Source organism: Tautonia sociabilis, assembly GCF_003977685.1.
GTDB classification, from domain to species: domain Bacteria; phylum Planctomycetota; class Planctomycetia; order Isosphaerales; family Isosphaeraceae; genus Tautonia; species Tautonia sociabilis.
In genome coordinates this window covers 1-50,248 of record NZ_RYZH01000047.1, presented here as the reverse complement: position 1 = coordinate 50,248, position 50,248 = coordinate 1, and the positions used below count along the sequence as shown (strand labels likewise).

The following is a 50,248-nucleotide window of genomic DNA, read 5'->3' as shown; positions in this document are numbered from 1 at the left end:
AGACACCGCCGATGCGACGGCGAGCCACCGGGTTGCCCCCGCCTGGCGTGATCCGCCCCGTCGTCTCCGACGGGCCGTCCCCGGGCGGGAGCGTGCGAACGTCGCGTTGGGCCGCCCGGCTCGTTGCACGGAGCAAACGTCGGGATGCGTCCGAACTGCGGCGTAGGTGCCTCGCTCAGGTGAGAACGGGCCGCCTCGTCGGGCGGCCCGCGTCAGGTGGGTCTCACCAGCGGCGAGAGTCATCTTACCGGAGATTGCCCTCGGGTCAACACCCCGGTCCGGAAAATCAGCGAAGGGCCGACGACCGGCCCCCGGATCGTCCGATACAAGGGGAGGAGCGGTGGTTTCCCGGAGGGAGTTCGCCGCGGTTGGACAGGGCCCGGGAGCATCAGCGGCTCGGCGACGCCGGCAGGGACTGGCGGGCGGGCGCGAGGTGCCCCGGGAGGCGGGGGCGAGGGATCGCCCCCAGTCGAGGGGCCGGCCGACGCCGGCTCGCCGACGCGAAGGCTCCAGGGAGGGGTCCGGACGTGCCCGTCGCCATGTCAACGCAGACGCAATGGCTCAGGAGCGTCCTCTTCGACCGCGGCTACCTGGCGCGGATTAAAGGAGAGGCGATCAAGGTCTACCTGGTCATGGTCGCCGCCTGCGGCGGTCGGCCCGACCGCAGCGTGACGATGAGCCTCAGCCAGTTGATGGACCGCACGGCGCTGTCGTGCCCGACGGTGATCGACAGCCTGGCCCGGCTCGAGAAGCTCGGCCTGGTCGTCTCCACCACCCGAGAACGCGGCAAGGTGAAGACGTATTACGTCCCGGACCCGCCGGAGCCGGAGGTCGCCTCCCTCTGAGCCGGGACGTCCCGCCTCTCCCCCCCCCCGACCGATCAACCGCCGCGGCCCCAGGAAGGGCGACCGAAGGCCATGGACTGGTTCTTCTTCCGAGTCGAACACGACCTGCTCCGCTCCGAGGCCTTCCGGTCGCTCGGCGGCTCGGCGATCAAGGTCTACCTCGTCATCGGCCTCTTCGCCGACTTCGGCACCGGCTGGGCCTATCCAAGCATCCGGACGATCGCCAAACAAAGCGGCCTAAGTCGGCAGACCGTGCTCGACGCCATCGCCGAGCTGACCCGGGCCGGCCTGCTGGCGACGAGTAAGTCGCCGGGCAAGGCGACGGCGTACAAGATCCTCCGCAACGGGCCAGACCGCCCGGCGCGCAAGAGCGGCAAGGTGCCCGCAATTGCGAGGCGCGCCGTTCCAGAACCTTTAGAGAACCCCCTCTCGGGTGGCCCATTTCCTTTCGAGGGCGGCCCCGAAGGCGTCCCAGATTTCTCAGGAGTCGCGGCCCGGCCGTTCGGCCGCGGCGGCCGCGGCGATGGGCCCGAACGAGATCCAGCAACGAGAGATCCAGACGACAACACAAGCATCCCGATCCCCGGGACGCCGTTCCGGATCACGGCGGAGGGGAAGTTGCTGGTTGCTGTTGATCTCCAGGAATTGTTGACGGAGCAGGGACTGCCCAAGAAACTGGCAAGGAAGCTGGCGTCGCAGAAAGAGCCGGAAGACGTGGCGAAGGTGCTGCTGAATGCGCTCTTCCTACAGAGCCAGGGGAAGCTGCAGAACGGGCCGGGCTACATCCGGGCGGGAATCGAGGACGGCTACGAGCTGCTGCCGCAAGTGGCGACCAAGCTGGAAGTTCGGAGGAGGCAGCTGGAGGAGCACCTGAGGTCGGTCGCGGCCAGGAAGGACCGGGACCGGGTGGAGGACCAGCGGGAGGCGGAGGAGGAGGCGATCCGCCTGCTGATCGAGCGGCTGCATCCGGAGGAGCTACAGCGGCTGGTCGACCGGGCGGTCGAGCAGCTGCCCGGACCGATCGTGAGGCGAAACCCGACGCTGTCGAACCCGTTTGTCCGGGGCAAGGTGTACGAGCTGGCGGGGGGAGAGCCGATCGGCTGATCTTGTTTGGCGATCAGGGTTTGCGCATCACGATCAGGTCGCGGACCTGGCCGAGCAGGCGGCCTTCGGCGCGGGCGCGCTGGACGTGCTGGGGCAGGTAGGAGCCGTCCATCGGGCAGCTGATGCGGCGGACCGGCAGGAAGCCCGTCTGCATCAGGGCGGCGTAGCCGAGAAAGGCGTGGTCCACGTACCCGAAGCCGGCGGGCAAGTCCTTCTCGGTCTGGTTCGCCAATAAAAGGGCGACGTGGCCGCCGGGCCGGAGGGCGGCGAAGGCGTCCCGGGCCAGCGTGTTCAGGAAGCGGATCCAGCCGCTCAGCGGCTCGGCCTCGACGCCGAAGGCGGCGTAGGGGCCGGCGAGCATGGTATGGTAGGGAGGATCGCAGAAAACCAGGTCGCATTCGCGAGCCTCAGGCGGAAACCCGTCTCTTACGTCGTGCTGGGCAATCTCGGGGCGTACAGGGCTCAGGTCATACGCGAGACAGCGGCGGCCCATCGCCTCGCAGACGTCGAGCGTGGTCCCGCCGCCGGCCATCGGGTCGACCACCAGGGCGCCGGGAGAGGTGAAGTAGTGCAGGGTGTGGGCGACGATGGCGGCCGGAATCGAGCCGGGGTGGGGAACGCCGTACGCGGGATCGCGGCGGAATGCCCAGACGTCGTAGGGTGTGGGGCGGAAGCCGGTGGTGAAGCGGTCGCGGCGGCGGAGGTCCTTGTAGGCGGCGTGGACGGACTTGGTCCCGGCGTCGAGCTGGGAGACTCCGCTGCGGGCTCTCGGGTCGCCGGCCTCGGCGGCCCGCCAGACGGCCCGGGCCTGCCGGTACAGGTCCTTGCCGCCGATCCCCAGCGCCCGGGCGATCGCCTCGTCGGTACGGCCCGATCGATCGTCGGAATTCCGACGATCGGCGCCGTCGGCCCCCTTGAGGTTGGCGGCCCGGCGTTCCCGGGCGGCGGGGGAAAGAAGGGCCTCAAGGGCGTCGGCCTCGCGCATGAGCTGGCTGAAGGTCTTGCGGCGCTGGCGGTTATAGTCGAGCACGGCGCGGCGGCGGGAGGCCCCTCGGGGGACGTCCCGGATTTCGCAGGGGACCGATTCCATCCCCAGCGCCTTGGCGCAGGCCAGGCGGCGGTGGCCGGAGAGCAGCTCGAAGCCGTCGCCGTCGGGGGCGGCGACCAGGGGGACGAGGATGCCGCGCTCCCGGATGCTGTCGAGCAGGCCGTCGGCCCGGATCTCCTCGGCCGGGTCGCCGTAGAGGTCCAGGCTGAAGCGGTTGGGGCGGAGGGCCGAGGTCGCCATCGGGCGGACCTCGACCGGCTCGGCGAGGGCGGTCATGGCGGGGACGTCCGTATCCTGGGGGGCGATTCCATGCCGGTCGGGCAGCCTACCAGGGATCGGCCGATCCGTCCAGAACGGCCGGATCGGCGGGCGGCGATGGCGGGGAAGGGGGGGATGCCCGGGGCGACTCGGGTCGCTCCGGGGAACCCGGACCGGCGCCGGAGGCCCCTCGCCTCTTCTCGGACGAGGTCCCTGGGCTCGGGGATGGCGGCGGCCGACGACCGCCCCCGGCCAATCGAGGGCGCGGACGAGGCCTTCCGGGGAGAGGGTCCAAACGGCCGGCGACCGAGCCGACGACGGCACTGGCCCGAGGATGAGGAGGGCGTGGGGGAACTGGTCGTTTCCCTCCCTCCCGGTCTTGAGCAGCCGGGGTCGAGTCGTCCCCGGCATCGAGGGCCTTCCGGGTCCGGGCTCGGCTCGATCCCCGCCATCCCGATCGCGACCCCGAGCTCCCCTCGTCGGCCTGCCGAGCGATCCGGCCTGGGGGGTCCGGTGGCTGCCTCCCGGCGCCGAGGGGCCTTCGGCGGCGCAAGGTCCGGCCGCGCTCCGGGGGAGGCTCCCGACGCTCGGGAGGAACGGGAGCGGACACGAGCGGTGCGCTCCCGGTGCGCTGGCCGCGTTTTCCGTAACGCCTTTGTTTGAAACAAGAAGCGTTGTCCACGATGGGTTCGCTCCGCGCCGGGGCGCCGCCGTTTGAGGGAGGGAGGGGAAGATGCCTTCGGTGGGGGCCCCGTCGAGCCGATCGCCGGTTGGAACCGGGAGAGCGGAAGGGCCCGGTGCGCGATGGGGACGCGAGCGGTGCGCTTCCGGTGCGCTCGAGGAGGTTGGTGTAACCAGTTCAAGGACAACGGATTGTGGGATGCCAAATGGGTTCGTTCCGCGCCGGAGGCGCCGGCAGGAGGGGAACGAGGCCCCGGGGAGGGGAAGGGCCGGGGAGTCGAGGTCCCGGCTGGATGCCGGACGCGGGATGATCGCCGGCCGGGCCGCTGTCGGGGAGGGGGGACGGGAGCGGACGGCGATCGTCGGAGTTGGGGGGAAGGGCGAGGGGGTCGGGGCCGGCACGGGGACCTCCGCGCGAGGGGGAGCGTCGGGGCCGAAGCCAAGGCCCCTCTCCAGGAAGATCAGGGTCCGGGGCCGTTCTGCCCACAGGACGCATCCGGATCGCGAATTCGGCCGGCGGATCGGGTTCCGTACGCCTCCGTGGCTGGCGACGTCGCCCGGGGCGCCGAACGCCGGGGCGAAACGGTCGGGATGTCGGGATGATCGACGTTGACGTGCTCACGGATCGCCGGTGTTTCGTACGGTCTCGCCGCCGTGCTGGCTACACCGGGGCCGGATCGAGAGGAGTTGGGGGATCTTCAGGAGCGGGTCGGTGCAGTCGTCGTCGGTCTGGATGAAGCAGACGCCCTGTTCCAGGTCCAGGTTACTGACCTTCTGGGCCGACAAGGCCTCCAGGTTCGGGGCCGCCTTGCGGATGGCGTCGATTGCCTTGCGGTCGGAGGTTTTGAAGATCAGCCGGGTCAGCAGGTACTTGAAGATCCGGGCAGGGATTCGGTCGGGGAACTGCGAGGCCAGGACGAACGACATCCCGTCGTGGCGGATCTGGGTGATGGCGTTCTCAAGCTCGGCCACGAGGTCCTTCGAGTCCACGTACTCGTGGGCCTCGTCGAAGACGACCATCTTGTTGACACCGTTCTTCGCTCGTCGCACGAGATCGGTCAGGACCAGGCAGAGCTTCAGGGCGTCGTCGCTGCTGAGCGCCTGCATCCGCAGGTCGAACACGTTCAGGCTGCCCTCGGTCAGCACCTCGGTCCATTCGTAGGTTCGGTCGTCGGTCAGCCACTTGCTGGCGAAGCTCAGGCGGTTCTTGGCCCTCTGCCGCTGCATCGGGCTGAGCCGCTCGTCGGTCAGGATGTGCTTCTCCAGGGTTTTGTAGGTCAGCCGCTCATCGTAGTAGAGCTTCTGGATGATGTTTCGGATCACGTCCATGTACTCCGCCTGGGCGCTGGGCGGCTTCATCAGGATCTCCCAGTGCTCGGCCCCGAGTTCGTCCGGACGGAACTGGATGGGGTAGAGCGGGAGGCCCCGGAATTCGTCCTGCCGCCTCCTGAGTTCCGGGCCGAAGCCGAAGACGTTGATCCGATCGACCCCGGCGGGCTCGGCCCCGTACTCGTTCCGGAGCCGATCGACCTCGGACGGCTTGGAGTTGGGCTGCTGGAATCCCCAGTGCTCGAACCGGGCCTCGGGGTTCTTGCGGTAGTTGAACGCCACGACGCACATGGGCTTGCGGTGCCGGCTCAGGTTTGGCACCGTTTTCAGGGCGCTCTCGATCAGCACTCCCAAGGCGTAGGACTTGCCCGAGCCCATGTAGCCCAGGACGACCAGACACTGCGGCTTGGCGAACGAGACGGCCAGGCCTCGTTTGCCGTCCTTGAGCCGCCCGATCAGCCCGAGGCTGGGGCTGTCCAGGATCGTGTCGCCGACGACCACCTCGATGGGCACGGGCGGGACGGGCTCGGCGGCCTCGATCCGACCGGCGGGAGGTGGGGGTGTCCTCTTCGGTGCGGATTCCTGCGACCGGTTCTCCCGGCTCGGAGACCCGGAGGGCACGGTGCCGGAGGCGGTCGGGGCCGTGTTCGAGGAGGAGGGCGGGGCGGTGGCCTGGGACGACGGCGAGCCGTTCGGGGCGGGTGTGGGGTGCGTCTCGCCGATCGCCCGAGCGAACGCCTCGGAGAGCTTGGCTGCGTGCCTGAGCAGCTGGCTCCTCCGGCACAGGCCCTTGTCTCTCAGGAACTCGACGAACTGCCGCTGGTCGATCTCGTGCGTGCCGATGGAGAGGTCATGCTGCTCGATGTCCACCAGGGCATCATAGATGGCGTTCAGGAGCGAGAGTTCGTCCCCGCCCGCGGGGAGGTAGATGCCGCCCATCTCCTGGATCGTCTCGACGTACTCCTGCCCCTTGCTGCCCGCCGCCTTGCACCGTCGGTCCCTCAGGAGGATGACCGTCTTCGGGCCGGTCTTGGAGCGCATCACCTCGGCCAGGTTCCGCATCCTCGCCGTGAAGGAGTTGCCCTCGGCGTTGTTGATGCACAGACAGAGGTCCTCGGCCGAGCCCGGCCGCCGGACGAGCAGGTTCGGCGGCATGACCTTCGTCCCGCACGTCGCCCGGTCGTAGGCGGCCCGCTCGCCCGAGTGGGCCAGCAGGGTTTCGACGATATTCCGGATGCGTCCGAAGAGGTCTTGCTCGATGGGGATCTCTCGGTCGTAGGAGTCCAGGTGCCGCCGCTCGGCCTGCTCGATCGTGGAGCCGATCAGCGTGTCCACCGCCTCTTGGGTCACGATGGCGGCAATGCCTGGCGGCGCGGACTCAAGGCCCTCCTCGTCCCCGTCGAGCCACGCCTCGAACATCGCGCGGGCTCCCTGGATAAAGGATCGGGGCGACTTGGCCCGACCGCAGAGGGAGGACACGGCGTCTTCGGTGAAGGGGTAGATGTTCGTCGGCAGCCGGTGCTTGATGAAGGAGGGCTCCAGGTGGGCCGCCAGCAGCTTCAGCCCGTGCCGCGGCCCGAAGGTCTCCAGGGTCACGGACTGCTGGGAAATCCGCTCGGTCACGCTGGAGTCGAGGACCTGGCTGAACCAGGACTCCCAAAGGCTCGGGAAGATGCAGGTGACGACCAGCAGGTTGGGCGTCATGGTGAAGATTTCCCGCACGGTGTCCCCCCACCGCTGCGAGAGCCGATGCTGGTCCCGGAGGCCCTCAAGCTGGTCGAACGCCAGGATGAGCGGCTGGTAGTAGGTCGAGAGGATGCCGATGCTCTGAATCGCCCGGAGCGCCTGCTCCTCCCGCTGCTGCTGCGTGGACACGTCGGCCGAGGTCTCGTCGATCTTCACCCAGGTGGGATCGAGCCCCAGGTCCTTCGCCTCGGCCTCGTCGATGTCCTGGCCCGAGAGCCACCGCAACAGGACCCGTTTGCGGTCCGCCCTGGAGACGAAACAGTAGGTGATCAAGACGTGGGCGATCCGCTGGTCCACGTCGGGGTTGTTCACCTGGAGGTAGCTGAGGGTGCGATTGCGGATCGTCCTCATGTTCTTCTGCCGCTGCTCGCCTTCGCCGAGCATGCGGAAGAGGTTGTAGGGGTCGTCCCGGAGGAGCGTCGCCCAGCGCCGCTTCTGGTCCGCATCCTTGCCGGCCTCGATGTCCTGCTCAAAGCTGGGGATCAGCACGGCCGAGAAGACGTGGGCCAGCAGGTCGTCCAGTTGGGTCTGCTGGGGCGTGGCCAGCGCGAGGGGCTGGGAGAGGCTGCGGATCATCTCGGCCCAGACGTGCTGGGCGACGGCATCCTCGTTGTTCGGTTTGCGGACAAAGAGGATGTGGTTGGTTCGGGACAGGTTGCGGGCGACCCGCATCAGCAGGTGCGTCTTGCCCGTCCCCGCCTCGCCCAAGACGAGGATCCCCTGAGTGCTCGACGCTTCTCCAGGTCTTGCCAGCCGCTGCAGAGCCCGCAAGATTCGCTTGTATGCGTTCTGGTTGTATTCTTCGAGGTCGGGGGCCTGATCCCAGGGCGTGTTGACCCGATCGAGGAATGCCGGGGGATCCGTCTCCAGCAACGGTCGGTAGGTTTCGGTCTGGTCGGCGTGCATGGTCGGCCCTGGATGCTCATCCGATCGACACCAAGAACGCGATCCACTCCTGCGGGAGACGATGTCTCACGCGACGGTTTGATGACTTCGCAGCTGCTTGACTGATTGCGTTTCTTTGTTCTATCGACCCGCCGCCGGTCGTTCAATCATGCTGTTGCCCTGGGCCGTGCGCTGTGGCTCTGACCAGGGGGGGGTTCTGGTTCCCGAACGTCGTTGCCGCAGGGATTGCGGAACACCTCGTGATCGGGGCGGCGTCGAGAGCCGGGGACTGCCTCACGATCCTCGCCGATTCGCAACGGGAGACGTTCGAGAGAGCGCCGGTGTGGGCCTTCCCTCGGGGGGGGCATCGGTTGGTTGGTCGGTGGGGGCCGGGTCGGGAGGAGACGCCTGGTCCCGGCTTCCTGGCCCGGCTGGTTGGTGGTCCCCCGCTCTCCGAGGGGGGGAGCGGGGGACCGGTGGGGGTGGTCAGCGGGACGACGGGGCGGCCTGGTCGCCGAAGATGATCATGGAGCGGGAGGGGGAGGGGGAGAGGTCGTCGGTGTTGTAGATGAGCTGGGCGTCGAGGGCGCGGTCGATCAGCTCGCAGGCGGCGAGCAGGTGGGCTCGGGTGTAGGGGTCGATGTCGTCCTTGCCTTCCAGGGCGGTGTCGCACTTGGCCTTCAGCTCGAGCAGTTCCATGCGGGCGAGGGTGGCGATGGGTTTCTGGGCGGCTCCGGTGCCGCCGTTGGGGAGGGTCAGGTCGATCAGGCGTTCGAGGTGCTCGCGCTGGAGGTTGCGGCGGAGGCTGGAGATCATCGGCTTGCGGTCGGTGAAGGGGCCGTCGCCGGGCTCGTCCAGCTCGGTCCAGATGGCGGAGGAGACGGTGTCGAGCAGTTCGGGGAGGGTCAGGGCGTCCTCGTCGGCGGGGGTGCGGAACTCGTTGTCGTACACCCGGCGGAGGGTGGTGGGGTTCAGGAGCATGGTGAGGGCCGAGGCCTGGATGCCGATGATCCGGTCGTGGATGGGCCAGGCGGGCTCGTCGTTGAGGGCGGAGCGGAAGTTGTCGCCGTCGAGCCACTTGTCGACCGACATGCGGCGGAGCAGTTCGGGGGAGAGGCCGAAGGCGTTGTCGTCGAAGGCGTTCTCGATGATGAACGTCAGGGCGGCGCGTTGCTGGGAGGCGGGGACGACGACGACGGGGTCGCGGTCGCCGGGGTCCCCCTTCTTGTCTCGGTTGACGAAGGCGCCGCCGATCCAGTTGGCCATCATGTTCAGGGCGGAGACCTGGAAGCCCAGGGTCATCTCGTAGCCCTGGCGGGCCTTGGCCCAGCTCTCGCCGTCCGTGACGAAGGCGTCGAGCAGGCGGCCGCGGTGGTAGCGGGCCAGGCGCATCTGGTTTTCGGCGTAGTCGAGCGGGTCGCGGGAGAAGTCGTAGCGGCGGGCCAGGGGGTCGGGGCCTCCGGTGTCCTCGTCGGTGGCGTAGGCCAGCTCCGGTTCGGAGACGCGCTCGAGGATCGACTTCAGCCGCTTCTCGTCGAAGGTGTAGCCGTACTCGATGGCCCAGAGGTCGTAGGGGCCGATGGTGATCATCGTGTAGTCGCCCTGGACCTCGCCGGCTTCCATGTTGATGTTGACCGGGTTGTAGTCCATGACCGAGCCGGTGAAGGGGATTTTGCCCTTGAGCTCGTGGCTGTTGATCTTCTCGAGGGGGAAGACGCTGGACGCTTTGAAGTTGTGCCGCAGGCCGAGGGTGTGGCCGACCTCGTGGGCGACCAGGTCGGCCAGCAGTGGGCCGATGAATTCCTCGGGGATGCCGTCGAGGAGCTCTTCATCCTTCTTGGGCGTGTCGTCCTCCTGATCCTTCGAGTCGCCGTTCTTCTCGGGATCGTCGGCGATGGCGGCCAGGTGGAGGCGTAGGGCGGCGACGTCTCGGGACTTGCCCGAGGCGGCGAGGCAGAGGCCGTTGACCTGGCTGAGCCGGCCGACGAGGCCGTCGAACTCGTTGTCTCCCATGAGCCGGGGGTCGACGAGGCCGGCGGGGTGGCCGCCGAGCTGCTGGGGGCCGCGCCGGGCGCGCTGGGCCAGCAGCAGGTCGCGGTCGGCGGGGGGGGCCATGCGGATGCGGGGGTCCCACTGGGGGTTGGTGTCGAGCCAGGCGAGGGTTTCGGGGCTGAAGCCTTCGAGGGCGATCTTGGGGAGTTCCTGGAAGTAGTCTTTCCAGAAGGCTCGGATCCAGCCGTCGGTGAGGATGATGTCGGCGTCGAGGATCTGGCCGGTGATGGGGTTGACCCGGCTGGGCCCGATGGCGGTGCCGACGTCGTTGTTGAGCCAGCGGATGAAGTTGTAGCGGACGTCTTCGGGGTCTTTCTCCATGTGGGCGCCGGAGGCGGCGTCCTGGTAGTAGACCTCGATGGCGTTGGAGATGCCGACCTTCTCGAAGGCCTGGTTCCAGTAGAGCAGGCCCTCGCGGACCCATCGGCGGTAGCGGATGGGGGTGGTGTGCTCGATGTAGAAGACGATGGGCTGCTTGGGGGGGCTGACCTTGAGGCTGGGGTCGGCCTTTTCCAGGTGCCAGCGGTTGATGTATCGGACGCGGCTCTCGCCGTCGGCGTACTTGCCGAGGTCGGAGTAGGCGGTGGTGAAGTAGCCGACGCGCTCATCCGCCTTGCGGGGGCGGTAGCCGGTGTTCTCGGGGATCAGGCTGAAGGAGTAGTGCAGGGTTTGGAGCTGGCCGTTGTCGGTGGGGACCTCGTAGGCGACCTCGACGTTCTGCTCGAAGGCCTTGGCGGTCTGGATCGTTGCCAGCCGGGGGTTGGCGATACGGACGCCGGGGAAGAACTTGCCGACCTGGCCGAGGAGCAGCTCGTCGAGGTCGATGACCGGGCCGCCCATGGGGACGATGGTGAGGATGGGGATGTCCAGCAGGACGCGGTCGGTGAAGAGGCGTCGGACGGAGGCCTTGGACTCGTTGTCGCCGTTGGAGCGGACCTCGACGTTGGGCTGGATGAGGGCGAGGCGCTTGTCGAAGGCCTTCCAGTAGACGTACATGTCGCCGGACTGGAGGCCGGCGAAGCGTTCGCCGCTGGCGACGGTCAGGGCGATGTAGTGCTTCTGCCTCATGTACTCGCGCGGCAGCTCGGCGAGCATCTGGCCGTCGCGCTTGCGGACCCAGAGGGTGTAGAAGCTGGGCTTGCCGTCGAGCATGGAGACGACCTTCTCGTACCCCTCGGTCACCTGGTCGAGGGGGGGGAAGTCGTCGGGGCGGGGGGAGGGGCCGGAGGGGCCTCCCGAGGCGAGGCGGGCGGCCAGCTCGGCGGGCAGGCCGGGGGGCAGGGCGTTGGGTGCGGACACCGCCGGGTCGTCCTGCGCGGGGGTGATCGTCGCCGGGCCGGCCAGCAGGGCCAGGCCCACCATCGGGGCGATCCAGCGGGCCCCGGGACTCAGGGTACGCATCATGGGTGCATCTCTCGGAAGTGTCGGTCGGAGCGACGGGCGGACGGGGAGCCAGGGGCTCCCGGTCGGCTCGGGGAGGGGGGGCGTGGCCCGTCGAGCGGCCGGGGGGGCCGGGGAGGATGGCATCCCCTCGGGGATCTTCGAGCGTCATCAAGACGGGAGGCGGCCCGTTACGGATTCTTCAGGCCGCATCACCGTGATTATCGTGACGCATTTCCCGACCGGCAACAAGGGCCGCGCCGAAGGATCCCGGCCTCCGGGGGCCGAGCGGGCCGGTTCTGCCGATCGTGCGCGCGATCGCGGGGGAATTCCCCGCCCGGGATGCCCTCGGGGGGAGGTCGGCTCGCGGGGGGGCGTGACCGAAGCGACGGTGTCATCACCACTTGGAAAAAAGGCTCGTCCGGAGAGCCGGGGCGGTGCACTCTGATAAGGTGTGCGGGTCGAGGCGGACGGGCCGTTGACCGGTCCCGGCCCCGGTTGAGGATGATTCTGGGCGGGGCGACCCATCGGAGCCACGGCCGATGACGGACTCGGAATGTCTGGGAGCGTTTCTCGGCCGCCAGGACGTGGAGGCCTTCGAGGCCCTGGTCCGTCGCCACGGCCCGCTGGTGCTCCGGGTCTGCCGGGACGTGCTGGAGGACCCGGACGACGCGGAAGACGCCTTCCAGGCGACCTTCCTCGTACTGGTGCGACGGGCGGGGGCGATCCGGGACCCCGACTCGCTCGGTCGCTGGCTCCACGGGGTCGCTGTCCGGGTCGCGACGCGGGCCCGAGCCGATGCCCGTCGCCGGAAGGCTCGGGAACGCCTGGGGGTGGAGATGGCGGCCGAGGCCCCCGATCACGACGAGCTGGCGCTCCGGGAGCTGCGGCCGGTGGTGCACACCGAGCTGGGCCGGCTCCCGGAATCGCTCCGCGCCCCCCTGGTCCTCTGCTACCTGGAGGACCTCTCCTACGAGGACGCCGCCCGACGGCTCCGGCTGCCGCTGGGCACGTTCAAATCCCGGCTGAGCCGGGGCCGGGAGCTGCTGCGATCTCGGCTCACCCGCCGGGGGATCGCCGTCTCGACGCTGCTGCTGGCGACCCTGCTGGGGGAGCGGGCTCGGGCCGTGCCGCCGGACCTGCTCGCCGCGACGGTCAACGCGGGGGCCCTCGTCGGCCGGGGCTCGCACGCCCTGCCCCCGACGATCCCCTCCCGGGTCGCCAGCCTGGTGGAGCGCGAGCTGGAGGTGCGGTCGCTGCGGCGCTGGGCCTCGCTGGCGGTGCTGGCCGTCCTGCTCGGCGGCCTCGGCCCGGCCTTCGTCTTCCTGCTCTCCCCGGCGGTCGGCGCGACGGTGGCCTGCGGCGGGGTCGACGGCGGATCGTCGGGTCCGGGGGGGGCCGGCCCGAGGGCCGGAGTCGCGGGCTCTCAGGGGGCGACCACCCGAGCGATCGCCGGCGGGGCGCCCGGGGGCGGAACCTCCCGAGCGTCCAGGGAGCCGTTCGCCAGCTCGGAGTTGGGCCGCGACGGGGAGCCTCGAGGGCCGGAGGGCCCGGCCGGGCCGGTCGGTGCGATCGCCCGGGAGGCGACCGCACGGGCGGTCGCCGTGCCGATGCCGATGCCGATGCCGATGCCGGGGGACGGGGTCGGCACCCGCCGGTCGGCGTGCCTCGTGGATTGAGCCGAACGCCGGCCCATCGCTCGCCGGAGGCTCCCGCCCCGCCGCTTGAATCCCGCCGGAGCCGCCCGGGGGCGGTCGGGTCGGCCCGCTGGCGATCGCCTCCGCTCTCGGGGCCGCCGGGGCGCCGGGGCGCCGGGCCGGCCATGGCCCCGATCCGAGACGGTGCCGATCGGGAGAAACGACGCCCCGACCGGGGCCTTGCCCGATCGGCATGAACCTGGAGAAGGAACCGCTACGATGAATCGATCAGGCTTCGCGACCGTGGCCCTCCTGGTGGCGCTGGGGATCGGCCCCTCGGCCCGGGCCGAGACCCTCTTCACGGCCCGGATCTCGCACGATCAGGAGACCGTCCAGGGGGACTTCCTCACCAGCACCGGCGCCCCCCGGCCCGAGTCGTTCGGCTCGGCGCAGTTCATCCTGAACGACGCGATGACGGCCCTGACCTTCTCGGCCGTCGTCTACAATATCGACTTCACCGGGTCGCAGACGGCGGACCCGTTCGACAACCTGGTGGCCGCCCACATCCACGCCCCGGCCGCGCCGGGGACCAACGGGCCGGTCGTCTGGGGGTTCATCGGCTCGCCGTTCAACGACACGAACCCCACCGACACCGTCGTCACCCCGTTCTCCTCCGGGGTCGGGGCTTGGATCACCAGCAAGTGGGACCTGACCGAGGGGAGGAACACGACCCTGGCCGACCAGATCCCGAACCTGAAGGCGGGGCTGGCGTACATCAACTTCCACACCGTCCAGTTCGGCGGCGGGGAGATCCGGGGCCAGATCCAGATGGTCCCCGAGCCCTCCTCGATCGCCCTCTCCGGGGTGGGGGCGGCGGCGATCGCCCTGCTGTCGCTTCGGGCGACGCGCCGAGGGATCAGACGGCGCTGAGGTGAGGGGACGGGGGGCCGCTGGCCGCCGGCCCCCCGTCGCTCGCTCCCGATCGCCGGGGCCGGGCCGGGCCGAGCGGCCGGGACCCCGGTCCGGATCGAGGCGGGGCAGGCTCAGCGATCCAGGGGCAGGAGCTTCACGTTGCGGTAGAAGACCTCGGCCCCCTCGGACTGGAGCAGGATGCGGCCGGCGGTCTCGCTGGAGGCGGTCCCCTCGTTGACGACGGTGCCGTTGACGATGTTGACGATGCGGTCGCCGTCGCAGACGACCTCGATGGTGTTCCACTCGCCGTTGGGCTTCTCGGCGTCGGTCGTCTTGACGAACCGGCCGCCGGTCTGGGCCTTGCCGCCGACGGTCAGGCTCGTGCCGCCGACCATGTAGAAGTCGCCGCAGTCCCCTTCCTGGATCTGGCATTCGATGGACTTGGTCCAGATCCGGTCGGGGCCGACGCAGTGCAGCAAGACGCCCGAGTCGCGCTTGGCCTCGGCCCGGGGGGGCCAGCGCGTCTCTCCCCACTTGAATTCAAGCACGAGTCGGTAATTCTGATAGGCATCCGTGGTGGTCAGGCAGGCGAAGCGCTCTCCGGTGACGTGGAGGACGCCGTCCTCGACGGTGAAGATCCCCTCGGTGCTCGACTCGGGGCTGTAGGGCTCGGTCCGGGGGTCGACGAAGACGGTCCAGTTCTCCAGGTCCCCTTCGTGCAGCAGGACGATCGCCTCGCCCCCCTCGGTGACGTCGATCGCCTCGTCGGCGGCGAGGGCGAGTGCGGCCGGAGCGCCGAGGGCGGCGGCGATCAGGCCGAGGGCGATGGAGCGGATGGAGCGGCGTCGGGGGTGCATCGCGTCTTCCTCCAGGTCGGATCGGCGCCCGGGGCCGGCGGGGGTCGCCGTCGGGGCCAACCTTGGCCGGCATGGTAGCACCCGCCCGGAGGGGGGGCAACGAGCGGGGGCCGCGCGGGGGGGGAGGACCGATCGGGCCGGAGCATGGGCGGGCACGCCGCCCAGAACGCCCGGAGTGACGATCCGATCGGGCCGGGCCGGGCCGGGGCTTGGGCCGTTCCGCTCATCGCCTCGGCGGGGAGTCGCGGGGGGATCGGGCCAGCTCGGGATCGGGGGAGGCCCAGGTGCCGGAGCGAGGGTCGAAGGCGAGGAGGTCGAGGCGGCCGTCGCCGTCGAAGTCGCCGGGGAAGAGGGGCGAGGGGGATGCCGGGCAGAGGGGAATGGAAGGTGAGCCGGGATCGAGGGGCAGGTGCAGGGGGGGGGAGTCGGGGAGGAACAGGATCAGGTCGTCCCGGCCGTCGCCGTCGAGGTCCCCGGCGGCCGGGGTGCCGCCGGGAAGGCCGGACGAGACGGCGAGGGCCGCCTCGGTGGAGCGGAGCAGGAACCAGGAGCCGGAGTCAACCTGGTAGACACCGAGGTCGTCCCGGCCGTCGCCGTCGAAGTCGCCGGGAACGGGGAGGGGGTCGCCGCCGAAGTTGGCGGGGTGGCCGAAGACGACCTCGGCGGCGGGGTCGGGCATCACGAAGGCGGCGCGGCGGGGGTCGAAGGCGACGGGCTCGGTTCGGCCGTCGCCGTCGTAGTCGCCGGGAGCGGGGAGCATGCCGGGCGAGCGGAGGACGTCGAGGGGATGGGGGCCGTCGGCGGTGAGGGTGAGCCAGTCGCCGGGATCGGGGCGGTAGAGGACGGGCTCGGCTCGGCCGTCGCCATCGAAGTCGCCGGGGGAGGGGATGCCGTCGGGGGGGCCGAGCAGGAGGGTCGACCGGCCGGAGGCGTCGAGGATCGTCCAGCGGCCGGAGTCGGCGTCGTAGGAGGCAAGGTCGTCTCGGCCGTCGCCGTCGTAGTCGGCCGGAGCGGGGAAGACCGCGGGGACGCCGGGGGCCCGGCGGACGACCCGGATCGGCGGCTGGCCGTCAGTCGCCACCTCGACCCGAAGGATCGCGGGCGCTGGCACCGCCGCCCGGATCGCTCGATCGGCCGGCCCCCCGGCAGAGGAGAGCACCACTCCCCCCGATCGCAAGAGCCCGGGGAGCTGGCCGGCGAGCCGATCGAAGTCCAGCACCCGGACCTCGTCCCGATCGAGGCAGGAGAACGCGATCGGCCAGAAGAGGTTCCAGCGGTCGCAGACGACGGAAATCCGGTCGTCCGGGGATCCAGACGGCCGGCGGCCGTCCAGGGCCTCGCCGAGCGCGAGGAGCCGGGGGTCGGGAGCGTCGCGGCCGAAGGTCCAGATCGACTCCGAGGCGGGGGCGGATCCCGCTCGGCTGTCCTGGCATCTCGAGTGGTCGACGGCGCCAAGGTCCAGGCCCAGCAGCAGCGCCAACCCGGCGGCCGAGGCCGCCGCCGTCGCCAGCCCCGGAGCGAAGGCCGGGCTCCGGACGATCGCCCCGACGGCGGCGCGCAGCAGGCAGGCGAAGGCGAGGACCGAGGGAACCAGCAGGCCATGCCCGTTGCGTCCCAGGTTCGGCCGGAGCACCTCGGACCCGGACAGAACAAACAGCGACCCCGCCGAGGCCAGCGCCCCGACAACCAGCGCGACGCGGGCCCACTGGCGGCGCCGGATCATCGCCGAGAGCCCGATCGGGGCGACCGTCAGCACGACCCCCCAGAAGATCGTCTCTCGAACCGGCATCGGAGTGTCGCCGATGGCGAGCAGATACCTCCCGAAGCGGGAGGCGAACCGGATCGGGTCGTGCGGGGCGCCCAGGCCGATGCCGTAGGAGGCCATCACCGCCTTCGTCCCCGGCCGCAGGGCGGTCCACGCCGCGAGCGAGGCGGCGATCGCGGCGATTAGCCCCGATCGCAGCGCCAGCCCTCGCCAGGACCGGGGAGCCGAGCCGTCCTCGGGCCATCGCCCGTTCCCGCAGTAGACCGCCAGCGCCGCGGGCAGGGCGAACACGGCGGTGGGATGGCAGAGGTAGCCCAGCCCCATTGAGGCGATCAGGCCGGCCGTCTTCCGCCGGAACGCGGCGGCGAGCATCAGCGTTCCGAACAGCGGGACGAGGGAGACGTCGTGCCCCGTCCGGGACGCCAGGACCGCCGCCGGCAGGGCCGCCAGCAGCGCCGCCGCGATCATCGCGGTCGAGCGGTCGAGCACTCGGGAGAACCGCCAGGCGCAGAGCGCAACCGCCAGCAGGCCGGCGACGGTCGACGCCGATCGGACGATCCAGAGCTCCGGCCCGAGGGAGAGAATCAAGGGGACCTGCACCGGGGCCTGAAACAGCCACATGGGGTTGCCCGTCGGGGTCGACGTGGCGAAGGGCTGCCCCTGGGCCATCCGGCCGGACATGACGGCGAACCAGGCCTCGTCGCCGTCCGGCAGGGGCAGCGAGCCGAGGCTGCTGGTCCGCAGCCAGCCCCCCAGGACGAACACCGCCGCCAGGGCCAGCGCCGGCAGCATGGCCAGCCCGATCATCCTCCGCTTCGGCATGCGTTGGGCTCCGGACCTGTGATCCCGATCGGAGAGACGCTCCTGGTGGGGCCGGAGAGGCTGAGGCCGGGTCGAACCCAGCGTCGGGAGGCAGCCGGGTCTGGGGGCGACCCGACCCCAGTCACCCCAGGGCCGGAATGATGATCGATCCGATTTGTCCGTCGTGATGATCTTCCTGAATGCACGTGTGAGCTTCTCTGGGATCGCCTCGAGCGTGGGCGGGCACGCCGCTGGCGGCACTGGCTCTCCATCGGGCGGAGGGATCGGCCCGAAGCACCGATCGATCTGTGGCGATCTCGGCGTTCCATGAACCGGCGTCCGAGGGTTCCGGGATCATCGGGTTCTGGAGTTGTCTCCCGGGCTCGCGATCGCGAGGGGATCGCCCGGCAGCGCGACGATCGTGCCGGCCCAGAGGCTGAACGGGTCCGACTGGCCCAGGGCCCGGAGCTCCGAGGCGGGGCGGCCCTCGGAATCGCAGGAGAGCGACAGCTCGACCAGGCCGGCGGGCAGGGAGAGCGGGGGGCTCACCGCCAGGCGGACGGGGCCCGGCTCGACGGTCCAGCGCGCCAGCTCGGCGCCATCTCGGAGCAGGGCCACCTCGCGACGGGACCGGTGTCCGGCCAGCTCCATCGCCAGGCGGATCGGCCGAGCCGGGGACGGATTGTAGACGACCAGGCCGGCGGAGCGCTCGACGGCGCACTCGCGGCGGTCGTCTCGGGCCAGCCGGGTCCGCCAGCCGGCCAGGGGCAGCAGCAGGGGGGACTCGGGGGGCGGCAGCAGTTCTCGGTCAAAGACAAGGCGATCGCCGTCGTCGAGGATCAGGGCGGGCGCGAGCGCCTCCCGGATCCGGGAGAACCGGGAAGCGGCGGGCCCGTCTCCGGCCGCGCTCGAGTGGAGCACGAGGAAGCGGTAATCGTGGGCCGAGAGGTACAGCCAGGCCAGGTCCCGGAACCGGGCCGGCGCGGCGAGGTCGACGGCCGCTCGGTCGGGATCGGCGGGGAAGGACGGGTCGGAGAGCATCGCCGCGTGGAAGGGCGAGGGCTCGGTAATCAGATGCTCATATTCGGCGTTCGGGAAGGAGGTGTAGCCGGCGGAGGTCGGCAGGCCGTGGAAGGACGACCAGTAGGCGCAGATGGCCGAGCGGATCACGTCTCCCTGGGGGGCGTCGAGCACCCGGGCGTCGGGGTCGAGACGCCGGAGGGTCTGGTAGAGGGGAGGAACCTCGGGGATGCGGGTGGTGGGGAAGGGGGCGTTGGAGAGGTCGAGCACGGCCAGGATCGCCAGCGAGGGGACAAGCAGGGACCGGGCCGGGCGCCAGCGGAGCCGGGCGAGCAGGTCGCGGAGCCCGGCCGAGGCGATCGCCACGGCGACCGCCGCGGCGAAGAGGTTGAAGCGGGCGGGGACCCGGATCGGTCGGAAGACGGGAGTGTGCTCGCGGAGCCAGTGGGCCGGCAGCCTCAGCGTGACCGGCCCCAGCTCGACCGTCGCGCCGAGCGACAGCAGGACCAGCAGCGCCAGGGCCGACCACCAGAACCCCCGGCGATCGAACCGGACCCGAGCCGCCGCCGCGTAGGCCAACAGGCCGATCGTGACGACCCCGAGGTAGGACGGCACCTTCAGGTCAACCTTCGGCCGGAGCCCGGCGCGGTCCAGCAGGCGGCCGGAGGGGAGCCGGGAGTCCGGCAGCAGGTAGCCGAACAGCGAGGCGCCGTAGCGGCTGAACTCGGAGTCGGGCCGGCTCATCGGAAAGCCGTGGACCATCGCCCAGAGCTGGCCGGAGAAGACCAGCGCCACCGCCGGCAGCACCGCGATCGAGAACCCGACGAACCAGGGCAGGCGCCCCCGGGCCCAGGCCCGAGTCGCTCCCTCCCGCCGGGCTCGGGCCAGCCCGAACAGAACGTACAGCGCCGCCGGGAACGCCCCGAGGATCCCGAAGTACGGCGCCCCCGAGGCCAGGGCCGCGTACAGGGCGGCCGCCGAGGCACACCGGCCGGGGCCGGGACGGTCGACGAACCGGATCCAGGCGATCAGGAAGAGGGGGAACCAGCCGATCGAGAGCATCTCCAGCGCGCCGTGCGCGTTGAACAGCACCGGCGTGCTCAGCACGAAGGCCAGCCCGGCGAGCGTCGCGCAGCGGCCGTCCCGAGTGATCCACCAGCCCAGGGCGAACCCGGCGAAGGCGGTGAAACCGAGGCTCCCGAACCAGAGAAGGTTGTAGGCGAGGGCGTCTCCGGAGACGACCGCCGAGAGGGGCAGGAACCCGAGGCCCTGGAAGATGAGGCCCGGCATGTAGCCGAGGGGGGCGCCGACGGGGACCTGGATGGTGGAGCACCAAAAGGGCGGTCGGCCGGCGAGCAGACACTCACGGTACCAGCGGAGGATCCAGAGGTGGAGCAGGGGATCGCCGAGGTCGCTGTGGGGGATGCTGGTGGTCGCGTCCCGGGCGGCGGGCCAGGTCGCGGCGAGGATCGCCGCCGCGTAGAGCCCGGCGGCGACGGCGATCGTCCGCCAGCCGGGGCGATCCGGCGCGATCCGGGGCTGGGTCGGGGGGCGATCCGTCGCCACGGCGGGATCCTCGGAGGGACGGTCGGACGGTCCCCCCTCCTCAACCGGGAAACCGTCCGGGGGGAGACTACCCCGGCTTCCGGAACCCGACAACGGCATTTTGCGGCGGGGTCCCGCGCTCCCGCGCCGGATCGTCGCCGCGTCAAGATTCGCTTGCTCGGGAACGTCTCTCGAATCGGGCTCGCCGGATGGTCGCCCTCCCCCTCATCCCTGTCTCGAGGGAAGGGCCAGAGTGGGGGGGCGACGCCGGGAGCGAAGCCCGAGTTCCTCGCCCGCCGGCCTCGTCCTGCTGAATTGCCTGGGGAGATGAACCTTGGCGGTTGGGGGTGGCCGGGGTCGTGTCGACCCCGGGCGGGGGCCTTCGATCCTTGAGGGATCGCCGCGCTCGCTCCCGGCCACCCCGGCCTTCCGCTCAGCCCTCCTCGAGAGCCGGGATCACTCGACGTCGCTCTCGGCGAGGATCTTCTGGTAGGCCTCTCGGGCGACGTCGTAGGCGGCCTCGGCGGCGTCGCGTTCCTCGGGGCGGATGTTGCGGACCTTCTGGGACCAGCACTGATCGACGGCCTTGAGGCACCACTCGGCGGAGCGCCGGGAGGCTCGGATGGGAGCGCCGGCGACCGTCACGAAGATCGGATTGGTATGGGAGCTGGGATAGATGCGCAGGGCGACCCAGCTGGAACGCTCGATCGGGACCTCGAAGGAGAGGTCGTTGAACTGGCCGTCGGCCTCGATCTCCTGGCGGGCGACGGGAAGGCCGTTGACGACGACCTCGACGGGGACCTTGCGGGAGTTCCCGACCCGGGCACGCTCGATATCCCAGTAGGGCTTCTGGTCGAGCGGGCGATTGCGGATGGCCTCGGTGCGCTCGTTCGGCTCGGGTTCGAGCAGGGCGGCGGCGCGGACCGAGACACGGACCTGGCCCGGCCGGTCGAGGGCCAGCTCACTGCCGTTCTCGCCAACGGCGACGTCGGCGACCTGGAAGTCGACGAGGTGGCTGCGGCCGTCGCCGACGTAAGAGCGGCCGTCCTTGATCCCCTGGACCCAGCGGTCGTAATCGAGATCGCCATCGACCTTCACATAAGAACGCCCGAGACCGACACGCTCGCCATAGATGCAGGGGAAGTCGGTCTCTCCGCTGATCCGGCAGCGGTAGCCGCAGTTAAGAGTGTGATACCAGATGTTCAATTCATAAGGCGCCGGGGTGTCGACGCTGGAGATGAAGTCGACGGCGTCGTGCACGACGTCGACGATGTACTCGTTGGCGCCGATGCCGTCGAAGGGGGGCATCTCGAAATTGGGCAGCTCCTTCGACTGGGTCTGGAGGCCCCAGCCGGAGTGGGAGAAGCCGACGACGGCCCCCTGAGACTTGCCCCACTGCAACACGGGGAGGTCCCAGCTCGGCCACTCTTCGATCAGGGTGGTGCCGGGATAGTCGTCCTCGGTGAGGCGGAGCAGGCAGAGGTGGCCGGCGTGGGAGGAGGGGAAGCCCGAGACCTCGACGTCGTAGCGCATCAGGTAGTCGGGGGTCGACAGCGGGTGGACCCGGCCGTCGAAGAACTGCTTCTGGTAATACCAGCAGGGGCCCCAGGAGAGGACGCAGCCGACGACGAGGTCCTCACCGAGGATGTGCCGCATCATGTGCTCGGGCTGCACGCCCTCGCTGGGGCTCTCGTAGTGGGCGCAGCCGGCGGCGTGGACGTGGTGGTCGCCGGAGTACCAGCCCATCGCGGCGAGGTCGGCCCAGCGCTCCAGCTCGAAGGTTTCGGTCTGGGTGCCGGCCCCTTCCTCGACGATGATCGTCTTCGACTTGATCCGATATTCAGGCCCCCGGGTGGACTCGACGGTGAAGGTCCCCGGCGGGAGGATGACCGACTCGCCGGTACGGCGGTAGATCTGCGGGTGGAAGAAAAAGTCGGGGGCCAGCCGGCGGCCCGGGGAAGGGTAGACGCGGCCGAGGTGGTCTCGGATGAGGAACGAGCCCATGACGGGGGAGCCGTCCTCGTCTCGGACGTCGAAGGAGACGACCACGCCGGGCTCGCAGCGGAAGAGGATGTCGACGTCGGAGCGGAAGCCGAGGTCCTGGGTGCCCTGGCCGACGTCGAAGGTGAGCTTCGCCTCTCGGGGGCCGGCGTCCCGGGAGTGGATCTGGAGGATCCGGTACTCCAGCGGCAGGCCGGAGAGGGTGGGGTTGAGCGGCCGGTCGTCGAACATCGAGAGCTCGACCCAGCGGTCGGGAATCGTCTCGGGGACGATCGTCTGGGGAGGGTCGGGCGAGCCGGTGGATCGCGAATAGATCGGCGCCGCGTTCGGGCTGGAGACGCGGAGCGGGGCGGTCACGCCGGCCTCGTTGTGCACCTTCACCAGAAAAGCTCGCCAGCCCTGCTGCATCAGCGAGGGAGCGGCCGGGCCCTGCTGGGCCTTCACCCGGCTCTCGGGGTTGATGGAGACGCCGACGAGGCAGTACGGATCGAAGATTTCCTGGATGGCGAGCGAGGCCTGGAACTCGTCGTCGAGGACGTAGGCGTCTTCAAGGCGCTTGAGGTCGGCCTCGGGCAGGGGACGGCCGATCATCTCCAGGGCCTCGACGACGCGGCGGGCCTGGGCCGCCAGCGGCTGGCGGGGGACGTTGGGGACCGTCGGCAGGTCGCTGCCGGTGGCGGCGGCCGGAAAGAGCAGGACGAGGGCGGTCAGGGCCCGCGTTGCGACGTTCATCGGTTCGATCCTCCCGGGGGCCGGATTCGGATCAAGGCATTCCACTGCCGCCGAACCTATCGGGGAGACGGACCGGATGCAATCGACCGGCGGGAGGTCCGCCCCGAGAGTCTTTCCTCCTCCCCTCGGCGACCGGCCAGGGTACCCGCTGACCTTCGGCCTCAAGGAATCGATCGCGGCCCCGGCCGACCACGACGGCGATCTCGTGCCCGACCCGACGGTTGAAGCCACCACCGCTCAACCCCCTCGGAGGGCCGCGCCTCCCTCACGATGAGCGTTCATGAGCCAATGAACCGGTGCCTCCGGCCCAGTGGTGGTCGGGGCGTTCTCCTCCGCTTCCCTCTCCGTTGTCCTAATCTTTTCTCTCTTCTTATTTTTTCTCTCTTCTCAAATCTTCTCTATTGTTTTCACTATGGAAAATCTTCTTTTTGATCTTGTCTTCTCTCTTCTCTTTTTTTTCTCTTCCCTCTTCTCCCCTCTTCTCCCCTCTTCTCCCCTCTTCTCCCCTCCGCCGCCTTTGATCGGGTTGGGCCGGGGCCCGAAGTTCCGCTTGCCGGGAGGGGGCGGTTGGGGTATGGTCCCCGCGACGATCCGGGCCGCCCGACCCCGCCGCTCTCGTGGCCCGGCGGGGCGGACCCGCACCGCTTACGGGCCCAACGGAGGCTCGCCATGCGAGGTCCGAGACGCCCGAGCCTCGGCCGACGCCGGCTGATTGCCCTGGCGCTGCTCGTCCCGCCGCTGTTCTGGGGCCTGGTGCTGCTCTGCTGCCCGACGGGCTGGGCGCGACGGGCCATCGAGCGGAGGGTCGGGGAGCTGACCGGCTGCCCAACGGTGCTGGAGGGGGTCCGGCTGGGGCCGCTCGGAGGCATCCGGCTGGAGGGACTGCGCGTCCGGGAGCCCGGGGCCGACGCCGGAACGCCGCCCTGGGTCGAGGCCGGGGCCATCGACGTCGACCTGAGCCTGGCCGAGCTGCTGGTCGGCCGGGCGGAGCCGAGGCGGGTGGAGGTCCGGGACCTGACGCTCCGGCTGGTCCGGGGCGAGGACGGGCGGTTCGCGCCGTCGTTTTTGCTCCGGCACGCCGACCCGGCGCGCCCGGGCAGCCTTGGCGGCTTCGACGAGGACGACGACCCGAGCGGGCCGATCGCCTTCCGGCTGGCTCGGGGGCGGGTGGTCTACGTCGACCCGGAGGTCGCCACGACGATCGCCGTGGAGAACCTGGACGGCTCGGGGACGTGGTGGCCGTCGGTCGTCGCGGTCGACGAGCTGCGCGGGACGCTCAACGGTGGGACGTTCGCCCTGGCGGTCGAGGTGGAGCGGGGCCCGACGCCGGCCTTCGCCGGGCAGGTCGAGGCCCGGGGGGTGCACCTGGGGAGCGGGGTCGGCCTGCTGACCTACCTCGTGCCGTACCTCGCCGGCGCCTCGGAGCGGCTGGAGGGTCGGCTCGACCTGGACCTGGAGCTGAAGGGGCAAGGGGCCTCCGGGCCGGCCCTGCGCGACTCGCTCAGCGGCCGGGGGACGTTGAAGATCGACCCGATCCGGCTAGACGGCTCGTCCCTGCTGATCGACCTGGCCCGGGTGGTGCCGGCGGCGCGGTACGGCAAGGTGGGCTCGCTCCGCAGCGAGTTCCTGGTCGCCGACCGCCGCGTGGTCAGCCGCCGCCTCCAGCTTGACCTGGGGGGGACGCCGATCGTGCTGGTCGGCGCCTCGGCCTTCGACGGCCGAATCCACTACCGGCTCGATGCCTCCCCGCTCGCCGGCCGAATCGGCCCCGAGGCGATCGCCTTGCTGGCCGAGACGGGGCTGGCCCCCGAGGACCTGCTCGACCTGCAAGTCACTGGCACCGCCGATCGCCCCCTGGTCCGCGTCGGCGGCCTGACCTTCGACGCCAAGACCGACGGCCGCTCGGCCCTGGAGGAGCTGGTCCGCGACCTCAAGCAGCGCCTGCTCCGCTGATCGGCCGGCCGATCGGCCGACGCGACGCCCCGGCCCGGGTCGTCGGGAGGGAGGCCCCGAGGAACGTCGAGGGGGGAGCCGGGGTCAGATCACCCCGTGCAGCGGCTTGCCGGGGGCGGCGAGGGCGTCGACCGCTCGCTCGGCCGCCGGGTCGTCCTCCAGCGGGGGGGCGTGGTGGGGCTTGATCCGGGCGTCGATCAGCAGGGCCCCGCGGCATCCCCAGTGCTTCTGGTGGGTGAAGGCGCCGATGCCGGCGATGTCCGCCGCCGGGTCGGATCGGGTGAACGTCACCCAGAGGAAGTTCCTCAGCGACCGGGCCGCGAAGTCGCTGTCGTCGACGATCACGACCAGGGGGAAGGCGTTGATCGGGTCTCCCCGCTGGAACGACCAGCGAAAGCCGGCGAGCGACTGATCCTCCCCCTTGGAGTCGGGGGAGAAGGCCGGCCCGCGCAGGACGAGCACCCCCGGCAGGGCGACTCGGGGTTCGGAGAACCCGTCGGGGAGGTTCAGGTCCGGGGGGAGGTCCGTCGGCAGCTCCCGTCTCCTGGGGCCGGCGCAGGCGATGACGACCTTCGAGCCCTGGTTGAGCCCGAGGCCGGAGTAGTCGAGCGTGTCGATCGTCGTGCGGGTCTGGAAGTGGAGGTCGTTCTCCCAGTCGGCCCGCTCCAGGAGGTGGCGGAAGAAGGCGGGGATGTCGTGGACGTCCAGGCCGGGATCATCCTCGGCGGCCGCGATCAGCAGGTACTTCGCCAGCGACATCTGCCCCTGGCCGAGGATCGCGTTCGCCTGCGTAAGAAGCTCCTGCGGCCGGCGTACCGCGGCGTAAGGGACGTAACGCTCGCTGCCGATCGCCAGCAGCAGCGGGTGGACCCCGGCCGCGTCGACCGCGTGCACCGCCTTCACGCCGGGCAGGACGGTGGGGATGAGCGGGCCGGTCAGCTCGTGGATCAGTTCCCCGAACGAGGTGTCCTCCTGGGGGGGGCGGCCCACGGAGGTGAACGGCCAGATGGCGCCGGGGCGGTGGTAGACGCGATCGACCCGCAGGAACGGGAAGTCGTGGACGAGGGAGTAATAGCCGAGGTGGTCGCCGAACGGTCCCTCGGGCTTGGTCGGGCGGTCGGGGTCGACCGTGCCGCAGAGGACGAAGTCGGCCTCGGCGGGAAGGGGCAGGGGCCAGTCGTCGGGCAGGACCATTCGCACGGCCCGGCCGCCGAGGGCGCCGGCGAAGCTCAGCTCGGGCAGCCCCTCGGGCAGGGGCATGACGGCGGCCACGGTCATCGCTGGCGGCCCGCCGACGAAGATGTTCACTCGCAGCGGCTCCCCGCGCCGGATCGCCGCGGCGTGGTGCACGCCGATCCCCCGGTGGATCTGATAGTGCAGCCCGACCTCCCGATCGGGCTCGTACTGGTTCCCGGAGAGCTGCACCCGGTACATCCCGAGGTTCGACTTCGCCAGGCCGGGGTTGTCGGGGTCCTCCGTGTAGACCTGCGGCAACGTCACGAACGCGCCGCCGTCCTTCGGCCAGCTCACGATCTGGGGCAGGGCGGAGATCGTCGTCCGGTGTTCGAGAATCGGCCCCGACCGCACCCTCCTCGGCAGCAGGTGCAGGCCGGTCGCCGGCACGTCGCGATAGCGCCACGGCCGCTTCAATCCGGCCGGCGGGCTGACCTTCAGCTCGACGAGGTGGCGGACCGCCTCCAGCGTGTCGCGGAACAGCCACCGGGTCCGCTCGATCGTGCCGAACAGGTTCCCCAGGGCCGGGAACCGGCAGCCCTTGACCCGTTTGAACAGCAGGGCCGGCCCCTGCGCCTCGAACACCCGGCGCTGCACGGCGGCCAGTTCAAGCCGGGGATCGAGCTCCTCGTCGATCTCGATGAGCTGTCCGGTCTTCTTCAGGTCGGCGACGCAATCGGCGAGGCAGCGATAGCCCATGCGTTCTCTCGGTCGGGATTGGAGCGGTCGAGGGTCAAGACGCCGACCGGCCCGGGGCGATCCGGCACGGCGATCCCCACCTCGTTATAGTATAACCGTTGGACGCGGACACCCTCCGCTCCGAAGTGAACGCGGCGCAGCGCACGTTCTTCTCCAGGAACGACTTGCGTCTTGGCGTCGCGGGTCCGGGCCTGCGTGGCGGCCTCCAGGGCGACCTTGGCCGAGAACGAGGCCGAATGACGCTTGCGTGCTCCTGCCATGAGACACCTCGGGATCGATCAAAAACCGTCGATCAGTGGAACATCCCGAGCGGTCCAGCAAACGGGGACCACTTCACATTTCGCCGGTTGCTCAACGGCGAATGTCTTTCTCGTGAGCAGCCGCTCTTAGCTTGGGTGGCCATGGAAAGAAGGCGCTCGTCCGGGCGATGTAATCCGCGTAGCCTTCTTTGTTATGTTTCAAGGAGCGTTCGAGTAAGGTCACTCCTGAAACACGAATGAGCAGGATCGACATAAGCAGCGGCCCGATAGCTGTCCACCAGGATCCCTGGCCCTGAGCCGCAAAGAAGATCCCCCACCAGACCAGAAAGTCGCCAAAGTAGTTCGGATGGCGCGTATACCGCCAGAGGCCCCGATCGAGCACCTTGCGGCGATTGTTGGGATCGGCCTTAAAGCGGGCGAGCTGGTAGTCGCCCACGGCTTCGAAAAGAAATCCTACCGTCCAGAGAGCAACGCCAAGCAGGTTCCAGAAGCCGATGGGTGACGTGTCGAGCTGTCCCGCCATCACCGGCAGGGCTACGAAGTTCATGATGATCGCTTGCAGCCCGAAAACCAGGAAGAGGCTAACCACCCAGAATTGCGGCCCGATTGAGGCCCTCATCGCCTGGTAACGGGAGTCCTCCGGAGTGCCGAACTTGCGGCGAGCGAGATAAACCGACAGCCGCAATCCCCAGATCGAAACAAGTAAGACGAGAAGCATCTTGCGCGAGGTGCTCTCCCCCGTGAGGAAGAAGGAGAGCCAGGCAATGACGACGAAGCCCAATCCCCAAAAAACATCGACGATGCTCGCATCGCGCAGCGTGATGCTCACCAGCCAGAGGAGGAACATCAGGGCGGTCGTCACGGCAAAGTTGACGCCGACCAGCTCTAACAAACTCATATCCTCACTCCTTATTGAATGGCGCCATCCTGCGCGAACGCAATGGCTTCAGTTCTTGTCGTGGCAAGGTCTGCATCCAGAGCCGTTGCCGCGGGACGGGGCTGGAGAAGGTAGTGGCCCACAAACCATTCGGACCCGCCGTTAGTGCCAAAGAGTTCCGCGCAGGCCATGAAGAAGATGCGCCAGCGTTGGAGCATGACGGGAGTCGTGTCACAATCGGTTGTTTGCGCGAACAAAACAAGTAGACGATCACGATTAATGTCCAAGTTTTTCAACCAGTCTTCACACGTTCGGGCGTAGTGCTGTCCGTTTACCTGCCAGCGACGACGGACGACCAGGTCACGGTCGAAATGGTCTAGGAGGTCGAAGGAGGGCATGAGCCCGTCCGTGAAGAAATGACGGGCCATCCAGTCATTTTTGCCGGTCGTGTTAAACAAATATGCCATTTTGCAATGGCAAAACATATGCACAAAGAGTTTACCTTCTGGACGGAGCCAGCTGGCGATACGATGGAGCAGGGTTTCGTAATTCCGCATGTGTTCGAACATCTCTACCGAAATAATCCGATCGTAGGTCTCGGCTCCGAGATCGTCGGCTATGTTGGCGGTAATGACGCGAAGGTTTTGCAGGCCCAGGGCGGCAGCGCGGGATTCGATGAACCGGCGCTGACCAGTCGAATTGGACAGGGCGGTCACGCGGCAGTGTGGGAAATGTTCGGCGACCCAAAGCGAGAGCGATCCCCAGCCGCATCCCAGGTCGAGGACATCCATGCCGTCTTCCAGGTCGGCCCGCTCGCAAGTCAGCCGTAGCATCGCCTCTTCCGCCTCCTGAAGGGTCGTGCTCTTGTCGGCGTAATAGCAGCAACTGTACTTCAAGCGAGGTCCGAGAACAGTCTCGAAAAATGCGGCAGGTCGTTCATAATGCTGCGCATTGGCCTGTTCGGTGGCTAATGCCACCGGACTCCGCTTCAAGAGTTGCAAAAATTCTTCCATGTGTTGGGCAGAGGCGTTGCGACGCCGCTCCTGCTGCAAGCGGCCCGCCAGCAAGCGACGAATGCCAACACGGATAAGCCAATCGGGCAGGTAGCCTTTTTCTGCCAAGCCAATCACGTTCATCGCGAGTTCCCGGATTCGGGGTGGTCAGGTTGTTGTGCGGGTCGCAGGAGCAAGTGCTCCCAAGAGTGATCGCGCCGAAGTCGGACCAGTTGCAACAGCATGTACACCGCCATGGCAATGTTGCCCAGTCCCATGATGGCCAGAAACCAACCCACACGTGCTGTAATGCTGCGTTCTTTGTAAGCAACCCACACGTAGAAGGTGAGAAAACCGCAATAGGCGTCAACCAAGGTGGCGACAAACCAGGGCTCCGCGAACAGGTAACCGGCCTGCCAGACGGCGCGGTCCCACGACGCCCATGCGGTCACAGCGAGCATCAGCAGCAGGACGGAAGCGAACAACGTTAGCAGGATTGCTCTCATGTGCTTGCCTTTCGTCCAGCGGTGCCAGTCGGATCATCGATCCAGAGCAGTGGACGGCGCTTGCAATAGGGCTTGGCGAGCAGGATCTGGGCAACGCCGATCTGGTTTTCCAGGAAGCCGGCTTCGCAGTAGCACAGGTAGTAGTGCCACATGCGGATGAACCGCTCGTCAAAGCCCAGGGAGCGAACCTTGTCGATGTTCTGCCAGAAGCGCTGCCGCCAGTGGGCCAGCGTTTGAGCATAGTGGTAACCGAAGTCTTCCAGATGCAGGAACCGAAAGTCCGTCGTCTGGCCGACCGCCGCGGCGATGGCGCCGATGGATGGCAGGCAACCGCCTGGGAAGATGTACTTCTGGATAAAGTCCACAGAGCGAACGTACTGGGCGAAACGATGGTCTGGGAGAGTGATCGCCTGCAACAACATCAAACCGTCGGGTCGCAGCAGACGGGAGCACTGTCCGAAAAAGCGGTCGAGGTACTGGTGGCCAACAGCCTCGACCATTTCGACACACACGAGGTGGTCGTAGACGCCCGTGAGGTTGCGGTAGTCATCGCTCAGAACGGTGATGCGTGGCTCGAGTCGGGCTTGGCGCACCCGATCACGTGCATGCTGGTACTGGCGGCGTGAAATCGTCGTGGTCGTAACCCGGCAGCCATAGTGTTGGGCGGCGTGGAGAGCAAACCCGCCCCACCCGGTACCGATTTCCAGGATGTGGTGATAGGGGGTCAACTCGAGTTTGCGACAAATCCGGTCATACTTTTCCCGGGAGGAATCGGCCAGTGTGGAGTCTGGACGCAGGAACACCCCGGCGGAATAGGTCATTGTTTCATCGAGGAACAACGCGTAGAAGTCCTCGCCGAGGTCGTAATGAGCAGCGATATTGCGCCGGCTCCCCCGCACCGTATTGCGCCGCAGGAAATGGCCCCAGGCATTGAGCCCACGCGCGAGCTGAGCGAGAACACCATCGACGGCGCCCAGAACGTCGCGGTTCCGGGTCAGCAGACGAAACAGCCCGACGAGGTCCTGGCTGTTCCACCACCCTTTGAGGTAAGCGTCCGCCGCTCCCAGGGTACCTTCCAGGCACAACGTCCGATAGAACCGGTCGTCCTCCACGCGAATCTCGGCCGTCGGTCCGCCGCCATCGGTTGGACCGAAAACCCACGAGGATGCTGCGTCCTGCAAGCAAAGCCTGCCAGTGGCAAGTCCCTGCAGGCAACCCGTTACTCGGCTGCGCCAGAGACGGGGGAACGCTCCGGGACGTGCGGGGCGCTGGTCATTTGCGGGGACATCGCTTCGGCGCGGTGCCTGGGGTGCTGATAGAACGGACACTTCTTTCTCCATAGGCTCAATGCCTGTAAGTAGATGGCTGCCGTGATCCGAGCCGTCATGAAGGGATAGCGCCAGTGCATGGCCGATTGCGTGCGACGCGACCACGGCACGCGACGCAGGGCCATCGCGGCGCGGAAGAACGGCTCGCTTTCCTGTGTGTTGTCGATCTCGATCTGCAACCGCTCGGCGGGAGCAGACAGCCGCCAGTGATAATCAACATTCATGCTTATGAACGGAGACACATGAAAAGATTTGGGATGGCGGTACTCTGCTCTCGGCTCCGTGCCAACCCGGTTGCCGGGCCAGAGCACGTAACAATGGCGTTCGAGCCAGGGGGTGTTTTGCACCTCCGCGACCACGGCTTGGACATCGCTCGTTCCCTCGGCAAAGCAGAAGAACAGGTTGAGCGGACTGAAGTAGTAGAAGAAGCTGCGGAGCTGGGTCAGCAGGCGAATCGGTCCGCTGGCCACGAGACCGGTTTCCCGCCGTACCAGATCTCGCACGCTCTCGGCCAGCGGCTGCTTCGGATCGCCGAAGTGGTCGCAGCGCAGAAATGCGTTCTGGGAAAATCGATGCTCTGACAACAAGCCCACGCGCAACAACGTGGGCACTTCGTCTAGATCGATGAAGTTCATGTACAGCCGGTAGTGAAAGCGATGCTTCACTGGCTGCAGGCGCTCGTGGTAAACGACGCCCTCGTAGAGGCAGCTTTCCATTGGTCCAGTCCCAGTCCGAAGTGCCTCGTCACGTCCAAGGCGCTCTTCACGCCGTCCTCATGAAACCCGTAGCCACGATACGCGCCGCAATAGTAGGTGCGGCGTTGACCGTTGCGGCGCTGAAGACGTTCCTGGGCCTGCAGGGACCTGGATGTGTACCCCGGGTGATGGAACAAATGCCGGTTCAACACCTTCGCGGGGTCGATACGTTCTTCGGCGTTGAGCGTCAGCAGCAAGGGCGTCGGGGTGTCGAGTTTCTGCAGACGTGACAGATTATAAGTGACCGCGACTGGCTTTCCTTGGTCGGCTGGAATGTGGTAGTTCCAGCTCGCCCAAGCCCGGCGGCGTCGTGGCAGGATTGAAATGTCCGTGTGAAGAACTGCCGTGTTGGAGTGGTACGGGAACGCTTCCAGAATCTCCCGCTCTTCCTCATCGGCGTCTTGCAACAGGGCGAGGGCCTGATCCGCGTGACACGCTAGGACCACGCAATTGAATACTTCCGGGGCGGCGTTGCGCGGGTGAACGACGACATGGTTCTCGTGCCGCTGGACAGTCAGCACTGGGCAGTCCGTTCGGATGCGGTCGCGCAAGGGTGCGATGAGCCGTTCCACGTAGCTGCGAGCGCTGCCCGCGACTGTCTTCCATTGCGGCCGGTTGTTGATCTGCAACAGGCCGTGATTCCGGAGAAACGCCAGCAGAAAGTGTGCAGGGAAGTCCCACACACTGGCGGGCGGACAGGACCAAATGGCCGCTGTCATGGGCACCAGATACTTCTCGGCAAACCAGACACCGTAGCCCGTTTCGGTTAACAGAGCGCGGAGCGTTTTCTCAACCAGATCGCTTGCCAGCAACTCCTCCGCGTCACGGTTGAACCGCAGGATGTCCCTCACCATTGCCCAAAACCGCGGCTGGATCAGGTTGCGCCGCTGGGCAAACAGGCCATTGAGCGAGCTGCCCTGGTATTCCAGGCCGGACCGGGCGCAGGTTACGCTGAAGCTCATATCCGTGTCGGTCCCGGAAAGCCCCAGCAACTGCAACAGGCGGCAAAAGTTCGGATACGTCCTGTCGTTGAACACCATGAAGCCGGTGTCCACCTGCCAAGACTGGCCAAAGGCGGTGAGGTCCAGGGTGCGCGTGTGGCCGCCCACGGTCGAGCTGGCCTCGAAGACCTCAATGTCGTGTTCCTGGGAAAGCAGTCGCGCCGCCAGATTGCCACTGATCCCAGTGCCGATGAGCCCGATTCTCACAAAAAACTCCCACAAGGAATGCCCGTTCGGTCAACTTCCCGTACCGACGGAAACGGATTTCGCCGTGGGTTGGAGGCGGCTCTTGAGCAGGTGCCGGGGGACCGGCTTGATGTCCCAGACGACGCCGAGCCAGGAGAGGATGACCAGAATGTAGTAGGTGATATCGATCTGCCACCACCGAAAGCCCTGCCGGGCCGAAACAGGAAAACGATGATGGTTGTTGTGCCAGCCTTCGCCAAAGGTCAACAGCGCAAGCAGGAAGCTGTTCCGGCTTTCGTCCTTGGTAGCGAAGGGCCTGCTGCCCCAGCGATGAGCGATCGAGTTGACTGCGAAGGTCAGGTGATAAAGAAGGACCGTGGAGACGAAGAAACCCCACACCAGAACCTGCCAGACCGATGTTTTTAGACCTGGTGCCCAGGCAGAGAGCGCTGCACCCAGCCCCAACAGGGCCATCACCAGACCCAAGGGAGCGACCAATTCGTGGCGGTCGAGAAAGCGGAGTTCGGGATACTTGGCCCAATCGCGGACCAGATGGTGCCTGGTGCCAAAGTGCTTATCTGTCATGAACCACGCCACGTGACTCCAGAAGAACCCGTGGTGAACGGGAGAGTGCGGATCGTGCGCTGTATCGGCATGACGATGATGCGCACGATGATGCGCCGCCCACCAGAGGGGTCCGCGCTGAACGGCTGCCGCGCCCAGCACTGCCCCGAGACACTGGAACCAGCGCGAGGTTTTGAACGCCCGGTGCGAGAAATATCGGTGATAAAACGCGGTCAGGCCGAACACCCGCAGATAGAGCGTTGCCAGCGCGATCATCAGCGCCGTCCAGCTCCAGCCCACCCAGAACACGGCAAGGCATGCCACGTGCATGAGGATGAACGGCAGGCAGCGAAGCCACTCGATGCGAGGCGTACCCTCGATCCGGGAGACAGCATCTTCGGACGCGATCATAAACCGTTCCTTCTCATCTGCGCCACGCACGCCCCTGAGGTCCGTGTTTCGCGCAACTTCAACAAGGCCGTTTTCTGGACCCGACGAACACGTTCCTTGTAGCCTCTCACTGTAGCTTTTCAACCATAGTGGCACAAATCGGCTCAGTCAGAAGTTAACAGCCTCCCCCTTCGAGTGTCAAAGTCTGCTGACGCAGTTGCAGGTTCCGCTCGCGGCGGCGGTGCCGTGCCTAGGACAACTTGCTCCGCCGCTCCTCGAAACGGCGTGACGGGTCGCCCCCGGGAGAATTCCCGGGGCGACAGGTAGCCCAACGCGCTGTGCAGACGCTCCTCGTTGGAGTGAGGTGGCCCCCAAAGACGGCACAGTCCGGGGGCCTGGATTGGTTCTGGTCCCGCCCCTGAGTTGACCGGGCTGAGGCTGGAGCGGGAGACCTCCCCCGGGGTGCGATCGCCCAGCGACTGGTGGGGACGCTCCTCGTCGGAGAACCGGAAGTCGGCCAACGGCCCCGCCTCCAGGTCGGGGACCTGTTCGTCGTCCTTGATTTAGATGTCTTCGTGCTGCACGCTCCGCCAATGGCGTTCGACGAACACGTTCTCCAGCGCCCGGCCGCGCCCGGCCCGGCGCACCGCGATCCCGGCCGCCTCCGGCCGGCCGGTGTACTCCCGCGACGTGAACGGGCAGCCCTGGTCGGTGTTGAAGATCTCCGGGCGGCCCCGCTCGAGCGTCTCGTCCAGGGCCTCCAGGCAGAACCGCGTCTCCAGCGTGTTCGACAGGCGCCACGACCGCACGTACCGGCTGAACCAGTCGATCACCGCCGTCAGGAACAGGAAGCCGAGACGCATCGGCACGGAGGTGATGTCGGAGCTCCAGATCGAGCTCGGCCTGGACCGCCTGACTGGCGTCGCGCTTGCGACGGCGACCGTCCGGGAAGAGGGATTCCGCCCCGTCGAGGAGCTGCTTCTTCCACTGGCTGATCGGCACGGGATGGACCTGGTACGCCTTGGCGAGCTCGGCGTCGGGGGTCCGGGCCTGCGTGGCGGCCTCCAGGGCGACCTTGGCCGAAAACGAGGCCGAATGTGACGCGTGCGTGCTCCTGCCATGAGATACCTCGGGATCGATCAAAAACCGTCGATCAGTGGAACATCCCGAGCGGTCCAGCAAACGGGGAACCACCTCAGTCGCCAAGTCTTGCCGTCAGGACCGCCGGTGGGGATGGCTCCGCCCTGGCCGAGATTGACCGGGGGGCGGGCTTGGTGTAGAGAACGGCGGAGCGCCCCGGAGGGGGCGGTGATCGCGCTTCGGAATCGGGCCGGATCGAATCGGGCCGGATCGGATCGGATCGGATCGGGAAGGGGGGCCCGGGGCCCCGTCGAGGGAGGGGCGCAGGGATGCTCACCGGAACCTCGGAGACGGGCAGGGGCCTGGCCGATCGGGCCTGGGGGCGGATCCGGAGGGGGGCGACCCGGGCCGGGCAGCGGATCCGGGGGATCCCCGTCCGGCTGGCCGAGCGGGCGGCGGGGTTCCCGGTGCCGCCGGCCCGGTTGCTGCACGCCGTCGGCGGCTCGGACGACCCGAGCTGGTTCCTGACCGCCGGGACGTGGGCGGCGGAGGATCTGAGGAACGCGATGGCCCGGCACGGGGAGGCCATCGAGGAGGTCGGCGCCCTGCTCGACTTCGGCTGCGGTGTCGGCCGGGTGGTCCGCCACTGGGGGGGCCTGGCGGCGTCGGGGGTGGAGGTGGTCGGAACGGATTACAACCCGGCGATGATCGCCTGGTGCCGTCGCAACCTGCCGTTCGCCCGGTTCGCCCGGAACGCGATCGACGGGAGGATCGACGCCGACGACGGCACGTTCGGGCTGGCCTACGCCCTGTCGGTCTTCACCCACCTGGACGAGCCGCTCCAGCGCCACTGGCTGGCGGAGCTTCGCCGGGTGCTCCGCCCGGGAGGGTTCCTGCTGATCACGCTGCACGGCCTGCCCTACCGAGACGGCCTGCCTCCCGAGGATCGCGAGGCCTTCGACCGGGGGGAACTCGTCGTCGTCGGCCACGATCGCCAGGGCAGCAACCACTGCGCCGCCTTCCACCCGCCGGGCTACCTCGCCTCCGGACCGGCCGAGGACTGGGAGATCCTGGAGTGGATCCCCGAGGGGGCCCGGGGCAACCCCCGGCAAGACGCCTACCTGCTGCGCAAGCCGGCCGTCGCGAGGGCCAGGGCGGCCTGATCGGGGGAGCAGAAGGGCGGACGGACGACCAGCGTGCCTGGGTCAAATCGCGGCGCGTCCCGTATGATGGGGAGGCCCGACCGCCCGTTCCTGAGCCGACCCCCCGGAGCCTCTCGCCGATGCACCCGTCGATCCGAAGCAAACGACTCGCCTCCCCGATCGCGATCTTGCTGCTGATGTCGCCGCTGTCGCTGCTGGTGGCCGCCCCCCCGGCGTCGGGGGCCGGGGCCTGGAACGACTGCGGGCACCGGGTCATCGCGGCGATCGCCTTCGAGGAGCTGGAACCGGAGGCCAGAAGGGCCGTCGTCGCGCTGCTTCGGGAGCACCCGGCGGCTCGGGACGCCACCTTCTGGGCCGACCATGAACACAACAGCGACGACCCCGAGCTGAACCTGTTCCTCAACGCCGCCGTCTTCCCCGACGACGCCCGGCGCCCCGGGCCGTTCCAGCGGTTCGACATCGGCCGGGCGCACTACGTCAACTTCCGGATCCTGGCCGAGCCGGGGCGGCCGGTGGAGGTCCAGCCGCCGGCCCAGGACCTCGACGACGACGACCCGCACGGCGACGTGCTCGAATCCCTGGCGACGAACCTCGCCCTCGCCCGCGACCCGTCGGCCGAGCCCGCCGATCGGGCGGTCGCGCTGAGCTGGATCTTCCACCAGGTGGGCGACCTGCACCAGCCGCTCCACAACGTCGCCCGGTTCTCCCCGGCGACGCCAGCGGGGGACCGCGGCGGCAACGAGATCCGGTTCGGCGAGTCCACCCTGCACCGCTACTGGGACTGGGCCCTCGGCGGCGACGCCTCGCCCGACAACGTGATCGCCTTGGCCGGCGCACTCGTCGCCGAGCACCCGAGGGTGGAGTTCATCGACCGGATCGACGAGAAGGACCCCCGAGCCTGGTCGCAGGAAGGGGTGGCGTTGGCCTTGCGGTACGTCTACAAGAACCTCGACCCGACCGAGACGGAGTTCCCCGAGCCTCCGATCGGTTACGAGGCGGACGCGGCCCGGCTCGCCCGCCGCCAGTGCGCCCTGGCCGGCTACCGGCTGGCGGATCTGCTCCGATCGATCGTCTCCCCAGCAGTCGTCAGCGCTCCGTGAGCCCGATGTCGGCCCCGATCCCGGCGGCCTCCCCCTCGATCCGGCGGGGGCCCCGACCGCCCGGAACGATCGGTTGCGGGACGGGGGGCGGGGGGGCGGCGGGGCGTTGCCGGCTGTGCTAAGGTGATGATACGATCGGTCGTTGCGCCCGAGTTCCGGCCGGTCCCGGGTCGGCCGGCCGGCCAGCCGGCCATGACGTCTCGCAACGCAACGCAACGCGGCGCAGCGCGACGCGACCCCTCGGCTCGTACCGACCTCGAGGATGCGCCATGCCCCACGGCGACCCTTTCGGATCGATCCCCGGCCCCGGTCACGGTCATGGTCTCGGCCGGGGACTGGTCGAGGCCCCCGGGCCGGATCCGAGCATCGCCGGCCAGTTGATCGAGACGACCGTCAGCCCGTTCCACTGCCTGTACCAGGACGCCCTCTGGCTGCACACGCAGAGCCACCTGCGGCTGCCCCGGTCGGAGAGCGAGGCGAGCCGGCTGGCCCGGTCGGCCCTGCTGCTCTACGTGCAGGCGGCCGAGGCGCTGGTGCATCAGGCGGCGGTCGAGCTGGGTCGGCCGGAGCTGGCCCACCTGATCGGCGACCCGAACCGGCCGCTGCCGCTGCGGGAGGCGTGGGCGCTGTTGCCGGCGATCGCCGCCGAGGAGCCGCCGCCGGCCCTGGACGCGGACGCTCCCCCCTGGCCGCAGTTCGCCGAACTGCTGGCCCTGCGGGACTCCTGGACGTATCCCGGCCCGCCGTCGAGCCGGCGGGCCTACTACGTCTCCGGCGGCGACGGCGCCTCGTTCGAGCCGATCGACCCCCGGGACCTGCCCCCGGGCGTCTCCCCTCCGGCCGAGTTCCTGCGGTTCCCCCGCACCGGATTGCCCCGCGACCCCTACGCCCTCCGGCCCCACCACCTGGACACCGCCCGGGGAGTGCTCGATCAGGCGATCGCCGCCCTCGACCGCCGGCTCGATGGCGCCCTCACGCGAGACGGCCGGCACCGCAAGGAGCCCTGCCGGGTGGTCACTCCCCGGCCCCGGCCCCGGGCCGACTCCGACTCCGACTCCGACTCCGATTCCGTCTCCTGAGGCCCGGGCTGGTCCCGGGGGCCTCTGGGGCGAACTCCGTTCTCGGGGGGCGATTCGCCGTCCCTGGCCCCGCCGCTTCCCTCCTGCCCGGCCGATCCCGACCATGTCGCTCCGCATCACGAATTTATCCCTGTCGATCGACGAGCCCGAGGAGTCCCTGCCCGCCCGGATCGCCGCAAGGCTTCGGCTCGGCGAGGGGGAGATCGGCCGCTGGCGGATCCTGCGCAAGAGCCTCGACGCGAGAAGAAGGGACGACATCCGGTTCGTCTACACCGCCGAGGTCGCCCTGGCGGATCCGGCGGCCGAGGCATCTCTGGCGGGGCCGGACCTGGCGCCATTCGTCCCGGAGCGGTTCGACTGGCCCGAGCCGGGGGCCGAGCCGATGGGGCACCGGCCGGTGGTGGTCGGCTCGGGGCCGGCCGGGCTGTTCGCGGCGTACTTCCTGGCGATCAGCGGCTATCGGCCGCTGGTCCTGGAACGCGGCCGGGCGGTCAAGCAGCGCGTGGCCGACGTCCGTCGCTTCGACGAGGGCGGCCCGGTCGACCCGGAGAGCAACTACCTCTTCGGCGAAGGGGGCGCCGGCACCTTCAGCGACGGCAAGCTCACCAGCCGAGGCTCCGGCCCAGACGTCCGCCGCGTGCTGGAGGTGGTGGCCGACTGCCACGGCAAGCCGTCGGTCGTCTATGAGCACCGGCCGCACCTGGGGTCGAACCGGCTCCCGCTGATCGTCCGCACGCTGCGCCGGAAGATCGAGGAGGCCGGCGGCGAGGTCCGCTTCGAGTGCCGGGTGGAGGACCTCGACCTGAGGGACGGCCGACTGCTCGGCCTGATGACCAGCTCCGGCTTCGTGCCGGCCGACGTCGCCATCCTCGCCACCGGGCACAGCGCCCGGGACACCTACCAGATGCTCCTCCGCCGAGGGGTGCCGCTGCAGTTCAAGCCGTTCCAGTTCGGCGTGCGGATCGAGCAGCCGCAGGAGGCGATCGACCGCGCCCGGTACGGCCCCTCGGCCGGGCACCCGAGCCTCGGCGCCGCCGACTACGAGCTGGCCACCCGGGCCGGCGACCGGGACCTGTTCACCTTCTGCATGTGCGCCGGCGGCTATGTGATGGCCAGCGTCAGCGAGCCGGGCTACTTCTGCTCCAACGGCATGAGCGAGAGCCGACACGACTCTCCCTTCGCCAACAGCGGGCTGGTCGTGACGATCGGCCGCGAGGACGTGGGCTCCGATCACCCGCTGGCCGGCGTCCACTTCCAGCAGCAGGCGGAGCGGCGGTCGTACCTGCTGGCGGGACGGTCGTACGAGGCGCCGATCCAGTGGGTGCGCGACTTCCTCGCCGGCCGGGGCAGCACGGGGAGCCTGCCGAGCAGCTACCCGAGGGGGACGGTGGCCAGCGACCTGGGGATGATCCTCCCTCCGGTCGTGCTCGAGGCGCTGGAGCGCGGCCTGCCGAGGCTCGACCGGCCGTTCCGGGGGCTGTTCCTCAAGGGGGCGACGCTCACCGGCCCCGAGTCCCGGGGAAGTGCTCCCGTCCGGATCCCCCGCGATCCGACCTCCCGAGAATGCCCCGGCGTCGCCGGCCTCTACCCCTGCGGCGAGGGGGCCGGCTACGCGGGAGGGATCGTCAGCGCCGCGGTCGACGGCCTGCGGACGGCCCGGGCCCTGGTGGGCCGGTTCTCGCCGTCGGAGTCGTGACCAGGACGATCGGGAACGCTCGGTAGGGGGACAGCCCGCCGGTCGGTTCGTTACTCGGCGAAGGGGTTGATCCCAGGTTCCCCGCTCGCCGATCCGTCGCGTCCCGCGGTGGCCGGGGTCGTGTCGACCCCGGTTCGGGAGGCCCCCCAGGCGGGGGGAGACACGACCTCAGCTGCCCCGACACGTCGCAACGACCCCGAACGCCGATCGCGTTCGACTCGTCGTCCGGGCCCTCGGCCCGTTCAGGCGGCTCGGAACGACTACGGGGAGGGGGCGGCGTCCGGGGGAGGGGCGAGGGGGAGCGTCCGGGCTCGGGCCAGGAGGTCGAGCAGCGTGGCGCGATCGGCGGGGAGGAAGCCGTCGTCGCACGATCGGACCAGCGCCGAGGCGCCGTCGAGGGCCGGGGCGGGGTCGGCGTTGGCGTCAGGCAAGGCGCCGGCCAGGGTGAGGCCGAACCAGGCGATCGCGGCGGCGAGGCGGACCTCGTCGGGGGCCTGGGTGATCGGGAGGGAGGTGTCGGGCACGGGATGCTCGACGGTGATCCGCTCCTCCCCGCCGGGCTCTCGGTAGGAGAGGGTGATCGTCAGCAGCTCCTGCCGGGCCTCCGGATCGGAGGGGGAGGGGGGGCCCTGGTAGCGGAAGGCCCGGGCGCGTCGGGCGATCTGCTGGCCCTCGCCGGCCGGCCGGATCTCGAAGAGGAGCGAGCACGACTCCCCGGCCGACAGGCTGGCCTCCGGCTCGGACCCAGCGGGGGACGGCCGGCCGTCGAAGCCGATCGGCCGGTAGGAGGCGACCCGGGCGGGGTTGAACTCCACCTCGGCCGCGACCCCCTCCGCCACCCGATCGGCGGCGCCGGCGTCGGCGTTCGCCTCCCGAGCGATCAGGGCGATCCGGACGAGCCGGTGCCGGTCGTCCCAGGGGCAGGAGACGACCCGAGTGTCGACCGAGACGGCCTCGCCCCCTTCGGGGCGGTCGAAAGGATAGGCCGGGGCATTGACCAGGGCGGCGACCGGCACCGGGCGGTCGATCGGCAGCCGGCCGCCAGCGAGCCAGCTCGCCACCTCGGACAGCGGCACGGAGCCGGGCCGGATCGGCAGCGCGGCGATCGGCTCCGCCGAGGAGAGCCTCCAGGTCGATCCCGGCAGCGTGCCCATCGGGCCCGTCGGGTCGACCAGGTTCGAGAGGATCACCTCGCCCCGAGGACCGAACCGGGCGTCGGGGACCGGCCCGCGCTCGACCTGCACCGAGTTCAGCAGCAGCCCGGAGTCGACGTCGATGACCGAGATCGAGCGGTCGCTTGCCGTCGCCAGCATCCTGGTCCCGGTCTGGTCGAGGTCGACGGCGCGCACCGGGACCCCCAGCGCGAGTCGCTGGACCGGTTCGCCATCGGGCTGGTCGAGCACCTCGACGATGTTGTCCGCCGCGACCTTGGCCGCTCGAGACGGCCTCGGGGCGGTCGGGAAGGGGGTCGTCAAACCCGCCCCCGCCATCATCCCCGCCTCCGCCTCCGCCCCCGCCCCCGAGGCGACCGAGGCCCCGTCGGTCCGGGGAATCCCGTCGGGCGCCGAGGCCGGGGGCTCGGCCGAGGGCTCCTGCTTCTGCTCCTGGTCCTGCCCCTGCCCCTGCTCCTGGGTCCTGGCGGCGAGGGTCGGGCTCTCGGAAGCCCTGCCGAAGGCATCGCGTTCCCTGCCCGCGGAGGGCTCGGCCAGCTCGACCAGCGTTGTCTCCGCCTCGGCCATCGCCTCGGCTCCCGCCGCGCCTCCCCTCGCGGCCGGGGACGGGGCCGGGGCCGCGGCCGGATCCGGGGCCGGAGCGGCCGGCGGCATTCCCCGGCTTTGGGAGAAGGCGAGGGTGGCGGCAGGGGCGTTGGGCTCGGCCGAGGCCATCAGCGGCTCGGTCGCCGAGGCCAGGGGAGACGTCTCCTCGGTCACCGGGGCCCTCACATCGAACGCGGCCGGGCCGCCGTCGCGGGCCTCCCGGCGGGCGAGGGCCTCGCCGCGATCGGAACGGTCCATCGAGAGGGACTCGGACTCCAGCGCGATCATCGCGGAGGGCTCGAAGTCCGACATCGGGTCCAGGCCGGAGTCGGCGGCGGATCGCGTCGACGAGGCCGGGGGGGCCGGTGTGCTGTTGAGGGCGATCGCCATCGCGTCCTCGTGCCCGAGCGGCCGAGCGGTCGTCGAGAGCCGGCCGACGCCGAAGCCGCCGGCCGCCAGCGCCAGGGCGGCGGCCAGTCCCGAGAGCACCCTCCGGACCCGGAACCGGCGACGGGCCCGCCGGGACGCATCCCCCCCGATCCGGGCGTCGAGGTCGATCCGCTGGACGATCGACAGCCCCGGCGCCGGCTCGGAGCGGAGCGTCTGAGAGAGCCAGGCCGCCGTCTCCCGGACCTCGGCGACGAACCGGGCCGCCTCGGGGCTGCGGGACACCAGGGCCTCGACGGCGGGCCGGTCGTCCTCGTCCAGCTCGCCCAGGGCGAAGGCGGTCAGTCTGGGATCGTCGGGATCGAAGGTCATCGGCACGTTCCCCCGGCCGTTCGGGCCGCGGACTCGACTTGACTCGGAGTGGGTTTGGTTGGGGTGAAATCAGCTTTTTTATTTTTGTTTTTTTTGGTTTGTTGAGATGAAATCAGATTTTTTATTTTTTGTTTTTTTGATTTTTTTGCTTTCTTGTTTTTGATCAGGCGTGTCGGCTCGCCGCGGCGGGATCATCGCGGGGGACGCCCAGCCGGCCGCGCAGCGACCTGAGCCCCATGTGCAGCAGATACCCCACGTTGCCGACGCTGAAGCCGGTGATCCGGCTGATCTCCTTGTAGGAGAACCCCTCCTGGAACCGCAGGCGGATGACCTCCTGCTGAGACTCGGGGAGCAGGGCGAGCAGCCGGAGCACGCGATCCAGCTCGTCCCGGCGCTCCTGGCCGTCGCTGGGGTCGGCGTCGGCGGCGGGGACGACGCTCAGGCGGGTCTCGGGGTCGGCGGAACGGTTCACGCGGCCCTCCTTGCGGAGCACGTCGAGCGCCCGGTTGCGGCAGACCGTGAAGAGCCACTCGGCCAGGTGCGGCTCGACCCGATCGCGGTCCTGGCCGCACAGCTTCAAAAACGTTTCCTGGACCACGTCCCGGGCCGTCTCGACCTCGCCGACGATCCGAAAGGCGTATCGCGTCAGGGGGGCCTCGAACCGCTCGACGGCGGCCCGGACCCAGCCATCCCGGTCGGTCGTTGCCGATGCTCCCCTGCCCGCCATCGCCGCTCCCATCCCGGCCCGGTTCCCGACCCCCTCCCGCTCTCAGGATAACGCGTCTGGCTCGTCGATCTTAGGGGCCTGCCGCCGCCAACGGCCGAGCCCTGGCCTCTGCCGCTCCGTTCGTTGCCTCCGCCTCCGCCTCTCGCCGACGAATCACCTGCCTCGGGCGTCGTTCCGCCCGCAAAGTCGCCCTCACCGGGAAACACGAGGGACAAGCTGGGCGCAACCCCGAACTTTAGAGAAAGTTAGGGAGCGGCGTCGGGAGCCTTGGGTTGTAAATTCGAGGCGTCGAATCGGGAAAAAAGGCGTCGGCCGCGATGCGGGGATCACGATCGAAGGCGCGGGCAGGCCGCGAAGGGAAGGTGGCGGATCTCGTTTGCTGAGAGGATGTTAAGGGGAAAGCGGCGGAATTCTGGCGAGGGATCGCAGATTCCTGGCACGCTCCTTGCGTTTTCCCCTTGACATCTTGCCGGCCGGGCGGTTGCCCGACGATCCCGCTCAAGCCGGACGATGGGATCGCCAATACATCATACCAAACGGACCGATCCGGACCCCTTGCCTGACGGGGGCCCCCGGGGTTCTGACGAGACAGGGAGGTCTCAATGTCTCGCCCTTCGACGCGACGGATGCCGCGGATGGAGACCCTGGAGGGGCGCCGCCTGTTGTCGGCGGACGTCACCGGCGAGCAGCAGTTGATGCTCGAGCTGATCAACGAGGCGAGGGTCGACCCGCCGTCGGCCGCCGATCGGGTGGAACAGGGGCTCTCTCGGGGGGCCGTCCAGGCGATCGTCAAGGACGGAGACAGTGTGCCGAAGGTGGTCGCCGAGATCGCCGACGCCGCTCCCCGGCCGCCGGTCGCCTGGGATCCCGCCCTGGCGGAGGCGGCCGAGCGGCATACCGACTACCTGATCGGCCTGGGCTACCAGACCCACGACGGCCCCTCCGGCCTGAGGACCCCGGCCGACCGGGCCGAGGCCGCCGGCTACGACCAGCCTCAGGAGGTGGCCGAGAACGTCATCTACGGCGTCTCGACTCCCGAGCAGGCCATGAAGGCCTTCCTGGCCGACTACGGCCCGACCAACGGCCAGGACCCCCACCGCGAGAACATCCAGCAGACCGACCCCGCTCGGGAGGACTACGAGGACGTCGGCGTCGCCATCCAGCCGGTCGAGGTGCCGGTGGCCGTCAGCACGCCCTTCGGCACCCCAAGCACCCCGGTGACGGAGACCCGGCTGGTCGTCACTCAGGTCTTCGGCCGCAGGGCCGACGAGCAGGCCGCTCCCAAGATCCTCGGCGTCGTTTACGACGACACCGACGGCGACGACTTCTACGACATCGGCGAGGGGATCTCCAACGCCCAGGTCACCATCACCAACACGGCGACCGGCTCTTCGACCGGCGTGACGACCTGGTCCTCGGGGGGCTATCAGGCGGAGGTCGAGCCCGGTGATTACCAGGTCGAGGTCCGCGTCGGGAACCTCCTGATCGGCCGCAAGAAGGCCGTGGTCGGCGAGACGAACACCAAGGTTGACTTCCGGACCAACGAGGCCCCGAAGCCCGCCGCCCAGGTGGCGGTGGCCTCCCCCGCCTCCCCGGCCGAGGCCCTCGAGCCGGCCCGTCCGACGTCGTCGCCGGCGAAGCCGGTCGTGATCCGGACCCCGGTCCTGTCCTCCTCGACGGCACCGACCGCGGCCGAGGCGCCCTCCTCCTCCTCGACGGCGTCCCCCTCGAAGACCTCCTCCCGGTCGACCCCCAGGGCCGAGGTCCCGCCGGCCCAGCCGGCCTCTCCCTCTGAGTCCCCGTCAGCGATCCCGACGGCCTCCTCTTCTTCCTCTTCCTCTTCCTCCTCTTCTTCCTTTTCCTCCGCGACGGCCCTCCCGACGGGAGGCTCGGCCTCGTCCGGGACGTCCGTCGGGGTCCCGACGGCCTCGAAGCCGGCGGTGGAGAGCTCCCGGGCGCTGGACCGCCTGCGGAACATTGCCGCCCGATCGGCCCCGTCGGCGACGGGAGGGGACGGCTCGGCGATCGCTCTGCTGCGGTCGAGCCTCTCGGGCACCGTCCGGTCGTGGAAGATCGCCGGCTGAGCCGGTCGGCCCGCCCCCCCCTCCGGGAGCCGTCCCGGAGCGGGGGCCAGTCTCCCGGTTCCGATCCCCGACGCCGATGCCGGGCGCCTTCGCCGCTCCCGGGATCGGCGTCGAGCGGTTTCGGCCCTGCCGTCCCGCTGGCGGTCGGGCGGTCGGGGCCGACTCGAAATCGGAGCATGCGGCGGGGACGGGTGACGGTATACTAATCGGCTCCGACGCCGCGATGGCCGGCGGGCGGTCGAGCGCCGGGGCCCGCGTCCCCCTTGGCGACGGCCCGGGGCCTCGTCCCCGAGCGGAGCGATCGCAACGAGAGAGCACAATCGCCCCGAGACACCCTCGCCCGCCTCGTCCCGTCCCGCCCCGCTCCGCCCCTCGCCCCCTGGTCACCACTCCCATGCTCAACGACACGCCCGACCCGACCGACACGTCCGAGGCCCTTGGCCCGATGCCGATCGAGGTCTCGGCCCGGGTGAAGAACCTGCCGCCGTACCTCTTCGGCAAGATCAACGCCCTGAAGGCCCAGAAGCGCCGGGCCGGCGACGACGTGATCGACCTGGGCATGGGCAACCCGACCGACCCCCCCGAGCAGTGGGTCATCGACAAGCTCTGCCAGGCCGCCCAGGACGCCCGGAACCACCGCTACAGCGTCGCCCAGGGGATCGACAACCTCCGCCGAGAAGTCGCCAAGCGCTATCAGGCTCGGTTCGGCGTGACGCTCGACCCCGACCACGAGATCGTCACCACGATCGGCTCCAAGGAGGGGTTCAGCCACATGTGCCTGGCCCTGCTCGGGCCGGGGGACACGGCGCTGTCTCCAGCGCCGACGTTCCCGATCCACGCTCACGCCGTGGCGCTGGCCAATGCGAACGTGATCGCCATCGACATCACCGAGCCGCGGCGGTTCCTCCGCAACGTGGCGGAGATGTGCACGCACCTGTACCCCCGGCCCAAGGTGCTGGTGCTGAACTTCCCGCACAACCCGACGGCCACAGTGGTCGAGCCGGACTTCTTCGAGGAGGTGGTCGCCCTGGCCCGGCGGTTCCGCTTCGCCGTGATCCACGACTTCGCCTACGGGGACATCGGTTTCGACGGCTACGAGCCCCCCAGCTTCCTGGCGGCGAAGGGGGCGATCGACGTCGGCTGCGAGTTCACGACGATGTCCAAGGGGTACAACATGGCCGGCTGGCGCGTGGGGTTCGCCGCGGGGAACCGGGCGATGATCAACGCGCTGAAGGCCATCAAGGGCTATTACGACTACGGGCTGTTCCAGGCGGTGCAGATCGCCGCCATTGTGGCGTTGCGGCACGGCGAGGAGGCGCGCAAGGCGCAGGTGCTCGAGTACCAGAGGCGGCGGGACGTGCTGGTCGACGCGCTCCGCCGGATCGGCTGGCCGGTGCCGAAGCCGAAAGCGGGGATGTTCGTCTGGGCGCCGATCCCCGAGCCCTGGCGGTCCCGGATGGGGTCGATCGACCTGGCGATGAAGCTGATCGAGGAGGCCGATGTCGCCGTCAGCCCCGGCCGGGGCTTCGGCGAGGCGGGCGAGGGGTTCCTCCGGCTCGCCCTGGTCGAGAACGACCAGCGGCTCCGGCAGGCCGTCCGCCAGATGGGACGCTGCCTGCGCGCCGACGCCGGCGAGTCCTGACCCGAGGGGCCGGCTCCGGCTGCGGTTCGACCAGGACCACCCCCCGACGCCGGGAGACGTCAACCCTTCGCTCGCTCGCTCGCTCGCTCGCTCGGCCGAGCCGAGGGAGCGGCAGTTCGTCTTCGGGATCGAGGAGGCCGGCTGGTGCTTCGGGGACGATGACGGCGGCCAGTCCCAGTCGAGTGAGGCTCCCCCAGCAGGGGAGGCCGTTCCCCCCCCCGATCGTCCTGCCACCGCGATCGGCCCACGGTGGAGCGGGCTTGCCAAGCATGCATTGGCTTCCCCCGTACGATTGCGGGGGCCGCCTGGATCCGCCCGGTCGTCCCGGGTCGGGGCCCCGAGCGGCGGGGTGGGGTGGGACGAGGCTCGAAGCCGTGGACGACGCGATCGGGCCGACGACGGGGGAGGAAGAGATCGGGGGCCTGCTCCCGATCCTGGAGGAACTCGCCCTGGTGGGAGAGGCCGACGCCCGCGAGGTCCTGCTGGCGATCACCGAGGGGGGCCGCAATGCCCCGGCCGATCGGTTCGTCGCCGAGCTGGCCCGGAGGGGGCTGCTGACTCCCTTCCAGGCCGGGGTGCTCGCCCGGGGCAGGGGCCGGGACCTGAGGGTCGGCAACGACGTGCTCCAGCGGCCGATCGGATCCGGGGGGATGGGCAAGGTCGACCTCGCCCCACACCGGACGTTGCGGCGGCCGGCGGCGATCAAGGTGGTCGACTCCGCCTTCGCCCGGGAGCCGGCGATCGTCCGGCGCTTCCAACGGGAAGTGGAGGCGATGGCCCGCCTAGACCACCCGAACCTGGTCGCCGCCTTCGACGCCGGGGAGGTCCGGGGCCCCCCCTCCGTGGTGATGGAGTACGTCGACGGGCCGGACCTGGGACGGGTGGTCAAAAACGGGGGGCCGATGGGGATCCCCGAGGCCGTCGCCGCGGCGATCCAGGCCGCCCGGGGCTTGCAGGCCGCCCACGAGCGGGGGATCGTCCACCGGGACGTGACGCCGCACAACCTGCTCCGGGCCCACCTCGGCACGGTCAAGGTGTCCGACCTGGGCCTGGCCCGGCTGGTGGCCGACGCCGGGGCCAGCGGGGAGGATCTCCACCTGACCCGGTTCGGCGCCGTCATCGGCACCGTGTTCTTCCTCTCCCCGGAGCAGGCCCGAGACTCCCGGGAGGCCGACGAGCGGTCGGACGTCTACTCCCTGGGATGCACCCTGTTCGCCCTGCTGACAGGGAAGATGCCCGACCCGGGCAAGGCGGCGATCGACGTGGTGGTCGCCCACCGGACGGCCCCCGTGCCGTCGGCGAGGGGGATCCGGCCGGAGGTCTCCCCGGAGCTGGACGCGATCTGCCGTCGGATGATGGCCAAGCTCCCGGAAGACCGGCCGCAGTCGATGGCCGAGGTGATCGAGGCGCTGGGCTCCTGCCCGCTCGACCCGAAGGGGGAGGAGGACCGCGCCGTCGCCGGCCTGGTCCTGGACGACGAGCCCGGCCTGATCGCGACGGGAGACGCCCAGGGGCGGGGCGACCCCGACCCCCTCGACGGCTCCCCCCGCTTCGCCCTGCTCCTGCTCGGCGACCGCCCCCCGAGCCCCTTCGATTTCGACCCCGACCTCGATGCGATCGCCTTCCCCCCGCTGCTCGACCGCCGCCGAGCCGCCGGCCTCCGCCCCGCCTCGCTGTCGGCCTTCTCCCTCGACGGCCGCGAGCGGACCTTCGCCCTCTGGATCCGGCCCTGATCCGCCTCTCTTCCCCTCGCCTCGCCGTTCGGTCCCCCTCGGCACGCTTCGATCCCCCGGTCGTCACGCCTGCCCCCCCCGATCCGGAAGGGTCCGATCCCGCCTCGGAACTCCTGTTCCAGAGGGTCGGGCTCTGTGTCGGAACATCCGTTCTGGAGGTGTGTTGTGTTGTGTGCCTGTGGGCCGGCCGCCGGGATGATCGCCGTCCTGGGCCTCGCGCTGAGGGACGGCGTTGACCGTCTCGGCCATGCGGCCGTGACGTTCGCCTGGGCATCACGCCTTGCTCTCTGATTTGCTGTTCTTGAGAAACGTATTTTTCTACTTGCATAAAAACAAGAGTTCCGACGGCCGAGGCGAGGAGGCCTGGGGCCGTCCCGCGTCCGTTCCGCAGAGGACCATCGGCGAGCAAGCGGCCGGGAGGGACGGAGTGACCCGAAGGGGGGGGATCGATGTTTTGTGTGAATTTGATGGAATTCTTTCCTCGTCTTGCCTCGGCCGTCCTGGTTGCGATCTCCGGCGGGGAGCCCTCGTGTCTCGGCAGGGCAACGCTTCGCGTCGAATCCGCTCAACTCGGCGTCCCCGGCGGCGGGGGGAGAAGTAGATCCGGTGCAAGGCGGCATCGGCCGAGGATCGCACAGTCGTCCTCGAACGTGACGAAACGGAATGGATGAACAAAAACAATATGCCGGGAGTATTCATGGTAAAGAGACACGGGATCTGGCTCGTCCTGCTCGTCCTGACGCTCGTCCAGGCGTCGCCGGCGGCGGCGGAAACCTTGGGGGTAACGGCGTTCAACGGTGGCCCCCGAGTTGATGTCACGCTCGACGTGGGGTCGGGCCCCCAGCTGATCCAGACGTCGGCGGGCTCGTTCACGACCACATTCAGCGGCGATCGAACCGGCTCGGTGATCTCCTACTGCGTCAGCCTGCTGACCTACACGACCAACACGCCGACGGCGCTCGATCTCGTCGAGGTCGGCACTGGCGCGCTCGGCCGGGCGGCCTGGCTGTTCAACGAGTACGCCGAGACGAATGAAGGGATCTCGGGCAACGCGGGCCTGCGGGCTCGGGCCGCGCTGCAACTCGCGATCTGGGAGGTGGTCTACGACAACGACGGGATCATCAACGGCCCCGGCTCGCCGATCTCCTTCAGCAACATCTCGACGACGGTGCTCGACCTGGCCCAGGACTACCTGGACGCCAGCCTGCTCGCCGGCGGAGGCAGCCTGGCGGTCGGCCCCGGCCTCCTGATCGATTATGAGCAGAACGGGAACCGTCCCCAGGACCAGATCACCTCGGTCCCCGAGCCGAGTTCGGTCGCGATGGCCGGCCTGGGCCTGGCCGGCGGCCTGGCGATCGCCCTCCGCCGCCGTCGGTGGGCGGGCCGGTCCGCGTCGCCCCCGGCCCCGTAAGCCGTCACCGGAATGCGCTCGACCCACCGAGCCGGGTCGGGCCGGGGGCGATCAATCCCCGCCCGCTCAGCCAGGCGTCCCGTGCTGGGGTCGACACGACCCCAGCCACGCCCATCCTATGTGCGAATTCAACACATCCATTCTTCGATACAAAATGCGAGATGGCTGGGGTCGGCACGGCTCCGGCCATCCCGCATTTTGTGCTTTACTTCAACACAACATGTTCTCAACGCGGGAGGATATTTGGCTGGGGTCGACACGGCCTCAGTTCCCACAATTCTATGATATAATTCACAATGTCAATTGTTTAATTCAAAATTCGGTGAATCTGGGGTCGTGTCGACCCCAGTGCGAACGGCCCCCGGATCGGGGGAGGACACGGCGCCGGCCAATTCGACGGGAGGGCGAGGGGGGCGCTTGACGAGGGGGATCAGCGGCCGTCGGGGCGGCGGTCGGTGAGGAGACGCTCGGCCATGCGGGAGAGGAGGCGTTCGCGGCCGGGGGAGAGCTCGAAGGGCTCGGGGGAGCGGGAGGCGCGCTCCGCCAGGCGGTCGGGGAGGGGGGAGGGGAGCCCCTTGGGGCCGTCGACGGTGCGCCGGGTGGGGGGAGGAGCGGTCGAGCCGAGGCGGTCGAGCGCGTGGGGGGGGAGGCGGTCGAGGCCGGGGCGGACGGCCA

34 protein-coding genes are annotated in these 50,248 nt (G+C 69.4%); 14 read left to right on the top strand and 20 right to left on the bottom strand.

Annotated features, from left to right (window positions below; all coding sequences use genetic code 11):
* The first annotated feature begins 527 nt into the window (after window positions 1-527).
* Window positions 528-845 carry an ArsR family transcriptional regulator gene (locus tag TsocGM_RS20055; RefSeq protein ID WP_233579053.1) on the top strand — a complete coding sequence of 106 codons (318 nt, stop codon included), beginning with the start codon at window positions 528-530 and terminating at the stop codon, window positions 843-845.
* A 72-nt stretch (window positions 846-917) separates the two neighbouring features.
* Complete coding sequence (locus TsocGM_RS27215) at window positions 918-1,949, top strand: helix-turn-helix domain-containing protein (protein WP_233579051.1); 1,032 nt, start codon at window positions 918-920, stop codon at window positions 1,947-1,949.
* A gap of 13 nt (window positions 1,950-1,962) precedes the next feature.
* Here TsocGM_RS27215 and TsocGM_RS20045 read toward each other — a convergent pair whose 3' ends face one another.
* The 3 genes from TsocGM_RS20045 to TsocGM_RS20030 all read right to left on the bottom strand — a co-directional run bounded on the left by TsocGM_RS20045 (window position 1,963) and on the right by TsocGM_RS20030 (window position 11,352).
* Window positions 1,963-3,273 carry a DNA methyltransferase gene (locus TsocGM_RS20045; RefSeq protein ID WP_233579050.1) on the bottom strand — a complete coding sequence of 437 codons (1,311 nt, stop codon included), beginning with the start codon at window positions 3,271-3,273 and terminating at the stop codon, window positions 1,963-1,965.
* A 1,281-nt stretch (window positions 3,274-4,554) separates the two neighbouring features.
* Complete coding sequence (locus TsocGM_RS20035; protein WP_126727244.1) at window positions 4,555-7,917, bottom strand: AAA family ATPase; 3,363 nt, start codon at window positions 7,915-7,917, stop codon at window positions 4,555-4,557.
* 465 nt (window positions 7,918-8,382) lie between these two features.
* Window positions 8,383-11,352 carry a zinc-dependent metalloprotease gene (locus tag TsocGM_RS20030; protein ID WP_199756846.1) on the bottom strand — a complete coding sequence of 990 codons (2,970 nt, stop codon included), beginning with the start codon at window positions 11,350-11,352 and terminating at the stop codon, window positions 8,383-8,385.
* A 518-nt stretch (window positions 11,353-11,870) separates the two neighbouring features.
* Here TsocGM_RS20030 and TsocGM_RS20025 point away from each other — a divergent pair.
* Both TsocGM_RS20025 and TsocGM_RS20020 read left to right on the top strand, forming a co-directional pair.
* Window positions 11,871-13,007, top strand: a complete 1,137-nt coding sequence (locus TsocGM_RS20025) for an RNA polymerase sigma factor (protein ID WP_126727243.1) — start codon at window positions 11,871-11,873, stop codon at window positions 13,005-13,007.
* A 237-nt stretch (window positions 13,008-13,244) separates the two neighbouring features.
* A complete protein-coding gene (locus TsocGM_RS20020) occupies window positions 13,245-13,895 on the top strand; it encodes a CHRD domain-containing protein (protein WP_126727242.1) in 651 nt (216 codons plus the stop codon).
* Between the two features lie 113 nt (window positions 13,896-14,008).
* On the opposite strand, the gene TsocGM_RS20015 is transcribed toward TsocGM_RS20020, so the two are convergent.
* From TsocGM_RS20015 to TsocGM_RS20000, 4 genes are all read right to left on the bottom strand, one after another.
* On the bottom strand, window positions 14,009-14,734 hold the full coding sequence (locus TsocGM_RS20015) for a 3-keto-disaccharide hydrolase (protein ID WP_126727241.1): 726 nt from the start codon (window positions 14,732-14,734) through the stop codon (window positions 14,009-14,011).
* 223 nt (window positions 14,735-14,957) lie between these two features.
* A complete protein-coding gene (locus tag TsocGM_RS20010) occupies window positions 14,958-17,321 on the bottom strand; it encodes a glycosyltransferase family 39 protein (protein ID WP_126727240.1) in 2,364 nt (787 codons plus the stop codon).
* A 333-nt stretch (window positions 17,322-17,654) separates the two neighbouring features.
* Entirely contained in the window at window positions 17,655-19,886 is a 2,232-nt protein-coding gene (locus TsocGM_RS20005) for a hypothetical protein (RefSeq protein WP_126727239.1), read from the bottom strand.
* Window positions 19,887-20,321: 435 nt separating this feature from the next.
* Window positions 20,322-22,598, bottom strand: coding sequence for a CehA/McbA family metallohydrolase (locus TsocGM_RS20000; RefSeq protein WP_199756845.1), 2,277 nt, complete (start codon window positions 22,596-22,598; stop codon window positions 20,322-20,324).
* Between the two features lie 669 nt (window positions 22,599-23,267).
* Between TsocGM_RS20000 and TsocGM_RS19995 the strand changes: the two genes are divergently transcribed.
* The gene (locus TsocGM_RS19995) at window positions 23,268-24,551 is read left to right on the top strand and encodes an AsmA family protein (RefSeq protein WP_126727238.1); all 1,284 of its coding nucleotides are present in this window, start codon (window positions 23,268-23,270) and stop codon (window positions 24,549-24,551) included.
* A gap of 84 nt (window positions 24,552-24,635) precedes the next feature.
* Here the strand turns inward: TsocGM_RS19995 and TsocGM_RS19990 are convergent, their stop codons facing one another.
* The 10 genes from TsocGM_RS19990 to TsocGM_RS26200 form a co-directional block, all read right to left on the bottom strand.
* Window positions 24,636-26,483, bottom strand: a complete 1,848-nt coding sequence (locus TsocGM_RS19990) for a UbiD family decarboxylase (RefSeq protein ID WP_126727237.1) — start codon at window positions 26,481-26,483, stop codon at window positions 24,636-24,638.
* A complete protein-coding gene (locus TsocGM_RS19985) occupies window positions 26,444-26,743 on the bottom strand; it encodes a hypothetical protein (RefSeq protein WP_126727236.1) in 300 nt (99 codons plus the stop codon). The genes TsocGM_RS19990 and TsocGM_RS19985 overlap by 40 nt, the downstream gene beginning before the upstream one ends.
* A 91-nt stretch (window positions 26,744-26,834) precedes the next feature.
* On the bottom strand, window positions 26,835-27,641 hold the full coding sequence (locus TsocGM_RS19980) for a DUF1295 domain-containing protein (protein ID WP_126727235.1): 807 nt from the start codon (window positions 27,639-27,641) through the stop codon (window positions 26,835-26,837).
* Between the two features lie 11 nt (window positions 27,642-27,652).
* Window positions 27,653-28,756 (bottom strand): SAM-dependent methyltransferase, encoded by a 1,104-nt coding sequence (locus tag TsocGM_RS19975; protein WP_126727234.1) that lies wholly within the window; start codon window positions 28,754-28,756, stop codon window positions 27,653-27,655.
* A complete protein-coding gene (locus TsocGM_RS19970; RefSeq protein ID WP_126727233.1) occupies window positions 28,753-29,118 on the bottom strand; it encodes a DUF1475 family protein in 366 nt (121 codons plus the stop codon). The genes TsocGM_RS19975 and TsocGM_RS19970 overlap by 4 nt, the downstream gene beginning before the upstream one ends.
* Window positions 29,115-30,230, bottom strand: a complete 1,116-nt coding sequence (locus tag TsocGM_RS19965; RefSeq protein ID WP_158633652.1) for an SAM-dependent methyltransferase — start codon at window positions 30,228-30,230, stop codon at window positions 29,115-29,117. The genes TsocGM_RS19970 and TsocGM_RS19965 overlap by 4 nt, the downstream gene beginning before the upstream one ends.
* Before the next feature lie 107 nt (window positions 30,231-30,337).
* Entirely contained in the window at window positions 30,338-31,162 is an 825-nt protein-coding gene (locus tag TsocGM_RS19960) for a DUF1365 domain-containing protein (protein ID WP_126727231.1), read from the bottom strand.
* On the bottom strand, window positions 31,108-32,409 hold the full coding sequence (locus TsocGM_RS19955; protein WP_126727230.1) for an NAD(P)/FAD-dependent oxidoreductase: 1,302 nt from the start codon (window positions 32,407-32,409) through the stop codon (window positions 31,108-31,110). The genes TsocGM_RS19960 and TsocGM_RS19955 overlap by 55 nt, the downstream gene beginning before the upstream one ends.
* A gap of 30 nt (window positions 32,410-32,439) precedes the next feature.
* Entirely contained in the window at window positions 32,440-33,363 is a 924-nt protein-coding gene (locus TsocGM_RS19950) for an acyl-CoA desaturase (protein ID WP_126727229.1), read from the bottom strand.
* A 542-nt stretch (window positions 33,364-33,905) separates the two neighbouring features.
* Window positions 33,906-34,205 (bottom strand): DDE-type integrase/transposase/recombinase, encoded by a 300-nt coding sequence (locus TsocGM_RS26200; protein WP_233579057.1) that lies wholly within the window; start codon window positions 34,203-34,205, stop codon window positions 33,906-33,908.
* A 13-nt stretch (window positions 34,206-34,218) separates the two neighbouring features.
* Here TsocGM_RS26200 and TsocGM_RS26195 point away from each other — a divergent pair, with 13 nt between their 5' ends.
* The 5 genes from TsocGM_RS26195 (at window position 34,219) to TsocGM_RS19925 (ending at window position 39,460) form a co-directional block, all read left to right on the top strand.
* A complete protein-coding gene (locus TsocGM_RS26195; RefSeq protein WP_158633650.1) occupies window positions 34,219-34,443 on the top strand; it encodes a hypothetical protein in 225 nt (74 codons plus the stop codon).
* A gap of 308 nt (window positions 34,444-34,751) precedes the next feature.
* A complete protein-coding gene (locus tag TsocGM_RS19940) occupies window positions 34,752-35,585 on the top strand; it encodes a class I SAM-dependent methyltransferase (protein WP_126727227.1) in 834 nt (277 codons plus the stop codon).
* Between the two features lie 119 nt (window positions 35,586-35,704).
* On the top strand, window positions 35,705-36,685 hold the full coding sequence (locus TsocGM_RS19935; protein WP_126727226.1) for a S1/P1 nuclease: 981 nt from the start codon (window positions 35,705-35,707) through the stop codon (window positions 36,683-36,685).
* 269 nt (window positions 36,686-36,954) lie between these two features.
* Window positions 36,955-37,764 carry a hypothetical protein gene (locus TsocGM_RS19930; protein WP_126727225.1) on the top strand — a complete coding sequence of 270 codons (810 nt, stop codon included), beginning with the start codon at window positions 36,955-36,957 and terminating at the stop codon, window positions 37,762-37,764.
* 103 nt (window positions 37,765-37,867) lie between these two features.
* The gene (locus TsocGM_RS19925; protein WP_126727224.1) at window positions 37,868-39,460 is read left to right on the top strand and encodes an NAD(P)/FAD-dependent oxidoreductase; all 1,593 of its coding nucleotides are present in this window, start codon (window positions 37,868-37,870) and stop codon (window positions 39,458-39,460) included.
* 260 nt (window positions 39,461-39,720) lie between these two features.
* Here the strand turns inward: TsocGM_RS19925 and TsocGM_RS19920 are convergent, their stop codons facing one another.
* Complete coding sequence (locus tag TsocGM_RS19920) at window positions 39,721-41,976, bottom strand: YfbK domain-containing protein (RefSeq protein ID WP_126727223.1); 2,256 nt, start codon at window positions 41,974-41,976, stop codon at window positions 39,721-39,723.
* A 163-nt stretch (window positions 41,977-42,139) separates the two neighbouring features.
* Window positions 42,140-42,703 (bottom strand): RNA polymerase sigma factor, encoded by a 564-nt coding sequence (locus tag TsocGM_RS19915; RefSeq protein WP_126727222.1) that lies wholly within the window; start codon window positions 42,701-42,703, stop codon window positions 42,140-42,142.
* Between the two features lie 635 nt (window positions 42,704-43,338).
* Between TsocGM_RS19915 and TsocGM_RS19910 the strand changes: the two genes are divergently transcribed.
* The 4 genes from TsocGM_RS19910 (at window position 43,339) to TsocGM_RS19895 (ending at window position 49,573) form a co-directional block, all read left to right on the top strand.
* Complete coding sequence (locus tag TsocGM_RS19910; protein ID WP_158633649.1) at window positions 43,339-44,787, top strand: carboxypeptidase regulatory-like domain-containing protein; 1,449 nt, start codon at window positions 43,339-43,341, stop codon at window positions 44,785-44,787.
* A gap of 394 nt (window positions 44,788-45,181) precedes the next feature.
* Entirely contained in the window at window positions 45,182-46,429 is a 1,248-nt protein-coding gene (locus TsocGM_RS19905) for an aminotransferase class I/II-fold pyridoxal phosphate-dependent enzyme (protein ID WP_126727220.1), read from the top strand.
* Window positions 46,430-46,803: 374 nt separating this feature from the next.
* On the top strand, window positions 46,804-48,162 hold the full coding sequence (locus tag TsocGM_RS19900) for a serine/threonine-protein kinase (protein WP_158633648.1): 1,359 nt from the start codon (window positions 46,804-46,806) through the stop codon (window positions 48,160-48,162).
* A gap of 697 nt (window positions 48,163-48,859) precedes the next feature.
* On the top strand, window positions 48,860-49,573 hold the full coding sequence (locus tag TsocGM_RS19895) for a PEP-CTERM sorting domain-containing protein (RefSeq protein ID WP_158633647.1): 714 nt from the start codon (window positions 48,860-48,862) through the stop codon (window positions 49,571-49,573).
* A 430-nt stretch (window positions 49,574-50,003) separates the two neighbouring features.
* Here the strand turns inward: TsocGM_RS19895 and TsocGM_RS26190 are convergent.
* Window positions 50,004-50,248, bottom strand: a 245-nt coding sequence (locus TsocGM_RS26190) for a hypothetical protein (RefSeq protein ID WP_158633646.1), incomplete at its 5' end; no start/stop codon positions are given.

Bases quoted from the DNA above. Each gene is read 5' to 3' on its own strand.
- TsocGM_RS19990 (WP_126727237.1), bottom strand. From the start codon at position 26,483: ATGGGCTATCGCTGCCTCGCCGATTGCGTCGCCGACCTGAAGAAGACC.
- TsocGM_RS19980 (WP_126727235.1), bottom strand. From the start codon at position 27,641: ATGAGTTTGTTAGAGCTGGTCGGCGTCAACTTTGCCGTGACGACCGCC.
- TsocGM_RS19935 (WP_126727226.1), top strand. From the start codon at position 35,705: ATGCACCCGTCGATCCGAAGCAAACGACTCGCCTCCCCGATCGCGATC.
- TsocGM_RS26200 (WP_233579057.1), bottom strand. From the start codon at position 34,205: ATGCGTCTCGGCTTCCTGTTCCTGACGGCGGTGATCGACTGGTTCAGC.
- TsocGM_RS19995 (WP_126727238.1), top strand. From the start codon at position 23,268: ATGCGAGGTCCGAGACGCCCGAGCCTCGGCCGACGCCGGCTGATTGCC.
- TsocGM_RS20025 (WP_126727243.1), top strand. From the start codon at position 11,871: ATGACGGACTCGGAATGTCTGGGAGCGTTTCTCGGCCGCCAGGACGTG.
- TsocGM_RS19985 (WP_126727236.1), bottom strand. From the start codon at position 26,743: ATGGCAGGAGCACGCAAGCGTCATTCGGCCTCGTTCTCGGCCAAGGTC.
- TsocGM_RS20020 (WP_126727242.1), top strand. From the start codon at position 13,245: ATGAATCGATCAGGCTTCGCGACCGTGGCCCTCCTGGTGGCGCTGGGG.
- TsocGM_RS19950 (WP_126727229.1), bottom strand. From the start codon at position 33,363: ATGATCGCGTCCGAAGATGCTGTCTCCCGGATCGAGGGTACGCCTCGC.
- TsocGM_RS19940 (WP_126727227.1), top strand. From the start codon at position 34,752: ATGCTCACCGGAACCTCGGAGACGGGCAGGGGCCTGGCCGATCGGGCC.
- TsocGM_RS27215 (WP_233579051.1), top strand. From the start codon at position 918: ATGGACTGGTTCTTCTTCCGAGTCGAACACGACCTGCTCCGCTCCGAG.
- TsocGM_RS19895 (WP_158633647.1), top strand. From the start codon at position 48,860: ATGGTAAAGAGACACGGGATCTGGCTCGTCCTGCTCGTCCTGACGCTC.
- TsocGM_RS19920 (WP_126727223.1), bottom strand. From the start codon at position 41,976: ATGACCTTCGATCCCGACGATCCCAGACTGACCGCCTTCGCCCTGGGC.
- TsocGM_RS19970 (WP_126727233.1), bottom strand. From the start codon at position 29,118: ATGAGAGCAATCCTGCTAACGTTGTTCGCTTCCGTCCTGCTGCTGATG.
- TsocGM_RS20035 (WP_126727244.1), bottom strand. From the start codon at position 7,917: ATGCACGCCGACCAGACCGAAACCTACCGACCGTTGCTGGAGACGGAT.
- TsocGM_RS19905 (WP_126727220.1), top strand. From the start codon at position 45,182: ATGCTCAACGACACGCCCGACCCGACCGACACGTCCGAGGCCCTTGGC.
- TsocGM_RS26195 (WP_158633650.1), top strand. From the start codon at position 34,219: ATGTCGGAGCTCCAGATCGAGCTCGGCCTGGACCGCCTGACTGGCGTC.
- TsocGM_RS20000 (WP_199756845.1), bottom strand. From the start codon at position 22,598: ATGAACGTCGCAACGCGGGCCCTGACCGCCCTCGTCCTGCTCTTTCCG.
- TsocGM_RS19915 (WP_126727222.1), bottom strand. From the start codon at position 42,703: ATGGCGGGCAGGGGAGCATCGGCAACGACCGACCGGGATGGCTGGGTC.
- TsocGM_RS19910 (WP_158633649.1), top strand. From the start codon at position 43,339: ATGGAGACCCTGGAGGGGCGCCGCCTGTTGTCGGCGGACGTCACCGGC.
- TsocGM_RS20030 (WP_199756846.1), bottom strand. From the start codon at position 11,352: ATGATGCGTACCCTGAGTCCCGGGGCCCGCTGGATCGCCCCGATGGTG.
- TsocGM_RS19925 (WP_126727224.1), top strand. From the start codon at position 37,868: ATGTCGCTCCGCATCACGAATTTATCCCTGTCGATCGACGAGCCCGAG.
- TsocGM_RS19960 (WP_126727231.1), bottom strand. From the start codon at position 31,162: ATGGAAAGCTGCCTCTACGAGGGCGTCGTTTACCACGAGCGCCTGCAG.
- TsocGM_RS19975 (WP_126727234.1), bottom strand. From the start codon at position 28,756: ATGAACGTGATTGGCTTGGCAGAAAAAGGCTACCTGCCCGATTGGCTT.
- TsocGM_RS19930 (WP_126727225.1), top strand. From the start codon at position 36,955: ATGCCCCACGGCGACCCTTTCGGATCGATCCCCGGCCCCGGTCACGGT.
- TsocGM_RS20010 (WP_126727240.1), bottom strand. From the start codon at position 17,321: ATGCCGAAGCGGAGGATGATCGGGCTGGCCATGCTGCCGGCGCTGGCC.
- TsocGM_RS20045 (WP_233579050.1), bottom strand. From the start codon at position 3,273: ATGACCGCCCTCGCCGAGCCGGTCGAGGTCCGCCCGATGGCGACCTCG.
- TsocGM_RS20015 (WP_126727241.1), bottom strand. From the start codon at position 14,734: ATGCACCCCCGACGCCGCTCCATCCGCTCCATCGCCCTCGGCCTGATC.